This is a genomic window from Tolypothrix sp. FACHB-123 (assembly GCF_014697075.1).
Lineage (GTDB): Bacteria > Cyanobacteriota > Cyanobacteriia > Cyanobacteriales > Nostocaceae > Aulosira.
This window is the reverse complement of record NZ_JACJRE010000016.1, coordinates 57,672-115,342: the sequence shown is the minus strand read 5'-3', so window position 1 is coordinate 115,342 and position 57,671 is coordinate 57,672. Positions and strand designations below refer to the sequence as shown.

The 57,671-nt window shown below is 40.1% G+C and carries 50 protein-coding genes (2 of these 50 cut by a window edge); 19 read left to right on the top strand and 31 right to left on the bottom strand.

Annotated features, from left to right (window positions below; genetic code table 11):
* On the bottom strand, positions 1 to 1,028 hold the 5' end (the start) of the coding sequence (locus tag H6G41_RS13335) for a PAS domain S-box protein (RefSeq protein ID WP_190746662.1). 5,302 nt of this gene lie to the left of the window's left edge; 1,028 of the gene's 6,330 nt are visible here — the first part of the coding sequence; the start codon lies at positions 1,026 to 1,028; its stop codon lies beyond the left edge, outside the window.
* Positions 1,029 to 1,133: 105 nt separating this feature from the next.
* Between H6G41_RS13335 and H6G41_RS13330 the strand changes: the two genes are divergently transcribed.
* A complete protein-coding gene (locus tag H6G41_RS13330) occupies positions 1,134 to 1,631 on the top strand; it encodes a DUF3592 domain-containing protein (RefSeq protein WP_190746661.1) in 498 nt (165 codons plus the stop codon).
* A 211-nt stretch (positions 1,632 to 1,842) separates the two neighbouring features.
* Here H6G41_RS13330 and H6G41_RS13325 read toward each other — a convergent pair whose 3' ends face one another.
* The gene (locus H6G41_RS13325) at positions 1,843 to 4,119 is read right to left on the bottom strand and encodes a response regulator (protein WP_190746660.1); all 2,277 of its coding nucleotides are present in this window, start codon (positions 4,117 to 4,119) and stop codon (positions 1,843 to 1,845) included.
* Between the two features lie 1,095 nt (positions 4,120 to 5,214).
* On the opposite strand from H6G41_RS13325, the gene H6G41_RS13320 reads away from it, so the two are divergent.
* The 3 genes from H6G41_RS13320 to H6G41_RS13310 all read left to right on the top strand — a co-directional run bounded on the left by H6G41_RS13320 (position 5,215) and on the right by H6G41_RS13310 (position 8,314).
* Complete coding sequence (locus H6G41_RS13320; protein WP_190746659.1) at positions 5,215 to 6,450, top strand: phosphotransferase family protein; 1,236 nt, start codon at positions 5,215 to 5,217, stop codon at positions 6,448 to 6,450.
* A gap of 217 nt (positions 6,451 to 6,667) precedes the next feature.
* Positions 6,668 to 7,756: a T3SS effector HopA1 family protein gene (locus tag H6G41_RS13315; protein WP_190746658.1), complete on the top strand. Its 1,089-nt coding sequence runs from the start codon at positions 6,668 to 6,670 to the stop codon at positions 7,754 to 7,756.
* A gap of 111 nt (positions 7,757 to 7,867) precedes the next feature.
* A complete protein-coding gene (locus H6G41_RS13310; protein ID WP_190746657.1) occupies positions 7,868 to 8,314 on the top strand; it encodes a thioesterase family protein in 447 nt (148 codons plus the stop codon).
* 306 nt (positions 8,315 to 8,620) lie between these two features.
* Here H6G41_RS13310 and H6G41_RS13305 read toward each other — a convergent pair whose 3' ends face one another.
* The 3 genes from H6G41_RS13305 to menA all read right to left on the bottom strand — a co-directional run bounded on the left by H6G41_RS13305 (position 8,621) and on the right by menA (position 11,969).
* Complete coding sequence (locus tag H6G41_RS13305; protein WP_190746656.1) at positions 8,621 to 10,018, bottom strand: 2-succinylbenzoate--CoA ligase; 1,398 nt, start codon at positions 10,016 to 10,018, stop codon at positions 8,621 to 8,623.
* Entirely contained in the window at positions 10,012 to 10,989 is a 978-nt protein-coding gene (locus H6G41_RS13300; RefSeq protein WP_190746655.1) for an o-succinylbenzoate synthase, read from the bottom strand. The genes H6G41_RS13305 and H6G41_RS13300 overlap by 7 nt, the downstream gene beginning before the upstream one ends.
* An 83-nt stretch (positions 10,990 to 11,072) precedes the next feature.
* Positions 11,073 to 11,969, bottom strand: coding sequence for a 2-carboxy-1,4-naphthoquinone phytyltransferase (menA, locus tag H6G41_RS13295; protein WP_190746654.1), 897 nt, complete (start codon positions 11,967 to 11,969; stop codon positions 11,073 to 11,075).
* Positions 11,970 to 12,255: 286 nt separating this feature from the next.
* On the opposite strand from menA, the gene H6G41_RS13290 reads away from it, so the two are divergent.
* A complete protein-coding gene (locus tag H6G41_RS13290) occupies positions 12,256 to 13,671 on the top strand; it encodes an isochorismate synthase MenF (protein ID WP_190746653.1) in 1,416 nt (471 codons plus the stop codon).
* A gap of 342 nt (positions 13,672 to 14,013) precedes the next feature.
* Here H6G41_RS13290 and H6G41_RS13285 read toward each other — a convergent pair whose 3' ends face one another.
* The 10 genes from H6G41_RS13285 to H6G41_RS13240 form a co-directional block, all read right to left on the bottom strand.
* The gene (locus H6G41_RS13285; protein WP_190746652.1) at positions 14,014 to 14,310 is read right to left on the bottom strand and encodes a DUF2288 domain-containing protein; all 297 of its coding nucleotides are present in this window, start codon (positions 14,308 to 14,310) and stop codon (positions 14,014 to 14,016) included.
* Between the two features lie 72 nt (positions 14,311 to 14,382).
* A complete protein-coding gene (locus tag H6G41_RS13280; protein ID WP_190746651.1) occupies positions 14,383 to 15,420 on the bottom strand; it encodes an AI-2E family transporter in 1,038 nt (345 codons plus the stop codon).
* Positions 15,421 to 15,510: 90 nt separating this feature from the next.
* A complete protein-coding gene (locus tag H6G41_RS13275) occupies positions 15,511 to 16,149 on the bottom strand; it encodes a 1-acyl-sn-glycerol-3-phosphate acyltransferase (protein ID WP_190746650.1) in 639 nt (212 codons plus the stop codon).
* Between the two features lie 132 nt (positions 16,150 to 16,281).
* The gene (gene fabD / locus H6G41_RS13270; RefSeq protein WP_190746649.1) at positions 16,282 to 17,163 is read right to left on the bottom strand and encodes an ACP S-malonyltransferase; all 882 of its coding nucleotides are present in this window, start codon (positions 17,161 to 17,163) and stop codon (positions 16,282 to 16,284) included.
* Positions 17,164 to 17,262: 99 nt separating this feature from the next.
* The gene (locus H6G41_RS13265) at positions 17,263 to 18,255 is read right to left on the bottom strand and encodes a beta-ketoacyl-ACP synthase III (protein WP_190746648.1); all 993 of its coding nucleotides are present in this window, start codon (positions 18,253 to 18,255) and stop codon (positions 17,263 to 17,265) included.
* A 119-nt stretch (positions 18,256 to 18,374) separates the two neighbouring features.
* Positions 18,375 to 19,400, bottom strand: a complete 1,026-nt coding sequence (gene plsX, locus H6G41_RS13260) for a phosphate acyltransferase PlsX (protein WP_190746647.1) — start codon at positions 19,398 to 19,400, stop codon at positions 18,375 to 18,377.
* Positions 19,401 to 19,670: 270 nt separating this feature from the next.
* Entirely contained in the window at positions 19,671 to 21,143 is a 1,473-nt protein-coding gene (locus H6G41_RS13255; RefSeq protein WP_190746646.1) for a leucyl aminopeptidase, read from the bottom strand.
* Positions 21,144 to 21,400: 257 nt separating this feature from the next.
* Entirely contained in the window at positions 21,401 to 22,513 is a 1,113-nt protein-coding gene (locus H6G41_RS13250) for an EcsC family protein (protein WP_190746645.1), read from the bottom strand.
* A gap of 961 nt (positions 22,514 to 23,474) precedes the next feature.
* On the bottom strand, positions 23,475 to 24,305 hold the full coding sequence (locus tag H6G41_RS13245) for an alpha/beta fold hydrolase (RefSeq protein WP_190746644.1): 831 nt from the start codon (positions 24,303 to 24,305) through the stop codon (positions 23,475 to 23,477).
* Positions 24,306 to 24,658: 353 nt separating this feature from the next.
* A complete protein-coding gene (locus tag H6G41_RS13240) occupies positions 24,659 to 25,384 on the bottom strand; it encodes a 1-acyl-sn-glycerol-3-phosphate acyltransferase (protein ID WP_190746643.1) in 726 nt (241 codons plus the stop codon).
* 372 nt (positions 25,385 to 25,756) lie between these two features.
* On the opposite strand from H6G41_RS13240, the gene metG reads away from it, so the two are divergent.
* The 3 genes from metG (at position 25,757) to lptC (ending at position 29,421) form a co-directional block, all read left to right on the top strand.
* Complete coding sequence (gene metG / locus H6G41_RS13235) at positions 25,757 to 27,358, top strand: methionine--tRNA ligase (RefSeq protein WP_190746642.1); 1,602 nt, start codon at positions 25,757 to 25,759, stop codon at positions 27,356 to 27,358.
* A 174-nt stretch (positions 27,359 to 27,532) separates the two neighbouring features.
* On the top strand, positions 27,533 to 28,162 hold the full coding sequence (locus H6G41_RS13230) for an NYN domain-containing protein (protein ID WP_096594194.1): 630 nt from the start codon (positions 27,533 to 27,535) through the stop codon (positions 28,160 to 28,162).
* Complete coding sequence (gene lptC, locus H6G41_RS13225; protein ID WP_190746641.1) at positions 28,162 to 29,421, top strand: LPS export ABC transporter periplasmic protein LptC; 1,260 nt, start codon at positions 28,162 to 28,164, stop codon at positions 29,419 to 29,421. Before H6G41_RS13230 ends, lptC begins: the two co-directional genes overlap by 1 nt.
* Before the next feature lie 43 nt (positions 29,422 to 29,464).
* Here the strand turns inward: lptC and H6G41_RS13220 are convergent, their stop codons facing one another.
* The 11 genes from H6G41_RS13220 to H6G41_RS13170 form a co-directional block, all read right to left on the bottom strand.
* Positions 29,465 to 30,787 carry a D-alanyl-D-alanine carboxypeptidase gene (locus tag H6G41_RS13220; protein ID WP_190746640.1) on the bottom strand — a complete coding sequence of 441 codons (1,323 nt, stop codon included), beginning with the start codon at positions 30,785 to 30,787 and terminating at the stop codon, positions 29,465 to 29,467.
* Positions 30,788 to 31,326: 539 nt separating this feature from the next.
* On the bottom strand, positions 31,327 to 32,853 hold the full coding sequence (locus H6G41_RS13215; RefSeq protein ID WP_190746639.1) for a peptidoglycan-binding protein: 1,527 nt from the start codon (positions 32,851 to 32,853) through the stop codon (positions 31,327 to 31,329).
* A gap of 385 nt (positions 32,854 to 33,238) precedes the next feature.
* Positions 33,239 to 33,799, bottom strand: a complete 561-nt coding sequence (locus tag H6G41_RS13210; RefSeq protein ID WP_190746638.1) for an SH3 domain-containing protein — start codon at positions 33,797 to 33,799, stop codon at positions 33,239 to 33,241.
* A 167-nt stretch (positions 33,800 to 33,966) separates the two neighbouring features.
* Positions 33,967 to 35,478 carry an AAA family ATPase gene (locus H6G41_RS13205; RefSeq protein ID WP_190746637.1) on the bottom strand — a complete coding sequence of 504 codons (1,512 nt, stop codon included), beginning with the start codon at positions 35,476 to 35,478 and terminating at the stop codon, positions 33,967 to 33,969.
* A 426-nt stretch (positions 35,479 to 35,904) separates the two neighbouring features.
* On the bottom strand, positions 35,905 to 36,411 hold the full coding sequence (locus H6G41_RS13200; RefSeq protein WP_190746636.1) for a DUF177 domain-containing protein: 507 nt from the start codon (positions 36,409 to 36,411) through the stop codon (positions 35,905 to 35,907).
* Between the two features lie 261 nt (positions 36,412 to 36,672).
* Positions 36,673 to 37,188 carry a R3H domain-containing nucleic acid-binding protein gene (locus H6G41_RS13195; protein ID WP_190746635.1) on the bottom strand — a complete coding sequence of 172 codons (516 nt, stop codon included), beginning with the start codon at positions 37,186 to 37,188 and terminating at the stop codon, positions 36,673 to 36,675.
* Positions 37,189 to 37,190: 2 nt separating this feature from the next.
* Positions 37,191 to 38,336, bottom strand: a complete 1,146-nt coding sequence (yidC, locus tag H6G41_RS13190) for a membrane protein insertase YidC (RefSeq protein WP_190746634.1) — start codon at positions 38,334 to 38,336, stop codon at positions 37,191 to 37,193.
* Positions 38,337 to 38,573: 237 nt separating this feature from the next.
* A complete protein-coding gene (locus H6G41_RS13185) occupies positions 38,574 to 38,963 on the bottom strand; it encodes a PH domain-containing protein (protein ID WP_190746633.1) in 390 nt (129 codons plus the stop codon).
* Positions 38,950 to 39,372 carry a ribonuclease P protein component gene (rnpA, locus tag H6G41_RS13180; protein WP_190746632.1) on the bottom strand — a complete coding sequence of 141 codons (423 nt, stop codon included), beginning with the start codon at positions 39,370 to 39,372 and terminating at the stop codon, positions 38,950 to 38,952. The genes H6G41_RS13185 and rnpA overlap by 14 nt, the downstream gene beginning before the upstream one ends.
* A 24-nt stretch (positions 39,373 to 39,396) precedes the next feature.
* Positions 39,397 to 39,531 (bottom strand): 50S ribosomal protein L34, encoded by a 135-nt coding sequence (gene rpmH, locus H6G41_RS13175; protein ID WP_015139827.1) that lies wholly within the window; start codon positions 39,529 to 39,531, stop codon positions 39,397 to 39,399.
* 115 nt (positions 39,532 to 39,646) lie between these two features.
* The gene (locus H6G41_RS13170; RefSeq protein ID WP_190746631.1) at positions 39,647 to 40,159 is read right to left on the bottom strand and encodes a DUF2808 domain-containing protein; all 513 of its coding nucleotides are present in this window, start codon (positions 40,157 to 40,159) and stop codon (positions 39,647 to 39,649) included.
* A gap of 778 nt (positions 40,160 to 40,937) precedes the next feature.
* On the opposite strand from H6G41_RS13170, the gene H6G41_RS13165 reads away from it, so the two are divergent.
* From H6G41_RS13165 to H6G41_RS13155, 3 genes are all read left to right on the top strand, one after another.
* On the top strand, positions 40,938 to 42,101 hold the full coding sequence (locus H6G41_RS13165; RefSeq protein WP_190746630.1) for a Re/Si-specific NAD(P)(+) transhydrogenase subunit alpha: 1,164 nt from the start codon (positions 40,938 to 40,940) through the stop codon (positions 42,099 to 42,101).
* Between the two features lie 98 nt (positions 42,102 to 42,199).
* Positions 42,200 to 42,493: an NAD(P) transhydrogenase subunit alpha gene (locus H6G41_RS13160; RefSeq protein ID WP_190617124.1), complete on the top strand. Its 294-nt coding sequence runs from the start codon at positions 42,200 to 42,202 to the stop codon at positions 42,491 to 42,493.
* A complete protein-coding gene (locus H6G41_RS13155) occupies positions 42,490 to 43,893 on the top strand; it encodes an NAD(P)(+) transhydrogenase (Re/Si-specific) subunit beta (RefSeq protein ID WP_190746629.1) in 1,404 nt (467 codons plus the stop codon). Before H6G41_RS13160 ends, H6G41_RS13155 begins: the two co-directional genes overlap by 4 nt.
* A 576-nt stretch (positions 43,894 to 44,469) precedes the next feature.
* Here H6G41_RS13155 and H6G41_RS13150 read toward each other — a convergent pair.
* The 3 genes from H6G41_RS13150 to petN form a co-directional block, all read right to left on the bottom strand.
* Complete coding sequence (locus H6G41_RS13150; RefSeq protein WP_190746628.1) at positions 44,470 to 47,613, bottom strand: GAF domain-containing protein; 3,144 nt, start codon at positions 47,611 to 47,613, stop codon at positions 44,470 to 44,472.
* Positions 47,614 to 47,863: 250 nt separating this feature from the next.
* Entirely contained in the window at positions 47,864 to 48,025 is a 162-nt protein-coding gene (locus H6G41_RS13145; RefSeq protein WP_190746627.1) for a hypothetical protein, read from the bottom strand.
* A 7-nt stretch (positions 48,026 to 48,032) separates the two neighbouring features.
* Positions 48,033 to 48,122, bottom strand: a complete 90-nt coding sequence (gene petN, locus H6G41_RS13140) for a cytochrome b6-f complex subunit PetN (RefSeq protein WP_010998401.1) — start codon at positions 48,120 to 48,122, stop codon at positions 48,033 to 48,035.
* Between the two features lie 260 nt (positions 48,123 to 48,382).
* Here petN and H6G41_RS13135 point away from each other — a divergent pair, with 260 nt between their 5' ends.
* The 5 genes from H6G41_RS13135 to H6G41_RS13115 all read left to right on the top strand — a co-directional run bounded on the left by H6G41_RS13135 (position 48,383) and on the right by H6G41_RS13115 (position 51,547).
* Positions 48,383 to 48,832 carry a hypothetical protein gene (locus H6G41_RS13135; RefSeq protein WP_190746678.1) on the top strand — a complete coding sequence of 150 codons (450 nt, stop codon included), beginning with the start codon at positions 48,383 to 48,385 and terminating at the stop codon, positions 48,830 to 48,832.
* A 112-nt stretch (positions 48,833 to 48,944) separates the two neighbouring features.
* Positions 48,945 to 49,511, top strand: a complete 567-nt coding sequence (locus H6G41_RS13130) for a 3'-5' exonuclease (RefSeq protein WP_190746626.1) — start codon at positions 48,945 to 48,947, stop codon at positions 49,509 to 49,511.
* A gap of 48 nt (positions 49,512 to 49,559) precedes the next feature.
* Entirely contained in the window at positions 49,560 to 49,898 is a 339-nt protein-coding gene (locus H6G41_RS13125; RefSeq protein WP_190746625.1) for a carbon dioxide-concentrating mechanism protein CcmK, read from the top strand.
* 9 nt (positions 49,899 to 49,907) lie between these two features.
* Positions 49,908 to 51,101, top strand: coding sequence for a pyridoxal phosphate-dependent aminotransferase (locus H6G41_RS13120; protein WP_190746624.1), 1,194 nt, complete (start codon positions 49,908 to 49,910; stop codon positions 51,099 to 51,101).
* Positions 51,102 to 51,109: 8 nt separating this feature from the next.
* Positions 51,110 to 51,547, top strand: coding sequence for a secondary thiamine-phosphate synthase enzyme YjbQ (locus H6G41_RS13115; RefSeq protein WP_190746623.1), 438 nt, complete (start codon positions 51,110 to 51,112; stop codon positions 51,545 to 51,547).
* 107 nt (positions 51,548 to 51,654) lie between these two features.
* Here H6G41_RS13115 and H6G41_RS13110 read toward each other — a convergent pair whose 3' ends face one another.
* On the bottom strand, positions 51,655 to 52,332 hold the full coding sequence (locus tag H6G41_RS13110) for an SDR family oxidoreductase (protein ID WP_190746622.1): 678 nt from the start codon (positions 52,330 to 52,332) through the stop codon (positions 51,655 to 51,657).
* Between the two features lie 1,132 nt (positions 52,333 to 53,464).
* On the opposite strand from H6G41_RS13110, the gene H6G41_RS13105 reads away from it, so the two are divergent.
* The 3 genes from H6G41_RS13105 to H6G41_RS13095 all read left to right on the top strand — a co-directional run bounded on the left by H6G41_RS13105 (position 53,465) and on the right by H6G41_RS13095 (position 57,338).
* A complete protein-coding gene (locus H6G41_RS13105; protein ID WP_190746621.1) occupies positions 53,465 to 54,223 on the top strand; it encodes a hypothetical protein in 759 nt (252 codons plus the stop codon).
* A gap of 227 nt (positions 54,224 to 54,450) precedes the next feature.
* Positions 54,451 to 56,079, top strand: coding sequence for an NAD(P)-binding domain-containing protein (locus tag H6G41_RS13100; RefSeq protein WP_190746620.1), 1,629 nt, complete (start codon positions 54,451 to 54,453; stop codon positions 56,077 to 56,079).
* A gap of 389 nt (positions 56,080 to 56,468) precedes the next feature.
* Complete coding sequence (locus tag H6G41_RS13095; RefSeq protein ID WP_190746619.1) at positions 56,469 to 57,338, top strand: alpha/beta hydrolase; 870 nt, start codon at positions 56,469 to 56,471, stop codon at positions 57,336 to 57,338.
* A 63-nt stretch (positions 57,339 to 57,401) separates the two neighbouring features.
* On the opposite strand, the gene H6G41_RS13090 is transcribed toward H6G41_RS13095, so the two are convergent.
* Positions 57,402 to 57,671, bottom strand: the final stretch of a protein-coding gene (locus tag H6G41_RS13090) for an ATP-binding sensor histidine kinase (protein WP_190746618.1). It continues 5,316 nt past the right edge of the window; 270 of the gene's 5,586 nt are visible here — the last part of the coding sequence; the start codon falls outside the window, past its right edge; the stop codon is at positions 57,402 to 57,404.

Sequence of the window (57,671 nt, the reverse complement as noted above, 5' to 3'; positions counted from 1 at the left end):
TAATTTTCTGGATGTTGGCAAATATCTATCATTAATTCCTGCAAATCGCGCCCAGAAGTTTCTGTTTCCGGCACAATCGTCCCGACAACATTCTGTCCAATAATTTCATCTAATTCAAAACCAAAAAACCTTTGACCGTAATCATTTAAAAATTTGATATTTGCGGCGCTATCCCAACGTAAAATAATACAGTTTGCGGTTTCGACTAAATCGCGATATTGGGATTCACTTACTGCTAATGCGGCTTCGGTACGTTTACGTTCTGTAATATCGCGTCCGACGCCAACGACAAATAAATTCCCATTAGCATCTTCTAAGGTAGATAAATTAGCTAATTGCCATTGCCAACCAGCATCTTTTTTGCGAAAGCGGTATTCAATTCCCGATTGCTTTTCGCCTATAGTGAATGCTTTATTTAGTGCTTGCACACACTTATCTACATCATCGGGATGAATAAAAGGTTGAAAGAATTGTCCTGTTAATTCTGCCGCATTCCACCCCGTCATATTTTCAATATTCGGGGATATGTAGCAGATTTTTCCAGATGCATCAATCAAACCTATAGAATCATTGGCAGTTTCTACCATCAAGCGAAATTTTGCTTCGCTTTCTTGTAAAGCGGCTGCTGTGCGTTGACTTTGGGTAATATCTCTAATAATTATGACTGCGGTAGAATCAGATTCTGATGTGGCACAAATACCAGAAATTTGCCATACAAAGCTTTGTTTTTTTAGCTTCACTTCATAGTTTGTAGTTTCATAGTCTCCTGCGTGTAACCGGATATGGGGATATGCTTCTAAGGCTATAGCTTTTCCTGATTTTTGCAAGACTATGAGATCGCTAAATCTAGAGCCAATGATGTCGCTATTCGGGCGATTGAGCAAATTAGCAAAAGCGGCATTACACCATTGTACTTTTTGCTCTGCTCCTACCCAAACTACAGCATCTGCGATCGCCCCAAGGGTGAGTTGCATTTTACCGAGGAGCGCCTGTAATTCATTGATTTCCTCTATTGTTTCCCCACTCATAGCCATTTCTTAATAAAGGTTATTGGAAATCTCCCCTACTTTTCCCCGATTTATCCCTAAATTATGCAGTAGTTCAGTAAATATATGACAATTTCAACAAATTCTATGAGTAAAGTTACTAAGTTCATCGGTTCCGTTATGGCTGGTATGGGTACCTTATTTACTGTTATAGGTGTCGTCAATGGACTAGATACCCGTTCTTTTGTCAACTCATCCATACAAACACAAGGAACAGTAATTGATGTAGTCAGACGTTCATCAAGAGATAGTGATGGTGATATATCATACGCCTATTACCCGGTTATCAAATTTACACCAGCCTCTGGCGAAGAAACGATATTTGAATCAACTACAGGTACTAATCCACCGAGTTATTCTCGCGGTCAGTCAATAAACATATTATACAATCCGCAACAACCCAATTCAGCTAGAGAGAACTCTTGGTTTACACTGTGGGGATTTCCGGCTATATTTACCGGCATCGGGTCAATTTTTGTGGTAATTGGTGGAGCTTTATTTTTAGTTAAATTACCTGTACAACAGCAAGTAAATTTTGATTTTGACGCTCATTTCCATGATGATAGTTTTGGTAAAGACTTCTAAAAATCTGGAAAAAGGCATTGTCACTATTTTAAATTTATTGCTAAGTAAATCAATAAATCTGTAAGGGTTTGGTACATATAATTTTAAGGGCATGGCAGTGCCATGCCCTACCTGCGTACCTCATTTACTTGAAATGTATGTTGTAGATATCAATAAATACTACAGCCATTTTATGTTTAAATTGTCTTTATTAACAGTCAACCGTCAACAGTCAACAATTAACTATCCTTTCTATAGCAGTTTGATACAAAGATTGGATAGTAAACCCATCTTGAGGATATTCAACTACAGCATAATTACAGAGACTTTGGAAGCGATCGCCATTAGCATCTGTAAAGATTTGTTGCCGTAGGGTTGTCGAAATTTCCGTTAAGCGATCGCATACTTCCAACTTTGTTAACCCAGAAAACGCGATCGCAAATTCCCCATTACCCCAATAAGCCAATATTTCCCCACTCCGAAAAGCTGACTGTAAAATCCTGCTCCATCTTTGTAATACTTGATGACCAAATTCATGACCATACTTAATATTAATTTGTGCTAAATCGCTCACACAAAGAAACGCCACACAAACTAACTCGCGATTTACCTGCGCCTTTTCCAGCATTTGTTGTAATTCTCGACTAGATTGGGGCTGATTTTTCAATCCTGTTAATGCATCTTTAAAAGATAATGTTTGCCATAAACGATTGCGTTCTAGGCGATGTAAAATCCGGGTAATTAATTCGGCATCAACTACAGGTTTCACCACATAATCATCACCACCTGCGGCAAAGACTTGCTGTACAGTTTCAATATCCCGGTGTGCAGTTAAAAATAAAATTGGTAAATTCTGCCATCGAGGATCTGTACGTACCGCCTGACAAAGTTCTATACCATTGATTTGGGGCATTTCCACATCTAAAATGATTAAATCGGGTGTGACTGATTGCAGTACATCCCAAAAGCGTAATGGATCGCTTAACCCTGTCATCCGCATTCCCCAAGGTTCAAGTATAGAACGTAAACCAGCGAGAATTATCGGGTCATCATCTATTACTAAAATATGGACTGAAGTTTTGATAGTTTGCTGCAAAATTTTAGCAGCGATATTCCATATTTGTTCGGCTGTAGTTGGCTTAACTAAAAATCCTCTTCCCCCAGCGCGCGCCACTGTGACTCTATCTACTATCCCATCAGCATTTGCTAAGACAATAACGGGTACTGATGGCGTGCGGTTAGATAATTCTCCTAGTAAAGTGAGGCTTTCTTCTCGCGTACCTACATCATCTACATTTAAAATTACTAAATCTGGTGATGCCGTTTTGAGATAATCTTTCGCATCATGAATTGTGCCTATTTGCTGCCATTCACCTGTAGATGTTAATTGTTGTAATTGGCTAAAAAGTTGTAAATCTGGGTCAATTAATAGTAAACGAGTGGTTGAAGATGAATTAGCGACAAATTTATTGCTATGTAAATTTAATAAATTTTCTAACTGTTGAATTAAAGATAATAATTCCTGGATTTTCAATGTAGACAATTCGCCATCATGGTTGAGATTTTTTTCAATCTCTCGTGAGAGTTGCGTGCCACTTTCCAACTCAAACATCCCCAACACACCAGCTAATTTGTGTGCAGCCTGTGCCGCAGATTGGCGTAATTCTGATGTTAAATTAGCTGTTTTAAGCGCAGTTGCAGCTTGTTGAATTACCTCCAGTCGTTGCATCATTAATCCTTGATACTTGTTCCATAAACCAGTCATGGCTGTTTGGAACTGCTGGTTGACAGCTTTTGCAGTATCGGTTGTTGCAATTGGCGTTTTTGGTGTCTCTTCTGGGGGAGGATTGAGACGATAACCCACCCCGTAAACATTTTCAATCCAGTTACCTGCACCGACAGCTTTGAGTTTCTGGCGCAGCCATTTAATATGAGACTTAACTGTTTCTTCTTGGGGTGGATCGTCAAAACTCCAAAGATGTTCGATGATATTACCCCGACTAAATACTCGTGTTGGGTTGCGCATTAATAGCTCTAGCAGGCTGTATTCTTTTGGTGTTAAGTCCAAAAGTTTGCCATTGTAACTCACCTCATGAACACTCGGATTTAGACGCAGGGAAGCAATTTCTAGTACTGGGTTGCGACTGACTTCACCGCGACGCAGCAACGCCCTAACTCTGGCTTGTAACTCTTCTAAATCGAAGGGTTTAATGAGATAATCATCTGCACCAGCATCTAAACCACGGATGCGATCGCTTGTAGCCTCTTTTGCTGTCATCAATAAAATTGGCGCTGCACAGCCACTAGAACGCAGCTTTTGACATAGAGTAATCCCATCTAATCTTGGTAACCCTACATCCATCATAATTAAGTCATAACTGGCGCTTTGGGAATATTCCCAGCCCATTTCGCCGTCGCTGGCAATCTCTACAACATAGTGTTGCTTATTTAAAGATTGCGACACAATAGTTCTTAATACCTCATCATCCTCGATGAGCAAGATTCTCACTGCCAACTCCTTTGTTGTACAGAGGGTTATACCCCTTAACGCTCTTGAGATAATTGTGTAGTATTTTTACTCTTATGTATCATTAATTTTGATTAGTCTTGGCTAAGAAATAATTCAATGATAGATCTGATTCATCGTAGAGGGATTTGTCAAAGACAGGAATAAAGTCCTGACTACGAAATTATTTACATACGAGGACTAATGCAGCAGGCTATTTGCACGGTGAATATTTGCTTATTACTTATACTCTGGTTAAACCATGAGTTACAAAAGCAACAACTTCCCGTGTATTCTAGTAAGAATGATTAAAATTTAACCATAAAAAAATCATAACTACTCAGCTAAAACATCCGGTTTAGTTGGCTTTTAGTTGTTAAATAAAAATATGAATGCTGAAATTCATGTTTTGTGCGTTGAGGAGTCTGACTAATTGTGAGCGATGCTAAACCAGGAATAAATGTAATACGATATACATTTTTTCTATCATTTAGATACGCGAATTTTTAGCATCGAATAACATTAACAACTAATAGACTTTTCTGAGTTACTTATTGCACAGTTAATAGTTTTTTCATTGGTAACAACATGGTAGAAGGTAGAAACGACAATATTTTTTGTAAATTTATTGTGCGCTATCAGCCTTTTTACTTAATTAAATTCCCAAATAACTAACAACTGGCAACTGACATAGTTTGCAATTACACCAGGGTTTAGCACTGACAAACTGAGCTAGTACGAACTTGGTTAGCACAAAATTGCGGTATGAATAAAATCATGGATTTGATTTGCAGATTTCATAGGCTAGAAATAGTTCTAGAACAAAAGACACAGCCGCAATCGTTAATATATACCTACGTAACTAGACAGAAAACTGTAAAGATTGAACAATCAAACCCATAAATTTGTAAAGGAACAGTAAAGGATATATTGGCATTTTGGCAGGTTTTGCTAGGAGACATCGGATATTAATAGATTGTACGAATAGTTATTGATATTCATACATATAGTTGCTATCTACCGAAAACTCCTAGAGCTAGGTTAATCCTAAAATAGGTGAGTTTGTCAGCAATTTTACGTAGTAGGAAATAATCATACATGGTATTAACACTGTCTTCTCAAAACGTTATCCAGTATCTGCAAGATGCAGGTCTGTGTAGCTCAGAAGATGGAACAGCAAACGAATCTGAGTTACCAGATGGTAGTAAAAATTTCAATTTATTAGTTAATCTGGTAGGTAATAGCAAACTACTAGTTAAACAAGAACGTCAGCAAAATCAAGCAGAAACAACCCATGAATTCTTTAATGAATGGTTGTTTCACCAATTGCTACAACAGTTTCCGGTGATTGGTAATATTTCTGCGATCGCATCTTTAGTAGTACATTTTGATGAGGATAATTCTATCCTTGTCCGCAACTACTTAAGCGATTATCAAGAACTAGGGAATTTTTACCAAACAACCGATATCTTCCCAGAGGAAATTGCTCAAGCTATTGGTACGACTTTAGCAGCGCTACATCGTGCGACTTTCAACCGTCGAGAGTACCGCGATTTTATGGCGACTGCACCCCAAGGACAATTTCGCTATCATTTCTATAATCCCGCCCAAGGTATCGAATCGATTACACCGGAGATTTTTGGCAGAATTCCCAGTGAAGCATTAAAGTTTTATACTTTATGTCAGCGTTACGAAAGCTTAGAATCGGCAATTGCAGACTTAGCTTATGAATGGAATCCTTGCTGTCTCACTCATAACGATTTGAACTTAACCAATATTTTGGTGCATTCACGCTGGCAGCAGCTTGATAATTGCTTGGTAAGATTAATTGATTGGGAAGCTTGCTCATGGGGAGATCCCGCCTTTGATTTAGGTAGTATCATCGCCAGTTATTTACAAATTTGGCTTTCAAGTTTGGTAGTAGATTCCTCTTTAACATTAGAAGAATCTCTGCATCTGGCGGTAACACCTTTAGAGATTTTGCAACCTTCAATTTTGGCTTTAATCAGGAGTTATCTTGATGCTTTCCCGATGATTTTAGAATATCGTCGCGATTTTATTTTGCGCGTAGTTCAGTTTGCTGGATTAGCCTTAATTCATCAAATTCAAGACAAAATTAAATGTCGTAAAGATTTTGATGATATCGACATTTATGTGTTGCAAGTTGCCAAAAATTTCTTAACTATGCCAGAAAAAGGGGTGCTAACTGTTTTCGGAATTTCCGCAGCAGAAATAGTACAACCTGTGGTGAAAGTCGAGAAAGTTACTCAGCCAGAACGCGAGAAGCAATTAGTTCGCCTTTATTACGAAAAAACCCGCCTACGTGGTTGCTAACCTATATTAGCCGAACTATATAACATGCAAAATATTAACTTTTGCATTTGAAGTTTTTATGCTATTTCCTCACACAGAATATTCTATTACTTGACGTTGGTATCAGGGAAGTCCGCTATTGACTATATGTTGGTTGTTGCATACCAATTCAGAATTACGAATTACGAATTACGAATTGGTAAACATTCCCCCTTCTGAATTTTGAGGTTTTAATTCAATGGTATATTCTTCTGTCGATCAACCACTGACTTCGCTGTTTGATATTGCTAGCAATATTCAAATTGAATCTAATTTTTCGATTCATCACCCCAATTATCAGCCTTTTGCTTTACCAGCCAAAGTAGCAGACAGATTTCAGCAAAATTCGCCAGATTTGCAGCACAAGTATTTAACTTTGTTATTGCGGAATTTTCTGTATGGTATCTATTACAACGGATATCTGCAAAATATTTTGGCAGTTAATGGTGATGCGACACAGAATTTACCACACCAAAATTTAGAAAATAGTTCCGCTTTAGGAATTGATGGGGAATTTTACGAACGCCTACACAATTGCAATCACGGTACTGGTTATTTTGATCCGAATTGGGAAGTATTGCGTCAAGAACCTGATGGTAGTATTGCGGTAATTAAAGGTGGTTTAACTTTATATATTGAGCCAGATTGTCATCTTAAACCCCAATCTCGCAAAGCTAAACCTGGCGATTTAGTAGCAATATGGATGCCCAAAAATCGCATTCAAAACGGCTGTTATTTAGCAGTGAGTAATTTTGGACAACAAAAACAAGATAATCCAGATGCAGATTTAGGTACAGGACGAATCTATTTTAATATCACACCATTTGGTGCGATCGCGCTTATGGATAGTCTGACAATGGAACTCAACGAAGCTGGTATTCCCTTTAGTTTCCAAGTTCCCTACAATCCCTCAGCATACGAACGCTACGATTCTGGGATACTTTATTTTGAACCTCACAACTATTGCGCGATTCGTGAAGTTTTGCAAACTGTTTATACAGAACATGAATCTCATTTCAACCCCGAAATTCCCTTGTTTACCAAATATTTAGCACCAGGATTGGGTTTAGCTGAAGAACCAATTAAAAAGTTTGCTGCACAAGAAAGTTTTGGAATGAACCGTTGTCAAATTGTTGCTAATGGTTTACTCGAAGCTTGGCAAAATGGTAAGAATGCTTTGGACGAAAGAATGTACGCCATTAACCGTCACTTTAACAGACATTTAGTAGATGTACAGCGTCCTTACCTCAATCCTCGTTCTGAAGATATTTACTCTCCGTTACATTAATTGTTGTGTTTGGACTATTACCAAGCCTACAAAATACGCAGTTACGGTAATATGATTTAAAGCAGGCGATCGCCTGCTATTTTTATGCATGAAATTTTTGCATCAATAAATATGCCCTTCACTTATAAGCGTAGCGTTCGCTTCCAAGATACCGATGCTGCTGGAGTAGTGTATTTTGCGAATATTTTAGGGATTTGTCATGAAGCTTACGAAGAATCTCTAGAAGCAGCAGGTATTGATTTAAAAGCTTTTTTTAGCAACCCTGCCGTGGCTTTTCCCATTGTTCATGCTAATGTGGATTTTTTGCGTCCTATATTTTGTGGCGATAAATTGTTAGTTAATTTAATGCCGCAAAAATTAGGTGGAGAAAAGTTTGAAATTGCTTATGAAATTTCTTTGGCTGATGTGTTAGTAGCTAAGGCAATTACTCGGCATGTTTGTATTGATGTGAGTAGTAGAAGTAAGCAAGAATTGCCTGGTGAAATAATTAATTGGTTGGAAATGAACCGCAGAGACACAGAGGAAGCAGAGAGAAGAAAGGCTAGAGAAACGATGTAATTCGTAATTCGTAATTCGTAATTATTTTGTAGGGCGTATTACAATACGGTTTAGTTAAAGATAATTGTAGGTTGGGTTGAGGAACGAAACCCAACATTTCCAGGGGTTTGTTGGGTTTCACTTCGTTCAACCCAACCTACGCAGCTGAGTTGTGAGAATATTTTTTTAATGAACCGCCAAGACGCCAAGTACGCCAAGGATAAGAGAAAAAACTGAGAATTGGTAAATTTCAAAAATGATTTATGATTGTTATAGTAGTGTAACTTTTAATTTGTAGGGTGTGTTATGCCGGAGGCTAACGCACCTTTAAATTTTAACGCTACTTTGTGCGTTACTTGCTATTTGATGTAGTTGCTGGCGGTTAATTTTACCTTGAGAATTGCGAGGTAATTCGGGTACAGAAATCCAGTGTTTTGGTATCTTAAATTTACACAGCTTATCTTGAATCGCTGTTTTAATGTGTAATGCAGTATAAGCTTCTTTGGGTACATAAATTGCTGTTAAAGCTTGTCCCCAATGATTATCTGGTACACCAATTACACAAATATCATGAACCATTTGGGTAGTTCTGATAATTGATTCAACTTCGCAGGGATAAATATTTTCACCACCGCTAATTATTTTGTCACTATTCCGCCCGATAATATTTAAATAACCTTGTTCATCTAAAAATCCAACATCATCTACTGAGAAATTCTGCCGATTATCCCAGAGATTTGGATAGTAACCAAGGGCTAAAGATTGAGCTTGAATGATGATATTACCTGGTTGATTATTATCTAAAATTTCGCCCTTTTGGTTACGAATTATTACTTGAGCATGAGGCAGAATCTGACCAGAATTAACTTTACCACCAAGAAAATCATCGGGTTTCAGGGTAGCAATTTGTGAGGCGGTTTCTGTCATCCCATAGGTTGGTGCTAATCTAATATGATGAAATCGAGCTTTTTCTAATAATTCATCCCACGCAGGCGCACCGCCTAACATTACGGTTTGAAATTGCGATAGCCAATTAGTTAAATTAGGGTTTTGTAGTAGTCGCTGTAATTGGGTTGGAACTAAAGATAGGAAAAAATCTGATATATCAATATTATATATTTGACCTGATTCTAATGATTTAAATGGTAAAATAGATAGTCTACCGCCAATAGTAAAAGAGCGCATAAACTGCATTAAACCACTAACATGATAAAGCGGTAATACACAAAAAGAGTTAATATAATTTAAATTAAAATACTGTCTAAATCCTTGAACAGAAGCGATGAGAGTATCCCAAGTATGAATGGCGAACTTAATCTTTCCTGATGAGCCACCGGTGGGAATCATAATCCAATTTGGGATTTTAGATTTTAGATTTTGAATTTTAGATTGACGATAATAATTTTTTTTGGATATAGTTATCGCTTCAATTCCCCAAATAATATCAGGTTGAACTATATCAAAAACTTGTTCCCATTCTTGCGTTCCCCAATCAGGGTTACAGAGAAATACAGGACAATTAGCGCTACAAGCTGCGATAAAACCTGCTAAAAATCTCTCTGGTTGGCGTTCGGCTAAAATGATTTTTGGTGTTGTACCTGATGCACAAAAATCGATAATTTCTAAATAAAATTCTTCAGCTAATTGCTGTAATTGCAAACTATCGCCACCAATTAGCCAATTGCGCGAGCTTAAATTTCTCAAATCGTTTAAAGGGTTTACCATAGACTTTCAAGCCAAGTATCTTCCTGTTGTTCAAACCAGTGGTTAGTACCAAAACCCACTGCCCGGTTATGGTGAGATAATTCTGCTGCTAGCTGGAGTGCGGCTTTTCTACCGATCACAGTTTCAAATACTGATGAAAACACCGCATCAATGTTATGCTGTTTGCAAAACTGCCTTAATTTGGATGGTGAACCCGCGATCGCAGGTTTAATCACAAAAATCCCTCGCCAACCTTGCTGATATGCGGCGTTAAGCTGGGCGATGGTGGCGACAGATTCATCTAAAGCGATCGCAGTTTTATACATTTGACTCAGTTGCAACATCCTCGCAAATTCCGTCACAGCTAGCGGTTGTTCGATAAATTCGATTTTTTCGCTAAATTCATCGCAATTTTCCAGCCATAACTGAGCTTCTGAATAACTTAACCCACCATTCGCATCTAATCGTAGTTTTGCGGTATCTGGTAAGCTGCGAATCAGTAAATCAAAAATTGCCAATTCTTGCGCGATCGCATCAACACCAATTTTCCATTTAAACGTGCGATATCCTTCCTTCCAAAGATTCTGCCATGCGTTTAACGCCGCCTCTTTAGCGGGAAGTAGGGCGCTGTAATGGGGCATGGGGCATTGGGCATTGGGCATTGGGCATTGATTATTCTCCCCTGTCTCCCTTGTCTCCAATTCCGCCAATGCTGACTCAAAACCAAATTGACAGGCGGGTAAATCGTCGGGAATGGTGAATATCGCCTTGGCTGTAATTTCTTGGGGTAGTTGGTAACAAAAATCTAAGGCTTGTGCAAGAGTTTCCGAACCAAACCAGCTAAGAGGCGCAATTTCACCAAATCCTACCCTACCTACATCATCAATCAGCCGAATGATAATGCTTTCGCGGATATCCCAGTTACCATGACTCGTAATTAGCGATCGCAAAAACTTCCGCGCGATCAGCCGAAATTCAAATTTGTAAATCACATTGTCAATAGTTCAGTTGTCAGTTGTTATTTTTCTGCATCGTCGCATCTGTTCATCTGCCTCATCCCATGCCCCATGCCCATTTAAAGCACAAACCCGACGCCTAACAGCAAACAACTCCAAAAATGGACGGCGACGGCGATAAATTTAGAATTGCTTACCTTATCTGGTTGGTTGTGATTTTGCTGTACATGGCGACATAACTTAAAGGCTGAGGGTAAACTGAGCCAACTTAACAACGTCCAGACAGGAAAAACTCCCCACAACACCAAAATCAAGCTCAGAGGGTAAATACTAGCGGTAAACCAGGTGAGGAGTTGCGAACCGTTATCAGTTCCCAAGCGGACAATAGGCGATCGCTTTCCGGCGGCTATGTCATCGTCAACTTGGTGAAAGTGGGAGCAAAACAAAATTAAACTAGTAACAATGCCAACTATCACCGAAGCTAGTAAGCTGGTTGTTGACCAAGTTTGGGTTTGGCTGTAGTAGGCTGCGCCCACCGCCAACGGCCCAAAGGCAAAAAAACAGAGAATTTCACCTAAACCCTGGTATCCTAAACGAAAGGGAGGGCCTTGGTACATATAGCCCAAACCACAGCAAAGCAGAATTAACCAAATAACAGTTAGGTCTTGTTGCCAAGTTGCGATCGCTAGTATGCCCAGCAACCCTAAAAATAAGCAAAGATTTCCTAACCAAAATACTGCTAACTTTTTGCCAGTTAAATTTACCAATGAATGGTGTTTATTTTTATCTATACCCGTTTCCGAATCAAAAACATCATTACTGATATTTTCCCAGGCTAAAATTAAAATCGCTGCTGCAATAAAAGTAGAAAATATTGCTCCATTAAAAATTTTTGTTTCTGCAAATGCTACGGTTGTTCCTACCCAAATAGGCATAATGGCAACACTATACATTGGCGGTTTAATCGCTGCCATCCATAACTTGCCTTTGGGATATAAAATCTGCTTTGTAGTCATCAGCCGTGGTTAACTAAATTGCCATAACCTTACACATCTTTAGATTTTATTATTTTGCGTGACACCAAATATTGGTCATTTGTAAAAAATTTTTGTTTTTACTCACAGCACATTCTCAAATTGCAGCATAAAACTGAGTATGGCTTGTTGTGGTCTTGCAACACCAAAAACAAGGCAAACCATACTCTGGTGAAATGGCGACTTAATATGTTACCTGTAAGAATACGACCATGTTTAATTGCACTTTAGGAAGATAACTTAAAAAAAATTTACTATTACTAGATCCATGACAGTTTCACCATGTCGTCACAACCTCTTTGTAGATCGCAAAGGCCTCTACCAATTTCTGGAAGCAGTGCAGCAAAATTGCCTCAAAAATAATAGTATGCAAATCGTCAGTATCTCTCTAGAAATTGACTTGGTTGATCCTTTAGTGATCTTAGATACAATTTCTCAAGTTAATGAGATAAATTTCTATTTTGAAAATAAGGGTAAAGGAGAAGCGATCGCCGCGATTGATTCTGTAGCTGAGTTACATATTGATGGCAGTGATCGCTTCAGTAAAGCCGAATATTTTATCAAAAATTCTCTCAAAAATATTATTAGCTTTGGAAATAATAACAAACCTTTTTCAGGCCCGCATTTTTTTTGTTACTTCAGCTTTTTTCATCAAAATTTTCAAATAGATTATCCCTTTCCATCCGCAACCATTTTTCTCCCACGTTGGCAAATTTCTGTCAAAAATCAATCCTGCATGTTGGTAATGAATTCAGTGATGAATGCCAGCGTTAATATTTCTAAATTAATCCAAACCTTATTTAATAAAATTGATACTATCAATTCTTTAAAATACCATTCTCCTAAAATTGATAATTTTCCCAGCAATTATCAAAGAACCTCTGTTACTAACGCTGCCCATTTTAAAAATTCTGTCTCATCTGCTTTAGATAAAATTCATGCCAAACATTTAACTAAAGTTGTCTTAGCAGATGCCTTGGATGTAAAAGCTAGTCATCATTTTAACTTATTTAAGTCTTTAAATAATCTCCGACAAATCCATCCTAATTGCTATATATTTTCCACAAGTAATGGTAAAGGGCAAAACTTTATTGGAGCTAGTCCAGAACGTTTAATTAGTATTTATCAACAACAGTTAATCACTGATGCTTTAGCTGGTTCCGCACCCAGAGGTAAAACACCTGCGGAAGATGCAGCAAACGCCAATAGTTTAATTAATAGCGAAAAAGAAAAACACGAACATTCGCTAGTTATTGATTATATTACTCAGCGCCTCTCGCACATCGGCTTATTACCACAGGTATTACCGCCACGTTTACGACAGTTAACCAACATTCAACATTTATGGACACCCATTAGCGCCATAGTTCCGCCTAACGTCCATCCTCTCAAGATTGTCGGACAATTGCATCCTACACCGGCTGTAGCTGGCGCAGCGAGGGATATTGCTTGTGCAGAAATCCGCCGTTACGAAAACTTTGAGAGAGGTTTATATGCTGCGCCTTTAGGCTGGGTAGACTCTCACGGTAACTGCGAGTTTATTGTGGGGATTCGTTCAGCCCTAATAGATGGCGATCGCGCTAGGTTGTATGCTGGTGCTGGTATCGTCGCCGGTTCCGATCCAGAAAAAGAATTTGCAGAAGTGCAATTAAAACTTCAGGCTTTATTAAAAGCTTTAGTTTAGCGAGAAATTATTTTTAAAATTAACTCTAAATTGTAGGGTGCGTTATCGCTTCAGCGTAACGCACCGTGTAAATATATTTATGACGTTAAATTTATATTTGCATTGATAAGGTATATAAAAATTCAGGTGCGTTAGCCTGCGGCATAACACACCCTACTGGATCGACACAGCTAAAATGATGCAATAGATTTTTGTGAAAAGTGAGATAAATCAATACTTTCTGCTTTATTCTTAATGCACAACTTTAGGCGTGTCGATCCACTACAATTAATTTTGGCTTTGTTTATTGGTGGGATGGTTTTTTTCTCACGCAGAGGCGCAGAGAGTAAGCGAATTTTGAGGTTAAGTATTTACCATTTCCTGTACTATTACGTATGGCTGAATAATCAACGTTTGAAACCGTTTTTGGGGATTACTATTCCATTCTCCTAACTGTTCTGTTGAAGGTTTAGTAATTAATTGCTCATCAATCCATATTTGTACTTGGGGAATATTATCACTTGCGATCGCAACTCCCACATCTAACAAGTCTAGTCCCTGCGTTACTACAATTACTGCATCTCTTTTGACATGAGGAATTAGCCATTCCCATTCCGCTTCATCTAAATTCTCTCTCAAATCTACTCTTAAGTCTGGCATAAATCCTCATCTTTTTATCAGCCTCAATTTAATTGTACATTTTTGTAAACACCAAAAACAAATGACAAATGATTAACCCTCTGATTGCATTTCCTCAATTTCAAACAAAGAGACAATGACGCCAGCTATAGGGATAGAAATAAAAACACCTAGCAATCCTGCAACTCTTGCACCTACTAGCAAAGCAAAAAATACTACTATTGGGTTTAGATTCAGCGCACCTTGCATAATCCGCGGCGCAATTAAGTTATCTTGAATTTGCTGAAGGATAATGCAAGCAACAAATACTTTTATAGCTAGCCAAACATTTTGAGATAATACAATTAAGGTGATAGTACTAACGCCTAATGTTGCGCCTATACCAGGAATAACATCTAATAAACCCACAATTACTGATAACAGTAAGGCAAAAGGTACATTTAATAGTAAAAATACCAGTAACGTAGAACTTGTTAAAAATAAAGTTAATATCAACTGACCGCGAAAGAAACCTAAGAAACTGCGTTGAATAACTTTATTAAACCTACTTCGTCTTTGCCTAGGAACTATTTTTAATATTAATTGCCAAATTTTCTCGCCATCTAAAAGCATAAAAAAAGCAATCACAGCAATTAATATAAAACTGACGAAATTAGTGAGAAATTGTTGTAGGATAGCTAGACTATTCACTAAAGTATTCACAGCTTGATTGCGTAATTGCTCTTGAATAAAGTCTAAATCTATTTGCAAGTTGCGGCTGCGTAAAAAGGTTTCAAATCGCTCTATGAAAGGTGCTAATGAATTTAAAAAAGTAGTGATACTATCTATTAACTGTTGACCTTGAGATAAAACAGCTAAACCTAAAGTAATTGCTATTCCCCCAATAATTACAATGCTAAGGAGGAAAACCAAAAAAACAGCGATACCGTGGGGTAAAAAACGCCGCAGCCATTGCACAGGATAGCTAAGTAAAAAAGCTAAAATAGCGGCGAATGTAAAAATTACAATCACCCCTTGAAAGTATTCTAAAAGTAGGATACTTGCCCAACCAGAAGCTACTAACAGCAAAAAGCGGACTAACGCTAAATTATGTAATCGTTCCCAAAAAGTCTTAGCTTCAAAGGCGCTCATAAGGAATTCAAAAAAGGCATTGTTTTTAAACCTACAGAAACCTTAGAGCGATCGCTACCTCCTTTGAGCAGATTTTTTGGGTTTTTGGACTCATCTTCCTAAATCATGCATCTGGTTAATTACATCGGCGCATTTTTGCGTCAGCGCTTGTAATTCCTCCTTATTTGTCGAAGTAGGCGCATCAATCACTTGACCAATTCTCACTGTAATGGGTACTGCTTGGGGTATTGACGAGCCTTTTTGTAAAATCTTCTCCGTACCCCATAAACTAACTGGTAATATAGGTGCTTTCGCTTTGGCGGCTAATAAAGCTGCACCTCTTTTGGGGTCTGTAATTCGACCATCTGGGGTACGAGTACCCTCCAAGAAAACACCTACAGCCCAACCATTATCAATACATTCTAAAGCCGAACGAATAGCAGTGCGATCGGCTGCACCCCGGCTTACTGGGTAAGCACCATATAATTTAATTACTTGCGCCAAAACAGGTACTTTAAATAACTCTTCCTTGGACATGTACGCTACAGGACGCAGTACGCAGTTAGAAACTATTGGCGGGTCAAAGTAGCTAGCATGATTACTTATCACCACTAAAGGCCCAGATTGCGGCACATTTTCCGCACCCTCAATCCGGACACGAAAGTAAGTATGTAGCATAGGGCTGACTACTGACCACTTAAAAGCGTGATACAGTGCCAAACTAATTAATGGTTCTCGGCTTCTGGTCATTTTTCATTGGGCATTGGGCATTGGGCATTGGGCATGGGGCATGGGGCATGGGGCATGGGGCATTGGGCATTGGGCAAGAATAATTTCTCCCCTATCTCCCTTCCCTAGCCCCTAGCCCCTAGACCCTAGCCCCTAACTAGGCAACTCAGAGGCGTTACGAATATTTTCTAAGCTTAAATCAGAGGTGGTACGTTTAATTAAACCAGTTAGCACGTTACCAGGGCCGATTTCTAATACTTTCTCAATACCAATGGTGGGAAGCAGTAAGGAAATTTCTCGCCATCTTACTGAACCAGTCATTTGATTGATGAGGCGTTGTTTTAAATTTTCTGGCTCAACTGTAGGTGCAGGTTCGACGTTGGAAATTACGGGGACGTTAGCTGGTTGGAATTCTACAGATGCGAGAATTTCTTGGAATTCTTGAGAAGCTGCTTCCATTAAGGGGGAGTGAAATGCACCGGAAACTTTTAACGGGATGGCGCGTTTGGCTTTAACTTCAGACATTACCTTTTGTACGGCGTCTGGAGTCCCAGAAATGACGACTTGGGCGGGGCTGTTATCATTGGCTAGGACTGCATCAGGGGTAGCGGCGATAACTGTATCTAATTGTTCGCGGTCAAAGTTCATCAGCGCCGCCATCATTCCCCCGGAAACGCTATCCATGAGTTCAGCACGCCGCTTGACTAGACGTAAGCCTTCAGCCCAACCAAATACACCTGCAACATAAAGGGCTATGTATTCGCCTAAACTGTGACCGGCAACTAAATCTGGCTGTTGTCCCCGTTCCCGAATTAAGTCAGCAAGAATGGTTTCTACTACATAGAGACAAGGCTGGGTGTAGAGAGTGCGTGATAACTCTTCGGCTTCACTTTGGCACTTTTCGATTACAGACCAGCCTAATATATTCTCAGCTTCGGCAAATCTTTCTTTAGCCAAAGGGATATCTAATAAATCTATTCCCATTCCTGTGGCTTGGGAACCTTGTCCGGGAAACACCCATGCAGTTTTAGTCATTGGTCAGTCGCTTCGCTCTAATTCAAATTCAAAATTAAAAATTCAAAATGAAGAATCCAATTTTTGAATTTTGCATTTTGAATTTTTAATTGTTTATCTTTATCTTCCCCACTGGAATATTGCTGCACCCCATGTTAGTCCAGCGCCAAAGCCGGATACAGCTATTGTGTCATTGGGTTTGATTTTACCTTGCCGCACAGCTTCGTCTAAGGCAATAGGTATGGAGGCGGCGGAGGTGTTGCCATAATTGGCGAGATTACTAATAACTTTATCGTTGGGAATATTAAGACGTTGAGCAACCGCATCCAAAATCCGTTGGTTGGCTTGGTGTAAGACTAGCCAATCTATTTGGTCGATGGTGAGGTTGGCCTGAAATAAGGTTTTATCGATGACTTCTGGCACTTTTTGCACGGCAAAGCGATAGACTTCTTTGCCGTTCATCGTGATGGGATGATATTTACCTTGGCTGATATTAACGCCAGGAATTAGTTCTTTAGCAGCAGCTTGATAGGCGAGATTCAGGTAGTGGTTTTGACTGCCATCACTTTTGAGTGTAAATCCTAGCAAGCGATCGCTTTCATTAGCTTGCAATACTACTGCCCCTGCGCCATCACCAAACAATACACAGGTGCGGCGGTCTTGCCAATCTACCCAACGAGAGAGGATGTCTGCCCCGATCAAAAGTACATTTTGATATACGCCAGTTCTAATGTATTGGGCAGCAGTTACTAGTCCAAATACAAAGCCAGAACAGGCAGCAGTTAAGTCAAAAGCTACGGCTTTGGTCGCTCCTAATTCCGCCTGGATTTGACAAGCACTGCCAAATAAATCGTCAGGGGTAGAAGTTGCCAATAAAATTAAGTCTACATCTTCTGGGGTGATGCCCGCTTCGGCGATCGCTTGACGACTGGCTTTAGCTGCCAGTAAACTCAAAGACTCTGTTGGCAGAGCCACCCGTCTTTGGCGAATTCCTGTCCTGGTGGTAATCCATTCGTCGGATGTTTCCACCAGTGCGGTTAGCGCTTCATTTGCTAGGGAAGTTTCTGGTACTGCCGAGCCACTTCCGGTAATTGCTATGCCTAACTTATGCACTCCTTGTCTCCCGAAATCTCACCTATCAGCTGTTAGTCATTAGTAATCATTAGCCATTAGCTATTAGCCATTGACTAATCACCTTTTTTGTGATTTGTATTGCTGTTTGTGGCTGATTGCTAATCACTATCACGCTGTAGGGCTTCATATTGAGACCGAAGTCGTTGTAGCACTTGATTGTCTACAGCTTCTTTGGCCATGCGAACTGCATTAAAAACTGAAGGTGCTTGTGAGCTACCGTGACCAATTAAGCAAACTCCGTCCACGCCTAAGAGCAAAGCACCGCCATGTTCTGCGTGATCCATGCGCTGCTTAATTCGTTTGAGGTTGGGTTTTAAAATTGCTGTACCGATTTGACCGTGCAACCCTTGGGGTAATTCTTCCCGAAGAATTTGCAAAATCACGCCGCCTACGGCTTCAGCAAATTTCAATAGAACATTGCCGACGAAACCATCACAAACAATCACATCAAAGTCGCCTGAAAGCACATCACGCCCTTCGGCATTCCCAATAAAAGATATTTGGGTATTTTCCCGCAGGAGTTGATGAGCACGCAAAGCTACTTCATTACCTTTGGTGTCTTCTTCGCCGATGTTCAATAAACCTACTTTTGGTTCGGCTGTACCCAGCACATACTTACTGTAGGCAGAACCCATCACAGCAAACTGCTCTAAAAATTTTGGTCGGCAGTCTACATTGGCACCCACATCAAGTATTAGTACTGGTTTGCCAGCTTTAATTGTGGGAAAAACTGTGCCAATTGCGGGGCGGTCAATTCCCGGCAATCGTCCTAGACGCAGCAAAGCAGAAGCCATAGCAGCCCCAGAGTGTCCGGCTGAGAACACTGCATCAGCTTGCTGTTGTTTGACTAGATCCATCGCCACATTAATTGAAGCCTTACGTTTGCGCCTAACCGCGTTTAAAGGCTCCTCATCCATTGCGATCGCATCCTCAGCAGGAACGATCTCTACCTCCGCCATGTTGGTTTTTGGCGGCAGGGCAGCTTCAATTTGTTGGGGATCACCCACCAACAGGACTTTTACACCCAATTCTTCTCGTGCTCGTATTGCGCCAGCTACGATTTCAGCGGGTGCATGATCCCCTCCCATTGCGTCAATTGCGATCCTTACGCCAGTCGATCCCATTGCTTAGAGCTTTTAGAAACCTTACAAATTTTACCAGATGGCTTGTACCGAAAAATCGGAACTTTAGACTGCCAAATTACTCTGCCTACTACGCAAGAGCTTGTGGCAAGCCCAACATAACATGAATTGGTGGTGTGTGGGGGGATTGGAGGCAGGGGGCAGGGGGACAAGGAGGACAAGGAGGACAAGGGAGATGAATGACAATTGTAGAGACGCGATGAATCACGTCTTTGCCCAATGCCCAATGCCCAATGCCCCATGCCCAATGCCCTAACTCAATACCCAGTCAACGAGGGTTCTGACACCGAAACCTGTGGCACCGGGGCCGTTGTAGCCGTTTTCTTTATCTGACCATACGGGGCCAGCAATATCTAAGTGTGCCCAAGGGGTGTCTTTAACAAATTGTTTGAGGAATAAAGCAGCTGTAATTGCGCCGCCGGGACGGGGCCCGGTATTTTTCATGTCGGCAATGCCAGACTTTAGCCCTTCAAAATATTTTTCTTCCATTGGCATCCGCCAAATCTTTTCGCCGGTGTTGGCTGCGGCTTTTTCTAGCTGGGTAGCGACACCATCATCGGGAGTAAATAAACCAGCAATATCATCACCTAAGGCGATAACATTAGCACCAGTAAGTGTGGCTAAGTCAACGATCGCATCTACGCCTATTTTATCGGCATAGACTAAAGCATCAGCAAGGGTTAAACGTCCTTCTGCATCGGTGTTATTAACTTCAATGGTTTTGCCATTGGAAGCTTTGAGAACGTCACCTGGATGCATTGCTTTACCGCTAATCATATTTTCGGTGACGGCGGAAATAAAGTGTACTTCGACACTCGGCTTTAATTGGGCAATGGCTTTGGCTGCACCTAAGGTGGCGGCGGCTCCACCCATATCAATTTTCATAGTTTCAATCCCGCTACCAGCGCCTTTAATGTTGAGTCCGCCGGAGTCGAAGGTTAAGCCTTTACCAATAATTGCTAATTTGCGTGTGGGTGTGCCTTCTGGCTTATAAGTTAGGTGAATAAATTTTGGTGGCAAATCGGAAGCTTGGGCGACGCCTAAAAAAGCACCCATACCTAACTTTTCACAATCTTCCTTTTCTAAAATTTGCAGTTGCAAACCGTAGTCTTTGGCGATCGCTTGCGCAGTTTCCGCCATTGTAATCGGTGTTACCGCATTGGCTGGGGCTGCTACTAATTCTCTAGCTAAAATTACCCCTGAAACTATTTGATTTGCTTTGGTAATAGCGGCTTCTTGTCCGCCGAATCCTAGTAAATCTACTGTTTCCACTTGTGATGGTTTATCTTCAGATTCCGACTTAAAGCGGGTATCTTGATACAGCGCCAGTTGTACACCTTCCGCGATCGCTTGGGCAGTTATCGCCGGATCGTTGTTCCATAATGGAAAACTAAAACCTAAAACTTTAGTTTTTTGCTTCTTCGCTACTCGCCCAACAGCCGCAGCTGCGCGTCGCAAACCATCTACCTTCAGTGAGTCAGCTTTTCCCAAACCCACCAAAATCACTTTTTTTACAGGAGTACTAGCAGCTATCCGCGTAAAAATAGTGCTATTGGCTTTACCCTTAAATTCTTCTTCGGCAATAAGTTCTTTCAAAATCCCGGCAAATTTACTATCTAAAGTCGCCAATTCGCCAGTTAACTCTACGCCATCTTCAAATAAGCCAATTGCTAAAGTATCTCCTGTCCACTCCAACAGAGAGGTATCACTCGCTCTAATTACCATTTTGGGATTTTGTGTAAAACTTCTTGTACCAGTATTGCTTAAAATTCTCTATTCGTGCTTAGAAAGATTAGAGGCTAGGGAAGGGGACAAGGGGGACAAGGAATTTTAGATTTTAGATTTGCGTTAGCGTAGCGTAAAGCCTTCTCCTATCGGAGACGCTACGCGAACGGCATAGCTTCGCTTAGAGCGAGTCCGCGAGCGTCTTTTGGATTCCAATCTAAAATCCAAAATCCAAAATCCAAAATTGTTTCAATGCCCTATGCCCTATGCCCAATATCAAATTTCTTTGCGATCGCGTCAATGATATTCTGTTCTACTTCTGTAGTTTCACCGTTAATATGGGCAATTTTTTGACACTGGGCTAATAAGGGAATGGCAAAATCACGATTGAGTTGATTCAGCAGGCTATCTAAAGGTTGGGGCGATTTGATATTCTGGGCGATCGCAGTTAATGAATTCTCACTCAGGTTAATGGCTTTTAATTCTGGGAGAATTTCCGCCCAGGTTTTGTCAGGGTGGCTGGCGAGGATCATGTGGACTAAAATTTGATCCATTACCGCTTCTTGAGCGATCGCGGTTTCTAAGTATTTTTCACTTTGTTGTTTTAATGTATTTAATGTCTCTGGCGAATTGAGAGACGTAGATTCATCTAACTTGGCTTCGTAAAATCGACAAGCAGCATACCCCAGAGAATAAATCATTGTTGCATTAGAACTAACTGCGATCGCAGCACCAGCAAAGGGTACATTTCGCAGCAAGCCTAAACCCGCAGCTTTCAATAAACGACTACCTCCCAAAGCTAAACCAAAAATTGCCAACACTTCACCCTTGCGCGCTGAATCTTTTAAATCTAATCCGTAGGCGGCGGCAATTTGATACAGCATTTCTGATTGCAATTCTGTTGTCGCCGCCAAATCAATGGCTAATAAAGCTGCTGCTATTCCTGGCAAAATACTAGTAGCTAAGCCAATTCCACCAGCTTTAGCAGCTTTTTCTACCATGATGCGGTGGGCAATTTGACTAGGTGATTCTTGGGGATACTGCTGTTTTAGTTTATTGACTGTTTCTTGGGCTTTTTGCAAATCGACATTTGTACTAGCACCAATCAACCAATTGAGATTTAAGACACCAGACAATTTACGAATTAGCCAATTTTCACCGAGGCTATTCACTAAATTCCCGGTATTTTGAGTAGATTGTTCAATTAGCTTATGAGTTTGCTTAACAAAATTTCCTCCCAAATCAACTGCTGTTCTCGCTACCCAACTTACAGTTTCAGCAAAAGTTTCTAAAAATGATTTTTCATCTTTTTTTGTATGATCGGGAGAAGAATTATTTACTTGATGATTTATTTTCAGTCTGTCTGCCATTGCTGGGCACCTTAATTGTTAAGCCTTGCTATTTTGTTTGTAGCAAAGATGCCCAAAATTAACCTCTTTCTCTAAGAATAAGTCGTTAGTTAATCATCAACTATAGCCATTCGATGTAATTTATGGCTTATGTAAGCATCACAAAAAATTAATTTTTTTCTTCCTAGTGAAGGCTTCAGCATTAGGTGTAAGTTGGGTTGAAGAACGAAACCCAACATATATCAGCGTTTTAGGGACTTCCAACTAAAAAAATATTCTATTACTATTGTTGACGGTTGACGGTTGACTGTTAACTGTGAACTGTCACTTCAGCGTCAATCGCTTTTTTAGTATCTTCATCAAAAAAATATAATTACACAGATTTATATCATCCAAAAGGGAAATTACTTCATAATTTAGCGAAAAACTTACTAATTTTACCTTTTCGCTTACTCATTTATCGAAAACGCTTACTTAAAAAGCTTAAATGCTTACTCATTTTGGTGTTTTCCGCAAGTGAAACGCCTTAACACTTACTCAAAATGGCTTAACGCTTACTCATTTCGGTATTTCGCGCACTCATTTTGGTGTTTTCCGCAAGTGAAATGGCTTAACACTTACTCATTTCGGTGTTTCACGCACTCATTTTGGTGTTTTCCGCAAGTGAAATGGCTTAACACTTACTCATTTCGGTATTTCACGCACTTATTTTTCCAAGATGAACCGCCAACGCAAAACATCTCGCACAGAAGACACCAACCACTCCAAGCAATAACAGATAAAGATAATTCAAAGCAGCCATTCACAAGACAATCTCACAATTAAGCGATAAAAATATCTCTTCCCTAACCCCTAGCCCCTATTTTCCCAACAGTCGTCATGAACTGCGTACACCAACACCCATAAAAATCTCTTCTTCCAGTCAACAGTCATCCGTCAACCGTCAACACTATTTACCAGTCAGCTTCACAAAGAAACGCTATCACCTAACAGCATCTCCAACTTTCAACGCCTGACTCAGTAAGGTGTTACTTGACAAAAATTGATTATCCCGCAAGATTTCATAGAGATTAGTCTGACTCTCTAGCAAGCAAGCATGTCCACTCTCAGGTAAAACTACCATTTTGCTGTTCGGGAAGATATTTACTAAGCGTCTTATTTCCTCTACAGAAGGTAAAAGCCGATCCTGAAAACCGGCGATGAGTAATACTGGTTGTGTCAATTGGCGTAATTTTTCGTCTTCGACATCAAACTCTCGCAATAAAGCTAAACGCCACATAATTGTTTCTGGCGGTACGGAACGCATACTTTTGAGTAATTCTTGGCGATCGCTCTGCGTCATCCGTTGTAAAGATGCTAAAAATGGTAAGAGTCCCAGTGCGCCAATCTCATAAAGCCAAGGATGTACTAAATAAGTTAACTGCGAAGCCCAGTTAAACCAAGGGCGCAATTTAAAGCTAGAAGCAGGATTAATCAAAATCACCCGTTTAAATAACTGGGGTGCTTTAATCGCCACTTTCATCGCTAAACAGCCACCAAAAGACTCACCACACAGATAAATCTCTCTTTGAGAGTTTTTTCCGCGTTCAGTGTGGATTAAGTCAACTACATTATTGGTAAGTACTTCCCAGGTCGTGAGATCTTGGCGAGGAATGGCTAAACAGCGAACATCAAAACCCATTTCCAATCCCGCAGTTTGCGATCGCAATAGTTGACCTGTGCCGTCCATTCCTGGCAAATAAACAAATAGGGGAAATTCTGGCTGGATACGTTTAGGACTTAGGAAACAAGGCTTTAACTCAACTTCTACCATTTTCCAAATTTAATTAATTTTGTGATGTTTATCAAATTTATCTTGTATAAGCTCAATATTTTGTTAGTTTGAGCCTTTGTTTGCAGTTAATTTGTGAAATTACATACATTTTTGGCAAAAAATCTTAGCTTTAAACAAAAAAATTAATATACATATATATTGTGCAATTATTGTGTAGATTATTGCTAAGAAAATTCATTAATTCATTAATTTAAAACTCCTTGACATTTAATTTTTGGGAGTGCTATCAATAAACAGATTGCACTGTGGTCGATCGATAGGCAATTAATCTATAGGAGCAATCGCGATAATTTTGTAGATGGTGAGATGAACCATCCACAATCGGAGATATTTTAATAACAACCTTGGCGAAGTAAATGGGCGATTTCATCATGACAGCTATCTGTCAGTTCAGCCACAACATTTTTCGCTTGTTTTCCTTGATATTGTTTTTGATGTTGGGGCTTAATCCAATAAGGACGACCAACTAACACTGCGACTCGACGATAGATAACCAAGGGATGCCAACCTGGTTGATTAAACAAAGCTTCGCTTGGGTCAAAGACACTTAATAGGCGTAAAGGCACAGATGTGGTGTTGACTTCTTCTAAAGAGGCGATCGCGATCGGTAAAATCGCCAAGTCTCTCACAGGTGCCCGCAATGCCAAATGCGCAAATCCTCGCTGAAATTCACCAACATGATGGGGCTGGGTATATTTTACCATTGGTTTAGTTCCTTCCGGAAACACCCCTACCATCTGTTTGGACTGCAACAGCATTTGCGATTGCGCAAAAAAGCTCTGTTGGCGTTTATGAGTATCTTCTAAAGGAAAACACCCCAATTGACCTGTTACCAATTCCCGCATAATTGGTACTTGTCCCATGTAATGATGGCAAGCAAAGCGGATTGGAGTTGATAGCGCCGCCATTAAAACCAACGCATCCATAAAGCTGCGGTGATTGCTAACGACTAACACACTAGCATCATGGGGAATCCGATCCTCGTAATAGCAAAACATTTGCGTTGATAACGCTGCCAATGACCATCGAGAAATCTCCAGAGGGCTATTTAGACTCATAGCAATCAATATATTTTTCCGAAAATATCGCAGTTTATCTTGACTTAAGATTACATTTCTTCATTACAACCACGACCGTCTTAAGGTAGAAATGTCTAATTTCCAAAGTCATCTATATTTTCTGAGTCAGGGTTTGCGTATTTTCAGCCACAATAAATCCGATTAAACGCTTTACTAACTATGTGTTAGCAGCTATTTTTTAACTATTGGCATAAATTAGCTAGCGTTATATCAACCATAAAATAATTGGTCTTCATAGATTTGCTAATATTAAGGTGTCATTTGAAAAAAAAGTAACAATGTTATATAATTACGTGGTTTTGCCGACAAAAGTAAGATAAAAACGTTTTAATAAGTTGTTTTTAATTGTGCATGAATCTAGTGAATAAAAAAGCAAAAACCTTTGCACTGACAACACCTCTATATTATGTAAACGATGTCCCTCATGTTGGTAGTGCTTATACAACAATGGCTGCTGATGTCGTAGCGAGATTTCAACGGCTTTTAGGATATGAAGTACTGCTAATTACCGGTACTGATGAACATGGTCAGAAAATTCAGCGATCGGCAGAGAATTTAGGGAAAGCACCCCAAGAATTTTGTGATGAAATATCTCAGGCTTTCTCTTCTCTGTGGGAATTGCTCAATATTAAATATGATCGCTTTATTCGCACTACCTCACCGCGTCATGAAGCAATAGTTAAAGAATTTTTTGAGCGAGTGTGGTCAGCCGGCGACATCTATCAGGGACAACAAAAAGGCTGGTACTGTGTATCTTGCGAAGAATTTAAAGAAGAACGAGAACTGCTAGAAGGAAACCTTTGTCCCATTCACACTAATAAAGAAGTTGAGTGGCGAGATGAGCAAAATTATTTTTTCCGCTTATCCAAATACCAAAGTCAACTGCAACAACTGTACCAGTCTCAACCAGATTTTATCCAGCCAGCCAGTCGCCGCAATGAAGTCCTCAACTTCGTTAATCAAGGGTTGCAAGACTTTTCCATTTCCCGCATCAATCTAGATTGGGGTTTTCCGGTACCAGTAGATCCCCAGCATACTCTTTATGTCTGGTTTGATGCCCTACTGGGTTATGTAACAGCATTGTTAGAACCAGATGCAGAACCAACTTTAGCCAACGCCTTAGCTAAATGGTGGCCGATGAATTTGCACTTAATTGGTAAGGATATTCTGCGCTTTCACGCAGTTTACTGGCCTGCAATGCTCATAAGTGCAGGTTTACCATTACCAAAACAAGTATTTGGACATGGCTTTTTAACTAAAGACGGGCAAAAGATGGGTAAAAGCTTAGGTAATACCCTTAACCCGATAGAACTGGTACAGCGCTATGGTAGTGATGCCGTTCGTTATTACTTCCTTAAGGAAATAGAATTTGGCAAAGATGGCGATTTTAATGAAGTTAGATTCATTAATGTTTTGAATGCAGATTTGGCAAATGATTTAGGCAATTTGCTCAATCGCACTCTCAACATGGTGAAGAAATACTGCGCCGGTCAAGTGCCAGCAATAAAGAGTGAAGCCATTCCGGCGGACAACCCTTTAAAAGCGATTGGTTTAAGTTTAGGGGAACAGGTGAAAAATGCTTACTGTACGCTAGCTTTTAATCAGGCCTGCGAAGCTATTCTATTGCTGGTGCAAGCTAGCAATAAGTTTATTGATGAACAAGCTCCTTGGACATTGTATAAGCAAGGACAGCAGGAAAAATTAGAAAAAGTGCTGTACGCAGTTCTAGAATCAGTTAGACTAGCAGCTTATCTGTTGTCCCCAGTGATTCCAAATATCAGTAGCGATATTTATCAGCAATTGGGCTTTGGAATTAACTTTAACGATCCAACAGAAGGTGCGATCGCAGCACCTTTCGATGTTCATGCAACTTGGGGGCTGCTATCGGATAAACAACAGTTGGGAACACCCCAACCAATTTTTAAGCGGATAGAACCACCAAAAAACGATTAGTATTTTCATTTTTTGATTTTGCCTAATCTCTAATTCTGTCAAAAAAAAGCTTGGGGCTGTAGTATTTAGCCCCAGCAGATTATCATAAATCGCTCGACTTGCATGAAAATTTGCATGAAAAAAGTTAAAAACAGTATCAAAAATCACAAGCATAATAATTGAGGTATGACATCAATGTTGAATAATTTAGAAAATGATTCGATATTTACCCCGGAACAAGTTTTAGAAAATCGGGGTCGTGTAGCTATATTTATTGATGGTTCAAACTTATTTTATGCGGCACTGCAATTAGGAATCGAAATTGACTACACGAAGTTACTCTGTCGATTAACTGGCGGCTCTAGACTGTTAAGAGCTTTCTTCTACACTGGTGTAGACCGTACCAACGAAAAACAACAAGGATTTCTGCTGTGGATGCGGCGCAATGGCTATAGAGTCATAGCTAAAGATTTAGTCCAGCTACCAGATGGCTCAAAAAAAGCCAATTTGGATGTGGAAATAGCAGTAGATATGATGGCCTTGGTTGACTCCTATGATACAGCAGTCTTAGTCAGTGGTGATGGAGATTTAGCCTATGCAGTCAACTCAGTTAGTTACCGGGGTGTCAGAGTAGAAGTAGTAAGTTTACGTTCAATGACTAGCGACAGCTTAATTAATGTGAGCGATCGCTATATTGACTTAGAAGCTATCAAAGAAGATATCCAAAAAACCCCACGCCAAAGCTATCCATACCGTCCTTTATCGGGTATGGGCTTTTTAGACGATCCTAGAGACACTGATGGACATTTAGAAATTCAAGATTAATGAAGCAGGAAGCGAATAATTATCAAGGGAGAAGAGGTTTAAGAAATCAGGGGGGAAGTAAAGTACATTCCCCCCAATTCTTTTGCAAGAAATTTCTCAGTGCTTTACCAATAGGGCTAAATTGGTTTTCTCTCCCTCTGATATTTTTTTTAGTATTCGGTCTAGTTGCTTGTAACCGAAAATCTGTAAATAATCCAGCCAATAACTCTGGCGAACAAAATACAGATAGTAAGTTAACCTTTTTTGGTGTTGCTTTTGAACAATTTGATGAAGTAGGGCGACCAATTTGGAGAGTTAACGCTAAATCCGCAAAATACACTAAAGAAAAGCAAATTGGTGAAGCAGAAAGCCCCTATGGCGAACTATATCAAGATGGCAAAGTAGTATACCAAATCAAAGCCGAAAGAGCAGATATTGAGCAAGATGGTAAACAACTTTTTCTCAAAGGAAAGATAGTAGCCACAGATCCCAGTAATGGAATTGTGTTGCGAGGTAACGAATTAGAATGGCGACCCCAAGAAGATTTATTGATTGTCCGCAATCAATTAACCGGCAGTCATCAAAAACTCCAAGCAGTAGCACGGGAAGCAAAAGTTAAAACCCGCGAACAGCGCATGGAATTTTCTGGAGGAGTAGTAGCTAATTCCCTCGATCCCCAATTACAAATGCGCACAGAGCATTTAATTTGGAAAATCAAAGAAGAGAAATTAATTGGCGATCGCCCCGTACAAATTGACCGCTACAAAAATAATCAAATTACCGACCGTGGGCGCGGAAATGCTACAGAAATTAATTTAAAAACCAAAATTGCCACTGTTAGTAAAAATGCCCAGCTAGAATTACTAGACCCACCCATGCAGATAACTAGTAATTCTATGACCTGGAATATGAATGCTGAAACTGTAACTACAAATTCGCCGCTGCGGGTGTTTCATAAGACAGAAAATGTCACAGTAACTGCCAATCAAGGTGAAATGAAGATACCGCAAAAAACAGTTTATTTAACAGGCAATGTCAACGCTATCGGACAGCGTCGCCAGTCTCTCAAATCCCGAACATTAACTTGGTATCTAGACAACAAATTAGTGGAAGCACAAGGTAATGTAGTGTATCGGCAAATTGAGCCACCATTGAATTTTACTGGTGATACAGCCGTTGGCAACTTGCAAACAGAAAATATCGTTGTCAAAGGCGGTAATAGTGGTAACAGAGTGGTGACAGAGATTATTCCCCAAGAGAAGGGTAGAGGAAGTAACTAATTGGGCATTGGGCATTGGGCATTAGGCATTGCAAGAAAGATAACTAACTTCTAAATACAACTTGATTGCGGCTGGTTGCACCCAGTTCGGGGAGTTTGTTGATAGTGGAGTTAGGGGTAATAGATGCAGGGACTTGGGGTGCTAATTGAAACCTTTGTACTAGACGCTGTAATAATTGGTCTTGTCCAGCACGAAAAGCCGAGACATTATTACCTCGGTTAATAATCGCAAACCAAACCAAACCGCGATCGCGTGTGGGTAAGACACCAGCCAAAGCGCTAACATCCCGCAAAGTCCCTGTTTTCATGACTGTACCGCTAGGCATGTGTCGGGAGTGCATTGTGCCGCGGTTATCAAATCCAGACATGGGAAATAAATCGGCTATGGTAAGATTGTGCGCTACAGCTTCTTGTTGCATTGCCATTAACATTGCACAAGCTGCACGGGGAGAAATGCGATTTTCCGGGCCTAATCCCGAACCATTGATCAGCTGAATTTCTCCCTCAGGAACTCTAGCTAATCTAGCTGCGGTTGCTTGGACTACAGTATGTCCGCCTACTGACTCGGCTAGCATTTCTGCTATGTCGTTGTTGCTGTAAACGTTCATCTCTTTGATAATTTGCTTCAAAGGTAAAGACAGATGACGAATCAACACAGCGCGTTGAATATTTGGTTGCGTCTCAACTTTTACAGTCCCCGCGATCGCTACTTGCGGCTTTGCTGTACCTTTCGGCATGATTGAGTGGATGTAAATCGCTGGACGAGTCCAAGTAGCAGAATTTAGCGCTTGCTTAAATATTTGCCCAGCTAAGAGGGGATGGCGCTGGAAATTCATGGAAAAAGAGCCAGTAATTACCAAATTTCCTTTTACCTGCTTGATCCCCATGCGGTTGAGAGTATTACCCAAAGCGATCGCTTCTTCCCAAACCATCATCGGATCGCCACCGCCAGTAATCACCAAGTCACCTTGCAATACACCATTAACTATTGGCCCTGTCGCACTAATCAAAGTCTCAAATTGGTGATCTGGGCCCCAAGTTTTAAAAGCAACCAGTGAAGTAGCAATTTTAGTTAAAGAAGCAGCCGGTAAAGGCGTTGTTCCTTGATGATTAGCCATCAACATTGGCCCCGACTGCATCCAAATTCCCTGACTTTGTGTGAGATTTTGGGCTATGAGTTTCGATGTCATCAGTCCCTTGAGATATTCTTGGACTGTATTACCGCTAGCTGGATTGGGATCAGGGGCGATAACCAAGCCAGGGCTACTTTGCCAAGCCAATGCATCTAAAGCATCCAAAGGCTTGATTTGTAAGCCAGCCATTTCCAGCCAGATGGAAACTAAACCTGAACTCAATAACTCCAGCATTCTTGATTCCTCTATTAGGATTATTTAAGATTTGCGAACTAGTTTACAGTGCTAATATACAAACTTTTCGCTGCCGATCAGTATGGAGTCATAATAACTAGTGTTTTTACCATCTAAAAGTAAGGTAGATAACATAGATTATGTGTAATTTTTAAGGCACAAACTCAATCAGTAAATTAGTCCAATTTACAAACTATAAACAGGGTGAATCTGATTTCACCTTAATTAGAATATATTGATTAAGCACAATTAAATTCCCAGCTTGCAATTAGGGTACAACCTGAAGTAGGTATAATTAAATTTTTCTGTTACTTACACAAGCTTGAAAAAATTTTCAGAGAATAATCTCTACTGTCTTAATAGTTGTGTGAATTGGTATAACACCATAAAACCAATTCAGCAATAGGCCTGTCTGAAAAATAACATAAGGTTTTCAGCTTAACTTGACACCTATGGGCGCATTAGCTCCCATAGTTATATTTCAACAATCAAGTATCAATCCCATATCATGAAAAACTCTCTTCCCTAGCCCCTAGCCCCTAAAAATACTCTACCCTGGCATCTAAACCATAGGAGCGTAAAAGTTTAGAGAGATTTTCTGCTTCTGCTCGATTACCAAATCTACCAGCATTGACATAATCTCCTAAACCTGATTTTTCCACAACAGGATTAGCGATATATTGACGTACTTTGTTGAGTGTATCAGCATTATGAATTGGGACTACTACTACATAGGCTTTTTGATTGGCACTAGTAGTATTATTCTCTCTAGCTGCATTATTTAAACCTAAGGCTTCCCAAGTTTGTGCATCTACATTTCCAGTTGGTGGTAGCTGAGCATATTGTTGGAATGCATACACATAGGCTCTAGTGTTTTCGCCGTAATAACCATCAGGATTGCCATTAAAAAAACCTAATTGTAACAAACGCTCTTGAACTGCTCTGACATTATCCCCGCTATCACCAACAGTAAGATAATTTCTGGTTGGTTGAGCATATCTATTTGGATTTTGTCCTGCTGCGCGGACTGCTTCCAAGGCTTGAATATTAGCTATACCATCAGCGGGTAGTTGATAATCTCGCTGGAAGCGGATGAGAGCATCCCTAGTCATAGGGCCAAAATTACCAGTTGGATTAGCTGTTAAGTATCCCATCTCCCTTAGGCGTTCTTGCAATTCTCTGATTTGCACGGGAGAAAGACTAGTTCTTTCTGGTAATACGCCAGGTGAGGAATTGAATAGTCTGTTCCAAGTTTGTTGATCTGTAATCCCATTAGCATATAGACCAGAACTTTGTTGGAATGCAATTAAAGCATCTCTGGTTAAGGGGCCAAAATTACCAGTTGGATTAGTATTCAAAAAACCTAATTGTTGCAAGCGCTGTTGCAATCTCGTGACTGCTGGCCCTTGACTACCTTGGGAGAGAATAGGATAGTCTCCTCCTTGGCTAGGCCTGTTTAGCGGTGCTTGTGGTGTTGTTCTAGGACGAACAACTGTATTACTACGACCTCTAGACGCTTGCTGGTAACGAATTAATGCTTGCTGAGTTTGGGGGCCAAAATAGCCTGTAATGGGCCCTTGAAAATAGCCTAAGCGCTGTAAACGCTGTTGTAGTTTCACCACTTCTGGGCCTCTGCTACCCAGTCGCGGAGTCCCACTGACGTTACTATTTGCAATTCTACCTTGGCAAGCTTGTTGTAGCGATCGCTCTGTACTCGCACCGACAACTCCATCAGCAGGTAATTTCCGAGATTGCTGGAAAGCAATGACAGCTTGTTGGGTTATGGCACCAAAGTTACCATTGATGGGGCCATTAAAATAACCTAACTTTTTCAAACATCTTTGGATGTTGGCTACTTCTGCACCATTACTGCCAAACTTTTGCAGTGCTAAACTTTGCCCAGATATACTGAGAATGCCCAAGGTAATTGAGACAGATAAAAAACGCATGACAACTGCGCCAGATAGCTTTGTCCAATTCCAGAATCTGAAATTAACAGAAACAATCGCAGCATTTTCAGATACTTCGGAGCCTGAGGTGATAGGTAGATAACTGATAATTTTCATAAACAGACAAAGGATAACTGGATTATTAACTAAGTAAAAATTTTTATAAGTTTTGTTGGGCGATCGCGTATCTAAATATCTGAGTAGATAAACATTACAAAAATAACTGGGAAATTTTTACCCAGAAAACTAGGTCAACCATAATTCACCTCAAGTGCCAACTGCCTTACAATATCAAGATTCTTACTGCCAAAAGAGCCAGTAAGTTAGACTTTTATCTCTATTGGTCAAGCTACTTTTTAGCTAAGTTTGTGAGGAATTTTGGCTACCAGTATACTATAGGTTAAATAGAACTTGAAGCAATTAATACATAAAAAAATAACCTGGTAAGAAAGCCTTCTCCAGGTTTATCAAATATTGGTTTGGTGGAAATTTCTTAACTGAACTATTGGTTTTGGGTTGATGCTTCTGGCTGTTGTACTTCCTCGCTTTCCTCAACTCGTTGCGTATTACCTGCTTTTACCCAACCTTCTTGATTGGTATCTTCTTGGCGAATTTTCTGCCAGAGTTTATCAGGGCTTTCTTCTAAAATTACTACTTTTTGATTAAAACCAACGCCACCAACACGTTCAGCATCTTGTTTTGGTTCGGCTCGCAAACTCAAGCCTTGAGACCAAGTCACTGTTCCGCGATAAGCGCCTGGTGGTAAAGGTGTTGGTGATTCCTCAACCTTGGGCGATTCAGTTGAAGTAGGTGAGGGTGAAGCTGTGGCGTTAGCGCTCGGACTAGGAGATGGTGTGGCTGAAGAGTTAGTGTTTTTGGCTACTTTATCACCTGGTTTTGGCGATTGGACTTTTTGAGATGGGTTATCGTTAGAAAAAATTGGTTTTGTCGGGGGTATAGCAGTTCGATTCAGGAAATAAAGCGCTGTGGCAACACCACTACCGATTAAAATAGCGATCGCTAACAAAATCCCCAGTATAAATTTTAGTACGTTAGAAAACATATCTTATAACCTTATCACCATTGGTCAATTGTCAATGGTCAACAGTCAAGGGTAAATGGTTATTGGTTATTTGTCATTAGTCATTAGCGATTGATTGGGCTGTGGACTATTGACTATAGACTGTTGACTATGGACTATGGACAATTGACTACTAATTGTTGAATAACTTAGCGTAGCTTACCAAAAGTATCGCTCAAAGGAGCCTGTTTTGAGGCTAACCTGGCTCTTCCAGCCGCAGCCCATTCTTGTAATTGTTGAATTTGCTCAACAGCAGTCCGCGCCAAGGGAATGATTTGACTAGCAGATTCTAAAATGTCGTCGTTGGTAAAATCACGATTTTGACTAAATCCAATATGCATCGCTTCTATTAAAGTTTGTTCAATCTCCGCCCCAGAAAAATCTGGTGTCTCATATGCTAGCCTGTCAATGTCATAACTTTTCAAGTTATGGGGGCGCAGTCGGGATAAATGCACGTTAAAAATTGCTTTTCTTTCTTCTTGCGTCGGTAAACCAACAAAGAAAATTTCATCAAATCGCCCTTTACGCAGCATTTCTGGTGGTAATGCTTGGATGTCGTTAGCAGTAGCAACGACAAACACAGGTGAGGTTTTTTCTGCTAACCAGGTAATAAATGTCCCAAATACGCGACTAGTTGTACCCGCATCGCCTTTACTACCAAGTCCAGAAAAGGCTTTATCAATTTCATCAATCCACAATATACAGGGCGCTAAAGCTTCAGCGACTTGAATCATTTGGCGCGTGCGCGATTCCGATTCACCCACCAAACCGCCAAATAACCGCCCAACATCTAAGCGTAATAAAGGTAAATGCCAATGATGAGCGATCGCTTTTGCTGTTAAAGATTTCCCTGTACCTTGAATACCCACCAACATTAAACCACGCGGGTGCGGTAATCCGTACTGTCGCGCCCGTTCGGTAAATGAGCCACCCCGGCGCAGTAACCAATCTTTCAGGTTATCCAATCCGCCAATATCGGAAATTTGCTCTGTGGCGGGATAAAAGTCCAAAATTTGGGTTTGGCGGATAGTTTGGCGTTTTTCTTCTAAAACTAAATCCACATCTTCCGGTTGCAATTCACCGTGAGTTGCGATGGCTTTTGCTAACACCCGACGAATTCTTTCCATTGATAGCCCTTGACAAGAGCGTACCAAATCATCTACTACTTTACTACTTAGAGAATTAGCCGTCACTTGTAACAAGCGTTCCACCTCTATTTTAATTTCGGCAGCTGCTGGTAAGGGGAATTCCACAACTGTCAGCACTTCGGTTAAGTCGTCAGGAATGGCAATTCGCGGTGACAAAATCACGATATTTTTGGGTTGCGATTTTAACAGTCTTGCTAAATTACGGAGTTTGCGCGCGATCGCTACATCTTCTAAAAATCGATGATAATCTCGCAATATAATTACCGCAGGTGCTGAAGCAGGTAATTTTTCGATGAATTCCAAAGCTTGCAGTGGGTTACGCCGTCCAAAATTCGCATCATTGGGATTTCCTTGGTAACCATCGACAAAATCCCAGGTATACACCGGACGATTACCTTGATTTGTGGCTTCTTCCCGAATTGTTGCTTCTACCCGCTCCTCTTCGTATGTCGGAATATAAATTAAAGGGTAGCGGGCGCGTAGCAGTAGTTTAAACTCATCACGAAAGGTCATTCACTTACTCCTATCATAATTGGGCATTGGGCATGGGGCATGGGGCATTTGTTATCGTTTAAATCTCTGACTGAAAATGTCTTTAATTTTGAATTTTGCGGAAAGTCTGAGCGCCGGCTTCTGGCGATGGCTTCTCCCAAGGGGAGACGCTGCGCGAACGCCAACGTCTCCGACGAACAGAACTTTCCAAGAGAGAATTTTGAATTTATTTACTCAATGCTTGCTTTGCTGATGTTTGAGTTTTATGGTCATCCTAAATGATTACTTGCACAACAAGATCCCCGACTTCTTCAAGAAATCGGGGATTTAAAGGTCTGTTTGTTGAAAACCAGGAATATTTTTGAAGAAGTTTGTATATATGCCCACAGCTTCTCCATTATTTATATAATATCCTGTCAACAATTCAAAAGTCAACAGTTAGCATCACTAACCCGGAAGTTTCTTTTTCAAAGCTTCCAAGGAAGCCCAGCGCTTATCAACAGGCTTTTCGGAACTTTCAGCACTACTATTCACAATCCCTGGGCAATTGCGATCGCACAATTGGCGTTGAGGCAAAGCTAAACACATTTGCTCATACAGCCATTCACTAGGATAAAAATAGCCCTCAGGTGGTAGAGTTTCTACCAAATCTTCTACCGCTACTTCTCGCTCTAATGGTAAGTCTTGTGATTGATTAGCTGTGGCATCTAACCAAATAACTTCTTTGGTATCAACCACCAAACGCTGATTGTATTGCTGTAGGCATCGGTTACAAGTACAAGTAATTATAGCTTCTGCTTGTCCAGCCACTTCTAAGTAATTACCCTGATGCTGTACGCGGATTGTACCGCGAACCGGGGTCAAAGTTTCCAAACCAGGCAGAAAATCCTTAACTTGAATTTCCTCTGTCCGCTCCGGGGCTTTGGTGAGCTGCGGAATAAAAATTGCGTCCATAGGATTTGTGAGACATCCTCACTCAACGAAACTTAGTTTAATTACCAGCAAAATTGCTGATCTTAGATCTATATTTTAGCTGTTAGTGTCAATGCTTATTGGGCATTGGGTATGGGGCATTGGGCAATTCAATTTTGGATTTTGGATTTGCGATAGCGCAGCGTTAGCGAGTCCGCGAGCGTCTTTTGGATTGGGTTTGAATCTAAAATCTAAAATCTAAAATCTAAAATTCCCTGTCCCCCTTGTCCTCCTTCTCTTCCCTCAAGGAGCGATCGCGGGACGTACGACAAGATGACGATGAGGTTCTTTGCCTCGGCTAAAGGTTTCCAAATCGGTAAATTCTTTTAAAAATGTGTGAATTTGCCGTCTTTCTGCCGAACTGAGCGATTTTATTTCTACTTCTCTACCTGTAGCCCGCACTTCTTCTGATGCGGCTTCGGCCAAGGCACGAATTTCCGCTTGTCTTTTGATGCGGTAGCCATTTAACTCAATGGTATAAGAAGCTTGGTCTTCTTGTGCTTGATTGATATTCAGTACTGAATTAGCTAGGTACTGAATTGCATCTAAAACCGACCCATCAGCACCAATCAAAATATTGATTTGTTCGGGACTGAGAGTGGTTTGATCAATTGTTAACCAGTAATTATCTGGTTCTTCGGAGTCGCCGCTCTGAGGTTGAGCAGGTTCTAAATTTCCCTCAACCTCAGCAGATACCCCAGTAAGCAGCAGCAATGTTTTTAACCATTGCTGCCCTCGCTGCATGGGATTGTTACTCATGATCAATTTGTAGCCTTTTTCTTAGAACTTTTTGGCTCAAACGGCAATGCTTTCTGTTCTGCCGTTGCTGCTTCTTTTTCTTGGGTTGCTACGATTTTTTGCAGTTCTTCCGGTAAGGGTTCGCGCGAGAGAATAAAGGTTTGCAGCGTTTGGAAGATATTTCCAATTACCATATACATTAAGACTCCAGCCGGCAGAGGGAAGAACAAAAACATCCCCGAAAAGATCACAGGAGTGATTTTGTTGACTGTATCCTGCTGTGGGTTGCCACCGCCAGAATTTTGCCCGGAAAGAATTTGGCTGACGTAAAGACTGATCCCAAAGAAAATCACCATCGCCACAATATCCCAGTGGATTTTGCCGTCTGGATCGATCGCACCGACTCTACCTAAAGCGTCAATGAACAGGAATCCTTTATCTGCTGCTAGTCCGGGAATAGTGCCTTGAAGTGTCACATCTCCCGGCTGTAAGGCTTCTATATTGCCTTCAGCATCAATTTTGATTCTGTCTTCGCCCTTGGTAATTTTCCAATCAGGAATCAATTTATTTTCTGGGTGTTCTGCTAAAAGCACCTGAAATGGTTTGCCTTCAACAGTTTGGTACTGTATCTTGGTATGTTCGCCTACAGCTAATTTATTGCCTCCGGGCAGAATTGCCGTCACAGGAATATGTTCTCCATCAGCAATGTAGATGTTTTGCGGTGGAGTAGCAAAGGCTTGGGGTTGAATTCGTTCGATTTGTTCGGTGGGCAGTATTTGCAGGTTAACGTTGTAGTTAACACCAGCAAAGGGTGAACCCCGTAAAGTTGCAAACAGCGCCAACAACACTGGCATTTGCAACAGGAGTGGTAAACAGCCTGCTAGAGGGTTGCCAAATTCTTTTTGAACATTGACCATTTCCTCTTGCTGCTTTTGGGGATCGTCTTTATAACGCTCCTTAATTTCTGCCATCCGCTTTTGCATCAGCGGTTGGACAATCCGCATCCGCCGCATATTCCGAATGGAACCAGCACTCAGGGGATAGAGTGCAAAGCGAATTATCAAAGTTAAAGCAACGATCGCCAATCCATAGCTAGGCACAATGCCATAGAAAAAGTCTATGATCGGCAGCATCACGTTGTTCGAGAGAAACCCGATACCAAAATCCATTATTCTGAATTCAACCTGAGGTACTGTAAACTGACTGAATCTAATTTATCTAAATCGTGATTTGTCTGCGACTATCATCAACTACGGATAGCCGCCCATGATATGAAAGAATGAATGCTAAATATCAACCGGGCCAAAATTTCTTCAAAACCATCTGTATAGGTAGTTTTCACCACTTGCACAGGCTGGTGCTGCTGAATAAGGGAAGGTGTTTGACTCAGCAATACATGGTATAGATTATTTGGCAACAGTAGTATATTCAGAATTTTTGGCAGCAACTCTTTCGTCAATGTAGTCATAAACTGCCCGAAAATTAGGCACAGCCCGCATTTCTAGACGGCTACCATTTCTCAGGGTGATGACCATATCTCCCCACAAGCCTACGCCACGGGGAACTTTAACCACTTTGACAATTTCTGCATAAATTACGTCAGTGCGATCGCGTCCCATCCAACCCCCAGTCACAGTAACTCGGCGATCGGTGATGCGGAAGCGCAGCCATAAAGCTCTCACAATGGCTCCAACTGCCAATGGGATGCCGACAACCGTTAATCCAACCAGCAGATTCAGAATCAAATCCCCAATATGGGGGCCACCTTCATAATAAATTTCTTCACGAATGCCCATTGAGTACCTCGACTTGTGCTAACAACTGCTCTAATTCTTGCAGAAATTGTTGGCTTACGCACTCTTGTTCTGCTGCTGTTGGTTTCACAACTACCACTAACCGCCATCCAGGTGACAATCTGGGCAACAACTGATACAAAGCTACCGTTATTTGGCGTTTGATCCGGTTACGAACTACTGCACGCTTGCTGACTTTTGTGCTAATGGAAATGCCAAATTTTGTGCTGTCTAAAGGTGCTGTCTGGATGAACTGTGCATTTTCACCGGCAGTATCCACAGAAGGCTGTTTGGCAATCGACGGTTTCAAGGCCCTTAATGTGAACAAGGAACCATGACGCCGAATTCCTTCGCGGAAAACTGCCTGGAAATCTTTGCGGGATTTTAGCCGATTTGCTTTGGGCAAAGCCACAGATGCTCTTTCGCCTAATACGCCCTAAACACTCAAACGATGACGACCCTTTTTTCTTCTGGCTCTGATCACGTTTCTGCCGTCTGGCGTCCGCATTCTCGCGCGAAAACCAGATGTTCTCTTTCTCTTACGGTTGGTACCGCCCAGGGTTCTTTGCATACTTTGCTCCTCTTAGGTGCTTTTAAAAAATCACAATCTCTTATTTTATCACTTTCACGGCTAAATGGTAGATATGAGGATTCACAGTCAACAGTCAACCGTCAACTGACCCAAGTTAAGAAATACTCAAAATCCAAGTTCCCACATAACGCAACATGGGAATATCGCCAGGAGAGAGGATTTGGCAGTTGAAATAGAAGGTTCCACCAAAGGAGGGGTTTTTTACATTAGATAACACGACTTCCACTTTACTGCCTGAGGGTAATGGCTCTTGGGGGTAAATTTGAATGATGCGACCTTCTTTATCCCACTTCACTTCCGAAAGCGGAACGGCTTTATCTTTGATTTTCACTTCAACCTTGTTGGGATCAAAAGTACCTTTGTAATAATCAGGATAAGTAATGGCTATTTGCGCTACTGCCAATTTCATTTTTTGGGCAGGAATTCTTAATATATAGCGATCCCAACCATCTGCTTGCCCGCCAAAGTCTAAACGGTAGGGTAGTTGATTTTCGCCCCTAACACCGCTAAATAGTGTCAATCCTGGTAGGCTTTGTGCCCAGCTGACAGCTTGAAAACCCGTCAACAAGCAGCTAGCCACCGCTAAAGTAGAAAGTAAACGTTTCATAATTAAGGCTCCTCACTATCAAGTAGTCAGCTGGGATATTTAACGAAATAACTAAAATTTAGTATTCGTAACTAAACTTTACTACTGAATTTCTAAAATTAGACGTTAAATTGCTAGAAAAAGTGCCATTGGGTATTTGGTATGGGTTATGGGGCATGGGGCATTGGGCATTGGGTAAGAGTCAAGAGTCAAATAGAATTGTTAATTTTGAATTGTTTGTCCTCCCCTTACTCTCACTCTCTAGCCTTAATCTCTCGCATGGGGATCAAGGATTGTTGCTGAATATGTACAAATGTATCTGAGTTGTAAGACTTTTGTTATAAAAATTGAGCAATCCAAACAGCGATCGCCTGTTAACTTGGGCTAGATTGATAAAAACAAGCGTGAATCCAAGTAGTTATCATCAAAATTTACTTTGGGCAAAATCAAGTTTTTTTTAAGTGGATACATATTGCAATATGTCATAGAGGAATACAAAATTTTTCAATCCCTAAAATAAGCTGAAGACACAGATGCAAAGTTTGGGAATCAACATAGGATGTGCGTATGTAAGCCTATTGAAATTATCTCAAATTGTTAACATCTGTGAGTAAAAAACTGAGACTTGGCCTAGGAACCAGCAAGTGATACAACAAAGGGTCAAGGTTCAATCTACACAGGCAAGCAATGGCTGAGATGACCAGCCGATGCGGCATGAGAGCAGGGAATCAATCAGCATAGAAATTACAGAATTCGCAGATAGTTTGCAGAGATTAGGTATTTATCTCCAGGAGATTTCATGAGAATAGCAGTAGCCAAGGAAATCGAAGTTGGTGAGCGTCGTGTAGCATTAATTCCTGACATTGTTGCCAAATTGGTAAAACAAGGTTTAGAAGTTTGGGTAGAAACAGGTGCGGGAGAGCGATCGTTTTTTAGCGATTCTGCCTATGAAGCAGCAGGGGCGAAAATTATTGCCGATCCCGCTACGTTATGGGGCGAAGCTGATATTTTATTGAAAGTTAGCCCCCCACAAGAACGTGAAGATGGACGCTCGGAAATTGATTTTCTGAAAGCGGGTTCTGTATTAATTAGCTTCCTCAATCCTTTAGGAAATCCGGCGGTAGTGGAAAAACTGGCAAATCGCCAAGTTACAGCCTTGAGCATGGAATTGATCCCCCGAACTACCAGGGCGCAAAGCATGGATGCATTATCCTCGCAAGCATCCCTAGCCGGTTACAAATCCGTATTGATTGCCGCCGCTGCATTGCCGAAATATTTCCCCATGCTTACCACAGCCGCAGGCACGATCGCCCCTGCGAAAGTATTTATCATGGGGGCAGGTGTAGCAGGATTGCAAGCGATCGCCACCGCTAGACGCTTGGGAGCAGTGGTAGAAGCCTTTGATATCCGTCCCGCCGTTAAAGAAGAAGTGCAAAGCTTAGGGGCAAAATTCGTCGAAGTTAAACTCGAAGAAGAAACCGTAGCAGCTGGTGGCTACGCCAAAGAAATCTCTGAAGCTAGCAAACAACGCACTCAAGAAGTTGTTACTGAACACGTCAAAAACGCTGATGTGGTGATTACCACCGCCCAAGTTCCAGGGAAAAAAGCCCCACTGTTAGTCACCGAAGAAATGGTGAAACAGATGAAACCAGGTTCAGTAATTGTAGACTTAGCCGCCGAACAAGGTGGTAACTGTGCCTGCACCGATCCCGGTAAAGACATTGTATGGAACGGTATCACGATCATCGGGCCGATTAATCTGCCATCATCAATGCCAGTTCACGCCAGCCAATTGTATGCCAAGAACCTGACATCGCTGATGCAATTGCTGATTAATAAAGAAAAAGCTTTGAATGTGGATTTTTCTGATGACATCGTTGAAGCCGCTTGCGTCGCCCATGCAGGTGAAATTCGCAATCAACGAGTAACTGAAGCATTAGCAGCTTTGAAAGTTAGAGGTTAGGGACTAGGGACTAGGGACTAGGAGACTAGGAGAAATACCAATGCCCAATGCCCCATGCCCAATGCCCAATGCCCAATTAAACAAGGAGTTTTTATTTCATGTCAGAGGCATTACTTGCTGCTTTGTTTGTATTTGTTTTGGCATCTTTTATCGGCTTTGAAGTCATCAACAAAGTGCCACCTACCTTACACACTCCCTTAATGTCGGGATCAAACGCGATTTCTGGCATTGCTGTACTGGGGGCGATTGTAGCTTCTGGTGCTAGAGAAACAAGTGTGGCAGTGATTCTTGGTTTAATTGCCGTAATACTAGCGACAGTCAACGTTGTGGGTGGCTTCCTAGTTACAGACAGAATGTTGCAAATGTTTAAGAAAAAGGAGATTAAGGCGTGAGCGATTTTCTACCAACTGGGATTCAGTTAACGTATTTAGTCGCTGCATCCTTATTTATTCTCGGTTTAAAAAAGTTAGGTTCACCTGCAACAGCTAGGAACGGTAATGTTGTAGCAGCCGTGGGGATGTTGTTGGCGATTGTCGCCACAATGTTGGATCAACATGTGTTGAACTACGAGATGATTTTGTTAGGTTTGGCGATTGGTTCAGGCATTGGTGCGATCGCAGCTTACAAAGTCCAAATGACAGAAATGCCCCAAATGGTGGGTTTACTCAACGGTTTGGGTGGTGCAGCTTCTGCATTAGTCGCTGTTGCCGAATTCTGGCGCTTATTGGATTCTGGCTCATCTATACCTCTTGATGTCAACATTTCCATGCTGTTGGATGTGTTAATCGGTGGTGTTACCTTCACAGGTAGTTTTCTCGCCTTTGCCAAATTGCAAGGTTTAATTAGCGGTTCCCCGATTACATTTCCTTTCCAGCAACCATTTAACCTTTTACTGCTGGGTGCTTATATAATCGGTAGTGCCTACTTAATCGTCACACCAGATAGCCTACCTATATTCTTAGCTGTAGTTGCTGTTTCTCTAATATTGGGTGTCATGTTCGTCATCCCCATTGGTGGGGGCGATATGCCTGTGGTAATTTCGCTGTTGAACTCCTTATCTGGTGTAGCAGCATCCGCCGCAGGTTTCGTGGTGATGAACAATATGTTAATCATCGCTGGGGCGTTGGTGGGAGCATCAGGGCTGATCCTCACCGAAATTATGTGTAAAGCGATGAATCGTTCTCTGTTCAGCGTACTGTTCAGTGCTTTTGGTACAGGCGGTGCGGCTGCTGGTGCAGCTGCTGGTGGTGCAATTGATCAAACTGTTCGCAGCATCGATCCTGAAGAAGGGGCAATGATGTTGGGTTATGCCCGTTCTGTGGTAATTGTGCCTGGTTACGGTATGGCAGTTGCTCAAGCTCAACATAGCGTCCGCGAGTTGGCAGATCAACTAGAACGCATGGGTGTTGATGTTAAATATGCCATTCACCCTGTAGCTGGGAGAATGCCAGGACACATGAACGTGTTGCTGGCTGAGGCGAATGTGGCTTATACCCAGTTGTATGACATGGATGATATTAATCCCCAATTTGAACAAGCAGATGTAGCTTTAGTAATTGGGGCTAATGATGTAGTCAATCCTGCGGCGCGTACTGATGTTAATAGCCCAATTTATGGAATGCCAATTTTGGAAGTAGATCGGGCGAAGCAGACAATTGTGATTAAGCGCGGGATGAGCACAGGTTTTGCCGGTGTAGATAATGAGTTGTTCTACAAAGATAAAACCACGATGTTATTTGGTAGCGCGAAGGATATGGTGTCGAAGTTGGTTTCGGAAGTGAAGCAGCTTTAACGAACCGCGTTCGCCAGAGGCGTTCCCCCAGGGTAGGCGCGAAGGGCGCGAAGGAAAGAAATATTTAGAGAGTTGGCTTGTCTTGGGGGTGTGATGCTTCTGAGACAAGTTTTTTTAATGAAGAGAGCTAGTTTTCTTGAAATTTAATATTTGGATCTATCTAAGTCAATCCAAAGTTCATCCCAAAGATTTTGTAATATATTTTTTAGCGAATTAGTTTGTGAATCTAGAGTACAACCCTTATTATCATTCTCAAGAGTTGAACTATTGGAAATAGCTAGTGATAGTTGTGATTTTATTTATGGTTGATTAGCACCTACAAAATATGGGTCTAGCGTTTGGTAATTCAACCGGTCATCCGAATTATTGTCTGGCAAAGTAAAAGCTTGTGAGGGAATAGCAGGGTTAGGAGTACTATAGTCCCAAAATTCACGGTAATGCTTTACAAGCTGTTTGTGAATTTCTTCAAGATCTCCCTCGGTTACTATGTTCTCTACGCCTCTGCGGTTCGTTAAAAAAAGCGATCGCCCTTTTCAACTAGGATTACTCTCAAGGCGATCGCACAGCCAAAATCTGCTAATTTACCGCACATTTTATCGGTATTTGGATCTGAAACTGAGAACCTTTCCCAGGTTCGGAAATACATTTGATTGTTCCATTATGTTTTTCAACAACAATCTGATAACTAATATATAGCCCTAAACCAGTACCTTTACCCGGTTCTTTGGTGGTAAAGAAGGGGTCAAAAATCCGCGATCGCACGTTCTCTGGAATGCCACAACCATTATCATCAATGTTAATCAAAATAGAGTTTTCCTCTATCACTTCTGTACAGATATGAATTTGCGGATTTTGCAAGTTTTTATCTTTGATGATTGCATCTTCTAAAGCATCAATGGCATTGCTAATCACATTCATAAAAACCTGATTTATCTGAGCAGCATAGCATTCTACCAAAGGTAATTTTCTGTATTGTTTTACTACCTCAATAGCAGGAAAATTAGCTTGAGGCTTCAAACGATGTTCGAGAATTAATAAAGTGCTATCAATACCTTCATGGATATTGACTGGTTTCATATCTGCTTCATCTAAACGGGAAAAAGTCCGTAATGAAAGTACTAATTCGCTGATGCGTTCTGCTCCAACTGTCATGGAATTGAGGATTTTTGGTAAGTCTTGAGCCAGAAAATTTAAATCTAGTGCTGTTATTTGCTTTTGAACTTCTGCTTTTGGGTTAGGATAATTTTTTTGATAAACATGCAGCAATTTTAGTAAGTCTTCAGCATACTCAGATACATGAGTAATATTGCCATAGATGAAATTAATGGGATTGTTAATTTCATGGGCTACACCAGCTACTAACTGTCCTAACCCTGCCATTTTTTCACTTTGAATTAATTGACTTTGAGTTTGCTGTAATTCTTGCAGAGTCTGCTTGAGTTCTTCTTTTTGGCGCTGAGTTTTTTCCAGTAATTCTGCTTGCTGGAGTCCTACCCCTAATTGATTACCAATATGTATGAGTAAATCAATTTCATGTTCTTGCCAGTTGCGGGGTTTAGTATTTTGATATGCTGCTAACAATCCCCAGAGTTTCTCACCTTGAAAAATTGGTACAATCATATACGCTCTAGCTACAATTGGTTTTAACAGAGCAATCTGACTGGTATAATCTTCAGTGTTATAAATATCATTAATAATGATAATTTTGCTGTTAGCATAGTCTCTTGCTTGAGTTTGTTGCCAGTAATCCTGAACAATTAAAGGTACAACTTCCCGGTTAGGTGACCAATCTTGGGCTAATGATTCAGCAACAAATTCTACAGTCTTATTAAGACGGAAGCGGTAAATTGTGGCTCGCTCAACTTCTAACAGCCGTCGGACTTCTTGGGTACTGGTAGTAAATATTGTCTGAAGATCGAGGGATTGGCGAATTTTTTCTACTGTCGCCGCTAATGTTTTTTCCCTTTCGGTAGCTTTGCGTTCTCGTTCCGCAGCTTCCCGTTCTCTTTCTGCGGCTTGTGCAAGTTGCTGTGCTTGTAACTGTACTTGTTTTAAAGTTTCTGCTTGTTGTATTGCTACTCCTAATTGCACGCCGACTTGTGCTAGTAAGTTTATCTCTTCATCTTGCCAATAACGGGCGTGAGAGTTTTGATAAGCTACTAATAATCCCCACAGTTTTTCTCCTTGAGAAATGGGTACAAAAACCTCATGACGCGGATGTTTGTTTGCTGGTGTTCTTGGTAAAAGATTATGAGCGATCGCTAGTTGTGATCTCACAATTGGTATGGCATCATCAGCAATGGAATCAGCCACAAAATCACCACTCCAGTCAGGGTGGAAACGATAAATGGAAACTCTTTCTACTTCTAGAAGGCGTCGCACTTCTTGAGTAGTAGCTTGAAAGATGGTGTCAATATCTAAAGATTGACGAATTTTCTCTACAGTATTCGCTAACGCCCTTTGTCTTTCAGCAGCTTTAGTCAGTTCTGCTGCTTGAGTTTGCAATTGTTGTAAAAATTCTACTTGCTGTAATGCTACACCTAGTTGAGTACTAACTTGGGTGAGTAGGTAAACTTCATCTTCTTGCCAATCACGCCGATTGTCGTTTTGGTAGACAGCTAGCAAACCCCAAAGCTTTTGACCGTGATAAATAGCAATAATAACATAAGCTTTTGCCTGATAGCTTTCTAAAACTTTCAAGTAGCATTCGCTAAAGCCAGCATTGTAGATATCATTACAAATACGGTATACTTCACCTCTAGTAAAACGCCCACCTTCTGTGTCTTGTAAATATGTATCTACTACTGGTGTTTCTGCTAAATCTTTGACGCTACATTCGCTAACATTTTCACCTAATTCCGGACGTTGCGCTTGTTCTTCTATTAAGGAACTCCAACCTGTTGCTACCGATTCAAACACAAATTCACCACTCCAATCTGGGTAGAAACGGTAAATAGCAACACGATCGGTATTTAAAAGTTTTCTTAGTTCTTCAGTACTAGCACGAAAAATGCTTTCTAAATCAAGAAACTGACGAATTTTTTCTACAGTTATGGCTATGGTTTTCTGCCATTCTGCTACCTTGGCTCTGGCTTTAACTTTTTCTAATTGTGCAGATTGTATTTTCGCCTGTTCTAGATAATCTGCTTGCTGTAATGCCACACTTAAATGTTCAGCGATGAGTTGGACAAATTCAACTTCTGATGCTTGCCATTGCCTAGGTTCACTACACTGATGAATGCAAAGTAATCCCCATAAATGTTTACCTTTCATTAGGGGGGCGGCAATGTTTGCTCTTACTTGAAATTTTTCTAGTATTTTGATGTGGCAATTACTAATACTAGCTTGATAAATATCAGCTATAACATTAATACTGCCTTGCTGATAAAGTTCCACAAATTCTTCAGCAAAGCAATGATCTTGGAGTTTAGCTTTTAGGGCTGAGTTCCATTCATTACCTACATCTTCATAAATAAATTCTCCTTCCCATCCCAACTCTGGGTAAAAACGAAATACCCCAACTCGATCGTTATTTAAAAGTTGGCGGACTTCCGTAACTGTAGTTTTGAATATAGTATCTATATCTAAAGACGCGCGAATTCGGGCAATAACTTTAGAGAGAGCTTTATACTTATCACCTTGATGCAAAGAACGATCGCTTTGATATTCTTTTAGCTCTGAATTCGGTTGTGTTGATGCCAGGGTTGAGGAGTTTTCCATGCCGAATAGGACTTTAAATATTGAAAGTCTTCTATTTCAGAATTCCCTGAATTGCGTTCAATGTAACAGATATTCCCAGATATCTATCTTAAGTAACAAATTTTCCAATAAATTTATAATTTTAACTAATAAAGTAATAAATATTACAAAAATTAGTAACATTTTTACTGTGTAATCACTAAAACAAGATAGGGACGACGATCGCATCGCGTCCCTAAAGAAGGATTATTGATCAAAGAAAAGCGGGAAATCACCGTCGCTTGGGAGTGGTGCTTTTGGTTTCGCGTTTTTCATTTTCTTGACGACGGCGATCGCGCCAATCTGCCAAGGTTAAATAACCAACACCCCCAGTCACTACGACTAGCAGCAGTACGGCTAGCAATGCCAAAATACTTAGGACTGGATTTTCCACGATGCCTCTATAATCCGTTACGTCCCCAAACTACCATTGCAATAGACCAAGTAAACACGACTAAGAGTGATACCCAACCCAGTGTCAAAATTGCCATAGTCCCACTTTTAAAATAATTACAAAACGTTTCTAATATTTATCATACTGGGAAAGGGGGCATTGGGCATTGGGCATTGGGCATGGGGCATTGGGCATTGAGAATTATTGATTTTTCCGCGTCACCACGTCTTCTCCAGTTTTATTTTCCCCCTGCTCCCTGCTCCCTGCTCCCTGCTCTCCGCCTCCTACCTCTTGTCCTCCTTCCTTTCCCCTCGTTGGCGTTGCAATATTGTGAAGAGAATTTTCGAGCCTCAGTTAATGTTAGAACGGATAGAATCGCTAAAAGTGGGAATTATTGGTGCTTTTTCCCTATTTATCGCGTTTATCATCACTAGTCTTGTCAATACCCTAGTGCTAGTCAGGTATTTTCCGACACTTGTAAATTTAGCAATTCAGCCGCTGAATTTAGACTTTGCGCTGAGTGGGGCGATCGCTTCATTCTCTGGTTTTTTGTTTGGCGCTACCTACCGCTATATTATCCGCAAGGATAACAATCCCCATCTCAAATCTGGTGGTGTACTTGCTTTTGGTTTGGTACGAGGCTTGAGTCAAATAGAAGCTGGCTGGAATTCTCTGGCTACGGTATTACCTTATCTTATATTAGCTGGTGAGAGTGTTTTGTGGTTTGCGATCGCAGCTAAGGCGATCGATACTGCAATGCAACTTGGCTGGCTCAAGCCTTTCCCCTCAATCCCCACAGACTATTGACTTCACAAATTATCTATGTAATATATGTATTACATAGTGAAATATTATGAATACAACTGCGTTACTTCTTTGATGACGCAGTTCAATAAATTACATATATTTACTTATTAATATGACAACTAAAACTCACCATTATTATCTCATCATAGATTTAGAAGCTACATGTTGTGATGCAGGCTCAGTTCCCAGGTATGAAATGGAAATTATTGAAATTGGTGCAGTCATGCTCAATCGCACCACATGGGAAATTGATTCAGAATTTCAACAATTCATCCAGCCTGTGAGACATCCACAATTAACAATTTTTTGTACAACATTAACTAGCATTCAACAACAAGATATTGCCCAAGCGCCCAAATTCACAGAAGCAATTGAAAGTTTGAAAACATGGATGAATTTATTTCCTAATCATGTTTTTTGTTCTTGGGGAAACTATGATAAAAATCAATTTATGCAAGATTGTAAATATCATAAAATTCCTTATCCCTTTAGTTCAGAGCATATAAATATTAAAGAAAAATTTTCTGAATATTTGGGTGTATCTAAAAAATTTGGGATGGCACAGGCACTAGAATATCTAGGACTGGAATTACAAGGTAGACACCATCGCGGTATAGATGATGCTCGTAATATCGCAGCTATCTATAGATATATGAAACTCAACAAAATTAATAGATAATACCAGTAGAAGATGAAAAACTGAATTTTGAATTCGGAGCAAAGCGACGTGACACTGGCACTGGGAATGATTGAAGTTTATGGCATCCCCGCAGCAGTGGAAGCTGGGGATGCTATGTGCAAAGCTGCCCGCGTCACTCTGGTAGGGTATGAAAATACTGATTTAGGAAGAATTACCGTACTGATTCGTGGGGAAGTGGGTGAGATAAATGTGGCTGTAGTTGCAGGGTTAGCAGCAGTAGGGCGAGTTAATGGGGGTGAGCTGCTTTCCCATCATATTATTCCCCGTCCCCATGAAAATTTAGAATATGTGTTACCGATTCATCGCAGTGCTAATGTTGAGCAATTTCATGCCGATATTCGGTTTCCTCCGCCCCTATCAGCGTAAAAATTTCATATGAAATCCCTAATATCTCGTATGCAGGCGGTACAATCGCCGATTATTCCCGTAGTTGGGGAATTAATTAAAAACACCCCCGGAACTATTTCTTTAGGGCAAGGTGTTGTTTCCTACAATCCACCGCAATCATCTGTAGACTTTTTAGCCAAATTTCTTTCAGAACCTACTAACAATTTATACAAAGCTGTTGAGGGAATTCCGCAATTACTAGAGGCATTAACAGCCAAGTTACAAGCTTTTAATAGAATTGAAATTAATGCAGAAAATTGCGTAGTTGTGACAGCGGGAAGCAATATGGCGTTTACGAACGCTATTTTGGCAATTACTAACCCAGGCGACGAAATTATCCTCAATAAGCCTTATTATTTCAATCATGAAATGGCGATCGCAATGGCTGGTTGTCGTGCAGTATTAGTAGATACAGATGAAAACTACCAACTGCGTCCAGATGCGATCGCCCAAGCAATCACACCCAAAACTCGCGCTGTAGTCACAATTTCACCGAATAATCCTACAGGGGTGGTATATCCAGAAGCCGCATTGCGCGAAGTTAATCAATTATGTGGCGTTCACCGAAGGTGTGCCGAAGGCACTCGCGGCATTTATCATATTAGCGATGAAGCCTATGAATACTTTACCTATAACGGTGTAAAACACCTATCGCCTGGGGCTTTTACTGGTAGTAGTGACTACACGATTTCTCTTTACAGCCTGTCTAAAGCCTACGGTTTTGCTAGCTGGCGTATCGGTTATATGGTAATACCCCAACACCTGCTTGACTCCATCAAAAAAGTCCAAGATACAATTTTGATTTGTCCGCCTGTAATTTCTCAGTATGCGGCATTAGGCGCATTACAAGCCACAGAGGAATATTTCACAGAACATATTGGGGCGATCTCTCAAGTGCGACAATTAGTACTTGAATCTCTCAATCGCCTCCAAGGCTTGTGTACCATTACCCCTGCTGATGGCGCTTTCTATTTTTTTCTCAAAGTTCATACCAACATGAATGCTTTTGAGTTAGTCAAAAGACTCATCCAAGAACATCAAGTAGCAGTTATTCCCGGTACAACTTTTGGTATGGAAGATGGATGTTATCTGCGAGTTGCTTACGGTGCGCTACAAAAAGAGACAGTCAAAATAGGTATACAAAGATTAGTTCAAGGTTTACAAACAATATTGGGGTCGTAATTGAAAATATGACAATTATTAATCAGCTCATAGAAATTAAAACTGAACAGGGAATTAATATTTATAACATCACGCCTCAAATTCAGGATTTAATTAACTCCACATCAATTCAAAATGGACAAGCTTTAATATTTTCGCGACATACAACAACCGCTTTAGCTATCAATGAAAATGAAGAACGCCTGTTAGAAGACATCAAAGTATTTTTGCGCAAATTAGCGCCAGAATCAGAGAAATATTTACATAATGACTTGCATTTAAGGATTGTTCCAGAAGACGAACCGATGAATGCACACTCTCATTTAATGGCAATGATGCTCAGTACTAGTGAAATTATTCCCATTGTCGATGGCAAGTTAGCATTAGGAACTTGGCAATCAATATTATTTTTTGAATTAGATGGGCCGCGTCAACGTACATTATTTGTACAAATTTCCGGGGAGTAGTCTAGATTAATTCCAGACAATCTCTCCCCTCACTCAACACTTCGACAGAGCTTCAGTGCGGCACAGTCAACAGTCAACAGTCAACAGTCAACAGTCAACCACCAACATTAATCTAAATTAAATTCCACAAAATCCGTTTGCCCAAACAACTGATTTTTATCAACTGCTGATAATACTTTATTATTAGCACGCTCAGAATTGAGAGCGCGAACAACTAACTGTGCCACATCTGCGCGATGGATGCTACCAACAATCCGAATGTCTTCAGTTAAAACTGCATTACCCGTTGCAGGTTCAGATTTTAGACCCCCTGGACGGATGATAGTGTAGGTAAGTCCGCTATTAATTAAGTGTTGTTCAGCCTTGTCTTTTTCAATCAAAACATTTTGCAACGCGGCTAAAGCTTGCGGCGACAAAGCACCAACACTATTACCTGTACCAATAGAAGTTACGAGAATAAACTTTTTTACCCCAGCTTTGACTGCTGCATCAATCAAATTTTTATTCCCAGGATAATCAGCCCTGTTAGTCTCATCAGGTAACCCACCTATAGTACTGATTACTGTATCGATGAGTTCATCTGTCAGTATTGCACGTTCTACATCGCTGACATTCATCGCATCGCCAAAAACCACCTGAATACCCAATGCTTCTAAATCAGCAGCAGCATCTGGTTTTCTTAGCAGTACTTTGATTTTTAGCTGTTGTGCTGCTAAGTAGTTAGCAATTTCTCGCCCAACACCACGACTGGCTCCAGCCAGAAAAATATAAGATCCCTTTGTCATAGCTGCTTATTTATCTCTCAATACACAATAATTAACATTTCCAAAATGCTATCAAAGTATGGGTATTGTTTGAAAAAGGTTTATAGCATCAAACCAATTCAAGATGAAGATGCATATAATTTAGCCTGCGCAGGCTACCCTTTAGGAAGTAAGAAAAAATTTTGATTGATTTGATACTTGCGTAAGTTCTATATACCTGTAACTAAGTCAATCATGCTATAACAGCGCCATTATAAGAAAAACTAACGCAGAAATTAAGAAAATACATAAAATTACTGATAAAAAACACACTTTATATAATCAAATGTCATGTTTACTTGACATTTCAGTATTAGTCTTTAAGTATAAAAGTTATTTTTATAACATTATCCTATTGAATTAATTTATATAAATTTTATTTAAAATAACTAAAACTTTATATTGATGTAGATAGCAACACATAAAATTGCGTGTTCATTAGCAAAATTTATAACATAGGCTTAATTTCACATCGGAATATATAGCTTTGTAGCTTAAAACAGACAAAGCATGAGCACTTTCCCATTATTGTGTTATTTAATACAATGTATTTTGAATGTGTAATTATTTTAAACAGTTACAAAGAATTACGGATACTTTTTTCAATAAAAAATTAAACAATATTTTTACAAATTGATTTTTGGAAATTCAAATTATTAATACTACATAGCAATAACAGTAGAAGTAAATAGTATTTACAAACTATTGTCAAGCTAGTAGTTAAAGTTAATTGTTGCCAAAAATTTTTCCAATATAAATTACTTAATAGCTATGTAGTCATGGAAGATATTTGACTGAACATCATAGCAATCAAGGTGCATTTGTAGATCTAATTAATTCAGGAGAGACAGATTGTGTTTTCTCAATAACTTAGGTCTAATGAGCTATAAAGAATATCTGTTTTTGTTCTAGATAAATTGGTTCATTTTCTAGAACAAAATTCAACAGAATTATTCTATTTTGACTAGATTTTTGTAGTAAAAGTAAGTTTTCAAAGCGAGCGATCGCTAATTTTATAGTTTGTTGTCATAGTTAGGTATGCAGTAGCAATTTTTGACAAAATTGTCAGCAATTCTAAAAGTGTAATTTAATGCAGATGCTGAGGTATTTTCAGATGAAAGAAGTTTTAGATTTGATTCAAAAAAGAAAAGAAGAGTTTGCTAAATTACGGTTATTTGAGTACTTAAAAGATGAGAGCATAGATCCACTAGAAAGAGTAGCTTGGGCACCTTGTTTTGCTCCATTTGCAATGAATTTTAAAGATTTGAATGCATATGCATTGCGGCAAGAACCAACTACCGATCCTATTCAAGAGATGATCAATACACATACTTATGAAGATGGTCAACATTGGGCTTGGTATTTAACAGATATAGAAAGATTAAATATTGATCTATCAATGCGGTTTACAGAAACCTTGCGATTTCTCTGGGGTGATGAGACAAAGAGAACCAGACATTTATGTTACGATTTATTTGCTTTATCCTTATCTCAAACTGATCCGCTTTTGAAATTGGCAATTATTGAGTCAATAGAAGTAACAGGAACAGTTGCATTATCAGCCCTCGCAAAACTTGGTAACGATTTAGAGCAATTAACCAAAAAGCATTATCGTTACTTGAGTGCTTACCATTTAGGTGTAGAAACAGGTCACGTTCAAGGAGGACAAAGTTATGAAGATACAGACAATTTCCTCAAAAATATCCAACTCACAGAACAGCAAACATCAAAAGCATTAGAGATAGTTAACCGTGTATTTGACAGTTTTACTGATTGCGTTAAAGAACTCATGGATTATGCAGACAATCATAGTTTTGCGCAACCTTTCCCAAAAATACACAAGTCTGAAGCACTCTTGCAAACCACAATCTAAATATTTTGCATCTTATTGAGTGCGATGTTTTCAGACTAAATCTTTTAACTACGGTTAAAATAGGGCTATACTTTCTATATTGCGGGTTAACTAAGTAGGAGAGATGAATTTAGTAACCCGCAACTTAATCAATAATAATTCCTATTTTTCATTTAATCATCAAAATATTGGTCTATAACTTATGGGCTATCGCAATCTGTCTCTATCTATTAATAGGGATTACTAAAATGAACGCAAATTCGGATCTGGATTATTTAATAATTGGTGCTGGCCCTGCTGGTTTACAGCTAGGTTATTTTTTAGAAAAAGCCAATCGCAACTATTTAATCTTAGAAGCAGGAGATTCTCCCGGAAGTTCTTTTCAAAAGTTTCCTCGACACGGCAAATTAATTTCAATTAATAAAGTTTATACAGGTTACGAGGACACAGAAATTAATCTGAGATGGGATTGGAACTCTCTGTTAAATGATAGTGAAGCTATGCTGTTCAAGAATTACAGCAGACAGTATTTTCCTAATGCAAACGATCTCGTAAAATATCTGAGTGATTTTGCTACTTACTTTAATCTCAAAGTTAAATATGATTGCCAAGTTATCCAGATCAAAAAAGATAATAAATTTATAGTCATCGACCGCAGCAATAACATTTATTCTGCATCACGCCTCATAATTGCTACTGGACTTTCCAAACCATATATTCCACAAATTTCTGGCATTGAATTGGCAGAAAATTATGTTGATGTCAGTATAAATCCAGAAAACTTCATTAATCAAAAAGTATTAATAATCGGTAAGGGTAATTCTGGATTTGAAACTGCTGATAATCTCATAGATACAGCAGCTATGATTCATATAGCCAGCCAAACTCCTATATCTATGGCATGGAAGACCAAATATGTCGGACATCTACGAGCAGTTAATAATAATTTCCTCGATACATACCAGCTAAAATCTCAGAATGCGGTTCTAGATGCACAAATTACTAAAATAGAGCGCCATCAAGGTAGATTCATTGTATCTTTTTCCTATACACACGCTAATGGAGAAGAAGAAGAGATAGTTTACGATCGCGTTATTGTATGTACTGGCTTTCGTTTTGATGATTCAATTTTTGATGAGTCATGTAAACCTGAACTAGCTATCAACAACAGATTTCCTGCACAAACTAGTGAATGGGAATCAATTAATATCAAAGGTTTGTATTTCATCGGCGTGCTTAGTCATATGCGAGATTTCAAGAAAAAGCAATCTGGCTTTATTCATGGATTTCGCTACAATATCCGTTCACTGCAAAAAATATTAAATTACAAGTATCATAATCAAGAATTACCCTATCAATTACTTAGTCCTACACCCCAATCCTTGACAGAGGCAATTTTTCAGCGAGTTAATACAAGTTCTGGACTATGGCAGCAAACAGGTTTTCTCTGTGACATAATAGTTATCTCAGAGCCGGGTAAATCAGCAAGGTATTATCAGGAACTGCCCAAAGATTATATCCATGATAGTGAGTTTGGTAAGTGTAAGCACTACTACACTATCTCCTTGGAATTTGGTTATGAAGTAGGCAAAAATCCTGACCCTTTCGCAGTTCAGCGAGTTCACAAAAACGATGCTATAAATGCGGAGAAAAGTGCTTTCATCCATCCTATTATTAGACGTTTTTGTGGAAATACTTTAATTCAAGAACATCACGTTATTGAGGATTTGGCAGCCGAATGGTTAGAAGATGTGCATGTAATACCATTGTTAGAATTCTTCAAAGTTCAACTTTCTGAAAAATTAGAATCCTCTCTGGTAAATGAAAATGAAAGACATTTACCTTCTGAGATGTTAAGTTTAGCTCTTGTGGAGTAAAATTTAAACCTTTTTAAACTAGGTGCAATCAGATATGTAACTATTTTAGGTGTATGAAATTATCTACCCAGGAACAAATCTGATTCACATCTAGCCTAGGTGTCTACTTTCCATTGCTGAGACACCTTTATATTTCCAAATCATCCTGCTTATATGAGTTTAAATTTACACAAAAAGGATTATATCCGTTACTATAATTAAATATCTTAGGTAAAAACCTTTGCTATAGCTTGGAGGTTTTAATTCATATAATACGTATAATTTTATTAACAATGCTTAAGTGTAGTATTTAAAATCAGTAAAATTACTACTTGCAGCCAAATTTTCTATCTGGATTTTGGATACATAGTAAATAATCCTATGTGCAATGCTGATTACAGAGAATATCTATGCTATACGGTAATTTTAGAACACAAGCTGAACTTGATGCTGAGTATAATGCTGCTGAATTGGGTATTGATATAACCTCATATATCAATTTTTATGCTACGAGTAGTCTTGAGGTGCGTGAAGAATTTCCTTGCCATCTCAGTATTCCTTTTGGCCCAACCCTAGCTGAACACTTAGATATTTTCCCAGCCGCCTATCCTGGTGCTCCAATTCTTGTCTTTATTCACGGTGGCTACTGGATTATGCTAAGTAGCAAAGAGTTTAGCTTTGTAGCGAAAGGTATGGTTGCAGCAGATGTCACAGTTATAGTTATCAACTATGCCCTATGTCCGAAAGTGACGATTGACGAAATTGTTCGCCAAAACCGTGCGGCGATCGCCTGGATTTACAATAATGCTGGAAGCTTTGGTGGCGATCCTCATCGCATTTATGTATCTGGTCACTCAGCAGGCGCTCATCTTACTGCTATGCTCATGGCTACAGACTGGAAAAATGATTACGGATTACCGGAGAACCTGATTAAAGGTGGCTGTGCTATTAGTGGTTTGTTTGACTTGATGCCTTTTCCTTATACTTGGCTACAGCCAAAACTACAACTAACTTGGGGTGAAGTTCTCCGCAACAGCCCGATTCGACATATTCCTGAAACAGCTGGCTCCCTAATTTTAACTTACGGTGGAGAAGAAACAAACGAATTCCACCGTCAGTCACAAGATTTTCTAGCTACATGGAAGGCTAAGGGACTCAAAGGTGAATACTTACCACAACCAGATAAAAACCACTTTACCGCAATTAATGGCTTTCTCGATACTAATAGTCCACTTTGCAGGTCTATTTTGAAACAGATGGGTATCAAAGTCAAAACTTAGTTGAGATTTACAACAATTTTCTTGATTAGAGATAAAGTTTTTTGCTTACCAAGACCAATACTTTTACATTGGAATCTCAATTATAAATTCAGTGCCTTCTCCTGGAGTGGAAAGACAGCTTAATTCACCTTTATGTTGATCTACGATCACCTGATAGCTAATTGATAAGCCCAAACCTGTACCACTTCCTACTGGTTTAGTGGTGAAAAAGGGGTCGAAAATTTTCTTTTGGGTTAATTCAGGGATACCACAACCATTATCAATAATTCTAATCTTGACTGTATTCAATTCTCCTAATTCAGTGCAAAGGCGAATTGTCGGTTTAGCAATTTT

Excerpts from the sequence above, each read along its gene's own strand:
- H6G41_RS13330 (WP_190746661.1), top strand. The coding sequence starts at position 1,134 with ATGAGTAAAGTTACTAAGTTCATCGGTTCCGTTATGGCTGGTATGGGT.
- H6G41_RS13320 (WP_190746659.1), top strand. The coding sequence starts at position 5,215 with ATGGTATTAACACTGTCTTCTCAAAACGTTATCCAGTATCTGCAAGAT.
- H6G41_RS13315 (WP_190746658.1), top strand. The coding sequence starts at position 6,668 with ATGGTATATTCTTCTGTCGATCAACCACTGACTTCGCTGTTTGATATT.
- H6G41_RS13310 (WP_190746657.1), top strand. The coding sequence starts at position 7,868 with ATGCCCTTCACTTATAAGCGTAGCGTTCGCTTCCAAGATACCGATGCT.
- H6G41_RS13305 (WP_190746656.1), bottom strand. The coding sequence starts at position 10,018 with ATGGTAAACCCTTTAAACGATTTGAGAAATTTAAGCTCGCGCAATTGG.
- menA (WP_190746654.1), bottom strand. The coding sequence starts at position 11,969 with ATGACTACAAAGCAGATTTTATATCCCAAAGGCAAGTTATGGATGGCA.
- H6G41_RS13290 (WP_190746653.1), top strand. The coding sequence starts at position 12,256 with ATGACAGTTTCACCATGTCGTCACAACCTCTTTGTAGATCGCAAAGGC.
- H6G41_RS13285 (WP_190746652.1), bottom strand. The coding sequence starts at position 14,310 with ATGCCAGACTTAAGAGTAGATTTGAGAGAGAATTTAGATGAAGCGGAA.
- H6G41_RS13280 (WP_190746651.1), bottom strand. The coding sequence starts at position 15,420 with ATGAGCGCCTTTGAAGCTAAGACTTTTTGGGAACGATTACATAATTTA.
- H6G41_RS13275 (WP_190746650.1), bottom strand. The coding sequence starts at position 16,149 with ATGACCAGAAGCCGAGAACCATTAATTAGTTTGGCACTGTATCACGCT.
- fabD (WP_190746649.1), bottom strand. The coding sequence starts at position 17,163 with ATGACTAAAACTGCATGGGTGTTTCCCGGACAAGGTTCCCAAGCCACA.
- plsX (WP_190746647.1), bottom strand. The coding sequence starts at position 19,400 with ATGGGATCGACTGGCGTAAGGATCGCAATTGACGCAATGGGAGGGGAT.
- H6G41_RS13255 (WP_190746646.1), bottom strand. The coding sequence starts at position 21,143 with ATGGTAATTAGAGCGAGTGATACCTCTCTGTTGGAGTGGACAGGAGAT.
- H6G41_RS13250 (WP_190746645.1), bottom strand. The coding sequence starts at position 22,513 with ATGGCAGACAGACTGAAAATAAATCATCAAGTAAATAATTCTTCTCCC.
- H6G41_RS13245 (WP_190746644.1), bottom strand. The coding sequence starts at position 24,305 with ATGGTAGAAGTTGAGTTAAAGCCTTGTTTCCTAAGTCCTAAACGTATC.
- H6G41_RS13240 (WP_190746643.1), bottom strand. The coding sequence starts at position 25,384 with ATGAGTCTAAATAGCCCTCTGGAGATTTCTCGATGGTCATTGGCAGCG.
- metG (WP_190746642.1), top strand. The coding sequence starts at position 25,757 with ATGAATCTAGTGAATAAAAAAGCAAAAACCTTTGCACTGACAACACCT.
- H6G41_RS13230 (WP_096594194.1), top strand. The coding sequence starts at position 27,533 with ATGTTGAATAATTTAGAAAATGATTCGATATTTACCCCGGAACAAGTT.
- lptC (WP_190746641.1), top strand. The coding sequence starts at position 28,162 with ATGAAGCAGGAAGCGAATAATTATCAAGGGAGAAGAGGTTTAAGAAAT.
- H6G41_RS13220 (WP_190746640.1), bottom strand. The coding sequence starts at position 30,787 with ATGCTGGAGTTATTGAGTTCAGGTTTAGTTTCCATCTGGCTGGAAATG.
- H6G41_RS13215 (WP_190746639.1), bottom strand. The coding sequence starts at position 32,853 with ATGAAAATTATCAGTTATCTACCTATCACCTCAGGCTCCGAAGTATCT.
- H6G41_RS13210 (WP_190746638.1), bottom strand. The coding sequence starts at position 33,799 with ATGTTTTCTAACGTACTAAAATTTATACTGGGGATTTTGTTAGCGATC.
- H6G41_RS13205 (WP_190746637.1), bottom strand. The coding sequence starts at position 35,478 with ATGACCTTTCGTGATGAGTTTAAACTACTGCTACGCGCCCGCTACCCT.
- H6G41_RS13200 (WP_190746636.1), bottom strand. The coding sequence starts at position 36,411 with ATGGACGCAATTTTTATTCCGCAGCTCACCAAAGCCCCGGAGCGGACA.
- H6G41_RS13195 (WP_190746635.1), bottom strand. The coding sequence starts at position 37,188 with ATGAGTAACAATCCCATGCAGCGAGGGCAGCAATGGTTAAAAACATTG.
- yidC (WP_190746634.1), bottom strand. The coding sequence starts at position 38,336 with ATGGATTTTGGTATCGGGTTTCTCTCGAACAACGTGATGCTGCCGATC.
- H6G41_RS13185 (WP_190746633.1), bottom strand. The coding sequence starts at position 38,963 with ATGGGCATTCGTGAAGAAATTTATTATGAAGGTGGCCCCCATATTGGG.
- rpmH (WP_015139827.1), bottom strand. The coding sequence starts at position 39,531 with ATGCAAAGAACCCTGGGCGGTACCAACCGTAAGAGAAAGAGAACATCT.
- H6G41_RS13170 (WP_190746631.1), bottom strand. The coding sequence starts at position 40,159 with ATGAAACGTTTACTTTCTACTTTAGCGGTGGCTAGCTGCTTGTTGACG.
- H6G41_RS13165 (WP_190746630.1), top strand. The coding sequence starts at position 40,938 with ATGAGAATAGCAGTAGCCAAGGAAATCGAAGTTGGTGAGCGTCGTGTA.
- H6G41_RS13160 (WP_190617124.1), top strand. The coding sequence starts at position 42,200 with ATGTCAGAGGCATTACTTGCTGCTTTGTTTGTATTTGTTTTGGCATCT.
- H6G41_RS13150 (WP_190746628.1), bottom strand. The coding sequence starts at position 47,613 with ATGGAAAACTCCTCAACCCTGGCATCAACACAACCGAATTCAGAGCTA.
- petN (WP_010998401.1), bottom strand. The coding sequence starts at position 48,122 with ATGGCAATTTTGACACTGGGTTGGGTATCACTCTTAGTCGTGTTTACT.
- H6G41_RS13135 (WP_190746678.1), top strand. The coding sequence starts at position 48,383 with ATGTTAGAACGGATAGAATCGCTAAAAGTGGGAATTATTGGTGCTTTT.
- H6G41_RS13130 (WP_190746626.1), top strand. The coding sequence starts at position 48,945 with ATGACAACTAAAACTCACCATTATTATCTCATCATAGATTTAGAAGCT.
- H6G41_RS13120 (WP_190746624.1), top strand. The coding sequence starts at position 49,908 with ATGAAATCCCTAATATCTCGTATGCAGGCGGTACAATCGCCGATTATT.
- H6G41_RS13115 (WP_190746623.1), top strand. The coding sequence starts at position 51,110 with ATGACAATTATTAATCAGCTCATAGAAATTAAAACTGAACAGGGAATT.
- H6G41_RS13110 (WP_190746622.1), bottom strand. The coding sequence starts at position 52,332 with ATGACAAAGGGATCTTATATTTTTCTGGCTGGAGCCAGTCGTGGTGTT.
- H6G41_RS13105 (WP_190746621.1), top strand. The coding sequence starts at position 53,465 with ATGAAAGAAGTTTTAGATTTGATTCAAAAAAGAAAAGAAGAGTTTGCT.
- H6G41_RS13100 (WP_190746620.1), top strand. The coding sequence starts at position 54,451 with ATGAACGCAAATTCGGATCTGGATTATTTAATAATTGGTGCTGGCCCT.
- H6G41_RS13095 (WP_190746619.1), top strand. The coding sequence starts at position 56,469 with ATGCTATACGGTAATTTTAGAACACAAGCTGAACTTGATGCTGAGTAT.